The sequence below is a fragment of the Rhodobacter sp. CZR27 genome (assembly GCF_002407205.1).
In the GTDB taxonomy this organism is placed as follows: Bacteria; Pseudomonadota; Alphaproteobacteria; order Rhodobacterales; family Rhodobacteraceae; genus Cereibacter_A.
The window spans coordinates 3,155,585-3,212,426 of the sequence record NZ_CP023548.1 but is presented as its reverse complement, the minus strand read 5'-3'; the positions used below and the strand labels follow the sequence as shown (position 1 = coordinate 3,212,426).

50 protein-coding genes (2 of these 50 cut by a window edge) are annotated in these 56,842 nt (G+C 68.1%); 34 read left to right on the top strand and 16 right to left on the bottom strand.

What is annotated here, in order from left to right:
* Window positions 1–446 carry the 3' portion of a PP2C family protein-serine/threonine phosphatase gene (locus CK951_RS15570; RefSeq protein ID WP_232520641.1) on the top strand. Its footprint begins 778 nt before the window's first position, so 446 of the gene's 1,224 nt are visible here — the last part of the coding sequence; its start codon lies beyond the left edge, outside the window; the stop codon is at window positions 444–446.
* Between the two features lie 8 nt (window positions 447–454).
* Here CK951_RS15570 and CK951_RS15565 read toward each other — a convergent pair whose 3' ends face one another.
* Complete coding sequence (locus tag CK951_RS15565) at window positions 455–892, bottom strand: NUDIX hydrolase (protein WP_096786987.1); 438 nt, start codon at window positions 890–892, stop codon at window positions 455–457.
* 70 nt (window positions 893–962) lie between these two features.
* Here CK951_RS15565 and CK951_RS15560 point away from each other — a divergent pair, with 70 nt between their 5' ends.
* From CK951_RS15560 to CK951_RS15530, 7 genes are all read left to right on the top strand, one after another.
* A complete protein-coding gene (locus tag CK951_RS15560; protein WP_096786986.1) occupies window positions 963–1,952 on the top strand; it encodes an Hsp33 family molecular chaperone HslO in 990 nt (329 codons plus the stop codon).
* Complete coding sequence (locus tag CK951_RS15555; RefSeq protein WP_096787295.1) at window positions 1,945–2,532, top strand: CoA pyrophosphatase; 588 nt, start codon at window positions 1,945–1,947, stop codon at window positions 2,530–2,532. Before CK951_RS15560 ends, CK951_RS15555 begins: the two co-directional genes overlap by 8 nt.
* Window positions 2,529–3,671, top strand: coding sequence for a CCA tRNA nucleotidyltransferase (locus tag CK951_RS15550; RefSeq protein WP_096786985.1), 1,143 nt, complete (start codon window positions 2,529–2,531; stop codon window positions 3,669–3,671). The genes CK951_RS15555 and CK951_RS15550 overlap by 4 nt, the downstream gene beginning before the upstream one ends.
* Window positions 3,672–3,735: 64 nt before the next feature.
* Window positions 3,736–5,580: an ABC transporter ATP-binding protein gene (locus CK951_RS15545; RefSeq protein ID WP_096786984.1), complete on the top strand. Its 1,845-nt coding sequence runs from the start codon at window positions 3,736–3,738 to the stop codon at window positions 5,578–5,580.
* On the top strand, window positions 5,577–7,421 hold the full coding sequence (locus CK951_RS15540; protein ID WP_096786983.1) for an ABC transporter ATP-binding protein: 1,845 nt from the start codon (window positions 5,577–5,579) through the stop codon (window positions 7,419–7,421). Before CK951_RS15545 ends, CK951_RS15540 begins: the two co-directional genes overlap by 4 nt.
* The gene (locus CK951_RS15535; RefSeq protein ID WP_096786982.1) at window positions 7,418–8,632 is read left to right on the top strand and encodes a class I SAM-dependent RNA methyltransferase; all 1,215 of its coding nucleotides are present in this window, start codon (window positions 7,418–7,420) and stop codon (window positions 8,630–8,632) included. The genes CK951_RS15540 and CK951_RS15535 overlap by 4 nt, the downstream gene beginning before the upstream one ends.
* Window positions 8,633–8,759: 127 nt before the next feature.
* Complete coding sequence (locus CK951_RS15530) at window positions 8,760–9,257, top strand: murein L,D-transpeptidase family protein (protein WP_096786981.1); 498 nt, start codon at window positions 8,760–8,762, stop codon at window positions 9,255–9,257.
* Window positions 9,258–9,312: 55 nt separating this feature from the next.
* Here CK951_RS15530 and CK951_RS15525 read toward each other — a convergent pair whose 3' ends face one another.
* Entirely contained in the window at window positions 9,313–9,879 is a 567-nt protein-coding gene (locus CK951_RS15525; RefSeq protein ID WP_096786980.1) for a CAP domain-containing protein, read from the bottom strand.
* 178 nt (window positions 9,880–10,057) lie between these two features.
* On the opposite strand from CK951_RS15525, the gene CK951_RS15520 reads away from it, so the two are divergent.
* A complete protein-coding gene (locus CK951_RS15520; protein WP_096786979.1) occupies window positions 10,058–10,660 on the top strand; it encodes a L,D-transpeptidase in 603 nt (200 codons plus the stop codon).
* A gap of 149 nt (window positions 10,661–10,809) precedes the next feature.
* The gene (locus tag CK951_RS15515) at window positions 10,810–10,986 is read left to right on the top strand and encodes a hypothetical protein (RefSeq protein WP_096786978.1); all 177 of its coding nucleotides are present in this window, start codon (window positions 10,810–10,812) and stop codon (window positions 10,984–10,986) included.
* Window positions 10,987–11,037: 51 nt separating this feature from the next.
* Here CK951_RS15515 and hemH read toward each other — a convergent pair whose 3' ends face one another.
* Window positions 11,038–12,156 carry a ferrochelatase gene (gene hemH / locus CK951_RS15510; protein WP_096786977.1) on the bottom strand — a complete coding sequence of 373 codons (1,119 nt, stop codon included), beginning with the start codon at window positions 12,154–12,156 and terminating at the stop codon, window positions 11,038–11,040.
* A 51-nt stretch (window positions 12,157–12,207) separates the two neighbouring features.
* A complete protein-coding gene (locus tag CK951_RS15505) occupies window positions 12,208–13,026 on the bottom strand; it encodes a methyltransferase domain-containing protein (protein WP_096786976.1) in 819 nt (272 codons plus the stop codon).
* 33 nt (window positions 13,027–13,059) lie between these two features.
* Between CK951_RS15505 and CK951_RS15500 the strand changes: the two genes are divergently transcribed.
* The 11 genes from CK951_RS15500 to CK951_RS15450 all read left to right on the top strand — a co-directional run bounded on the left by CK951_RS15500 (window position 13,060) and on the right by CK951_RS15450 (window position 23,013).
* Window positions 13,060–13,782, top strand: coding sequence for a ComF family protein (locus CK951_RS15500; protein ID WP_096786975.1), 723 nt, complete (start codon window positions 13,060–13,062; stop codon window positions 13,780–13,782).
* A 34-nt stretch (window positions 13,783–13,816) separates the two neighbouring features.
* Window positions 13,817–14,074 carry a glutaredoxin 3 gene (grxC, locus tag CK951_RS15495; protein WP_096786974.1) on the top strand — a complete coding sequence of 86 codons (258 nt, stop codon included), beginning with the start codon at window positions 13,817–13,819 and terminating at the stop codon, window positions 14,072–14,074.
* A gap of 6 nt (window positions 14,075–14,080) precedes the next feature.
* Complete coding sequence (locus tag CK951_RS15490) at window positions 14,081–14,911, top strand: carbon-nitrogen hydrolase family protein (RefSeq protein ID WP_096786973.1); 831 nt, start codon at window positions 14,081–14,083, stop codon at window positions 14,909–14,911.
* Window positions 14,911–15,354: a MarR family winged helix-turn-helix transcriptional regulator gene (locus CK951_RS15485; RefSeq protein WP_096786972.1), complete on the top strand. Its 444-nt coding sequence runs from the start codon at window positions 14,911–14,913 to the stop codon at window positions 15,352–15,354. Before CK951_RS15490 ends, CK951_RS15485 begins: the two co-directional genes overlap by 1 nt.
* Window positions 15,355–16,182 (top strand): NAD(P)-dependent oxidoreductase, encoded by an 828-nt coding sequence (locus CK951_RS15480; RefSeq protein WP_096786971.1) that lies wholly within the window; start codon window positions 15,355–15,357, stop codon window positions 16,180–16,182.
* A complete protein-coding gene (locus CK951_RS15475) occupies window positions 16,179–16,820 on the top strand; it encodes a sugar transferase (RefSeq protein WP_096786970.1) in 642 nt (213 codons plus the stop codon). Before CK951_RS15480 ends, CK951_RS15475 begins: the two co-directional genes overlap by 4 nt.
* A 146-nt stretch (window positions 16,821–16,966) precedes the next feature.
* Entirely contained in the window at window positions 16,967–18,859 is a 1,893-nt protein-coding gene (locus CK951_RS15470; protein ID WP_096787294.1) for a nucleoside-diphosphate sugar epimerase/dehydratase, read from the top strand.
* 87 nt (window positions 18,860–18,946) lie between these two features.
* Window positions 18,947–21,115 carry a YjbH domain-containing protein gene (locus tag CK951_RS15465; protein ID WP_096786969.1) on the top strand — a complete coding sequence of 723 codons (2,169 nt, stop codon included), beginning with the start codon at window positions 18,947–18,949 and terminating at the stop codon, window positions 21,113–21,115.
* Window positions 21,094–21,777, top strand: a complete 684-nt coding sequence (locus CK951_RS15460; protein WP_096786968.1) for a YjbF family lipoprotein — start codon at window positions 21,094–21,096, stop codon at window positions 21,775–21,777. Before CK951_RS15465 ends, CK951_RS15460 begins: the two co-directional genes overlap by 22 nt.
* Before the next feature lie 84 nt (window positions 21,778–21,861).
* Window positions 21,862–22,104, top strand: coding sequence for a hypothetical protein (locus CK951_RS15455; protein ID WP_096786967.1), 243 nt, complete (start codon window positions 21,862–21,864; stop codon window positions 22,102–22,104).
* 72 nt (window positions 22,105–22,176) lie between these two features.
* Window positions 22,177–23,013: a YihY/virulence factor BrkB family protein gene (locus CK951_RS15450; protein WP_096786966.1), complete on the top strand. Its 837-nt coding sequence runs from the start codon at window positions 22,177–22,179 to the stop codon at window positions 23,011–23,013.
* Here the strand turns inward: CK951_RS15450 and CK951_RS15445 are convergent.
* The 3 genes from CK951_RS15445 to CK951_RS15435 form a co-directional block, all read right to left on the bottom strand.
* Complete coding sequence (locus CK951_RS15445; RefSeq protein ID WP_096786965.1) at window positions 23,007–26,840, bottom strand: translocation/assembly module TamB domain-containing protein; 3,834 nt, start codon at window positions 26,838–26,840, stop codon at window positions 23,007–23,009. The two genes, CK951_RS15450 and CK951_RS15445, sit on opposite strands and share 7 nt — an antisense overlap.
* Window positions 26,840–28,666: an autotransporter assembly complex family protein gene (locus tag CK951_RS15440; protein ID WP_096786964.1), complete on the bottom strand. Its 1,827-nt coding sequence runs from the start codon at window positions 28,664–28,666 to the stop codon at window positions 26,840–26,842. Before CK951_RS15440 ends, CK951_RS15445 begins: the two co-directional genes overlap by 1 nt.
* Window positions 28,667–28,853: 187 nt before the next feature.
* A complete protein-coding gene (locus CK951_RS15435; protein WP_096786963.1) occupies window positions 28,854–30,128 on the bottom strand; it encodes an ROK family protein in 1,275 nt (424 codons plus the stop codon).
* Window positions 30,129–30,321: 193 nt separating this feature from the next.
* Between CK951_RS15435 and xylF the strand changes: the two genes are divergently transcribed.
* From xylF to xylA, 5 genes are all read left to right on the top strand, one after another.
* The gene (gene xylF, locus CK951_RS15430) at window positions 30,322–31,347 is read left to right on the top strand and encodes a D-xylose ABC transporter substrate-binding protein (protein ID WP_096786962.1); all 1,026 of its coding nucleotides are present in this window, start codon (window positions 30,322–30,324) and stop codon (window positions 31,345–31,347) included.
* A 61-nt stretch (window positions 31,348–31,408) separates the two neighbouring features.
* Window positions 31,409–32,707 (top strand): sugar ABC transporter permease, encoded by a 1,299-nt coding sequence (locus CK951_RS15425; protein ID WP_096786961.1) that lies wholly within the window; start codon window positions 31,409–31,411, stop codon window positions 32,705–32,707.
* Window positions 32,704–33,486 (top strand): ATP-binding cassette domain-containing protein, encoded by a 783-nt coding sequence (locus tag CK951_RS15420; protein ID WP_096786960.1) that lies wholly within the window; start codon window positions 32,704–32,706, stop codon window positions 33,484–33,486. The genes CK951_RS15425 and CK951_RS15420 overlap by 4 nt, the downstream gene beginning before the upstream one ends.
* Window positions 33,487–34,923, top strand: coding sequence for a xylulokinase (xylB, locus tag CK951_RS15415; RefSeq protein ID WP_096786959.1), 1,437 nt, complete (start codon window positions 33,487–33,489; stop codon window positions 34,921–34,923).
* Complete coding sequence (xylA, locus tag CK951_RS15410; protein ID WP_096786958.1) at window positions 34,920–36,221, top strand: xylose isomerase; 1,302 nt, start codon at window positions 34,920–34,922, stop codon at window positions 36,219–36,221. Before xylB ends, xylA begins: the two co-directional genes overlap by 4 nt.
* A gap of 109 nt (window positions 36,222–36,330) precedes the next feature.
* Here the strand turns inward: xylA and ubiG are convergent, their stop codons facing one another.
* The gene (gene ubiG / locus CK951_RS15405) at window positions 36,331–37,074 is read right to left on the bottom strand and encodes a bifunctional 2-polyprenyl-6-hydroxyphenol methylase/3-demethylubiquinol 3-O-methyltransferase UbiG (protein WP_096786957.1); all 744 of its coding nucleotides are present in this window, start codon (window positions 37,072–37,074) and stop codon (window positions 36,331–36,333) included.
* Window positions 37,075–37,135: 61 nt separating this feature from the next.
* Between ubiG and pip the strand changes: the two genes are divergently transcribed.
* From pip to radC, 4 genes are all read left to right on the top strand, one after another.
* Window positions 37,136–38,104, top strand: coding sequence for a prolyl aminopeptidase (gene pip, locus CK951_RS15400; RefSeq protein ID WP_096786956.1), 969 nt, complete (start codon window positions 37,136–37,138; stop codon window positions 38,102–38,104).
* 197 nt (window positions 38,105–38,301) lie between these two features.
* Window positions 38,302–40,209, top strand: a complete 1,908-nt coding sequence (dnaK, locus tag CK951_RS15395; protein WP_096786955.1) for a molecular chaperone DnaK — start codon at window positions 38,302–38,304, stop codon at window positions 40,207–40,209.
* A 73-nt stretch (window positions 40,210–40,282) separates the two neighbouring features.
* Window positions 40,283–41,431, top strand: coding sequence for a molecular chaperone DnaJ (dnaJ, locus tag CK951_RS15390; protein ID WP_096786954.1), 1,149 nt, complete (start codon window positions 40,283–40,285; stop codon window positions 41,429–41,431).
* A gap of 142 nt (window positions 41,432–41,573) precedes the next feature.
* Window positions 41,574–42,338, top strand: coding sequence for a DNA repair protein RadC (gene radC, locus CK951_RS15385; RefSeq protein WP_096786953.1), 765 nt, complete (start codon window positions 41,574–41,576; stop codon window positions 42,336–42,338).
* Here the strand turns inward: radC and CK951_RS15380 are convergent.
* The 3 genes from CK951_RS15380 to secA form a co-directional block, all read right to left on the bottom strand.
* Complete coding sequence (locus tag CK951_RS15380) at window positions 42,316–43,815, bottom strand: phosphate ABC transporter substrate-binding/OmpA family protein (RefSeq protein WP_096786952.1); 1,500 nt, start codon at window positions 43,813–43,815, stop codon at window positions 42,316–42,318. The two genes, radC and CK951_RS15380, sit on opposite strands and share 23 nt — an antisense overlap.
* A gap of 17 nt (window positions 43,816–43,832) precedes the next feature.
* On the bottom strand, window positions 43,833–44,759 hold the full coding sequence (locus CK951_RS15375; protein ID WP_096786951.1) for a hypothetical protein: 927 nt from the start codon (window positions 44,757–44,759) through the stop codon (window positions 43,833–43,835).
* A gap of 149 nt (window positions 44,760–44,908) precedes the next feature.
* Window positions 44,909–47,641 carry a preprotein translocase subunit SecA gene (gene secA, locus CK951_RS15370; protein ID WP_096786950.1) on the bottom strand — a complete coding sequence of 911 codons (2,733 nt, stop codon included), beginning with the start codon at window positions 47,639–47,641 and terminating at the stop codon, window positions 44,909–44,911.
* Between the two features lie 200 nt (window positions 47,642–47,841).
* On the opposite strand from secA, the gene CK951_RS15365 reads away from it, so the two are divergent.
* From CK951_RS15365 to CK951_RS15350, 4 genes are all read left to right on the top strand, one after another.
* The gene (locus CK951_RS15365) at window positions 47,842–48,696 is read left to right on the top strand and encodes a peptidylprolyl isomerase (protein ID WP_096786949.1); all 855 of its coding nucleotides are present in this window, start codon (window positions 47,842–47,844) and stop codon (window positions 48,694–48,696) included.
* Window positions 48,697–48,717: 21 nt separating this feature from the next.
* Complete coding sequence (argJ, locus tag CK951_RS15360; RefSeq protein WP_096786948.1) at window positions 48,718–50,055, top strand: bifunctional glutamate N-acetyltransferase/amino-acid acetyltransferase ArgJ; 1,338 nt, start codon at window positions 48,718–48,720, stop codon at window positions 50,053–50,055.
* Window positions 50,052–50,450 (top strand): (deoxy)nucleoside triphosphate pyrophosphohydrolase, encoded by a 399-nt coding sequence (locus CK951_RS15355; RefSeq protein ID WP_096786947.1) that lies wholly within the window; start codon window positions 50,052–50,054, stop codon window positions 50,448–50,450. The genes argJ and CK951_RS15355 overlap by 4 nt, the downstream gene beginning before the upstream one ends.
* 135 nt (window positions 50,451–50,585) lie before the next feature.
* Window positions 50,586–50,726 (top strand): hypothetical protein, encoded by a 141-nt coding sequence (locus CK951_RS15350; RefSeq protein WP_096786946.1) that lies wholly within the window; start codon window positions 50,586–50,588, stop codon window positions 50,724–50,726.
* A gap of 79 nt (window positions 50,727–50,805) precedes the next feature.
* Here CK951_RS15350 and infB read toward each other — a convergent pair whose 3' ends face one another.
* From infB to CK951_RS15325, 5 genes are all read right to left on the bottom strand, one after another.
* Window positions 50,806–53,331, bottom strand: coding sequence for a translation initiation factor IF-2 (infB, locus tag CK951_RS15345; protein ID WP_096786945.1), 2,526 nt, complete (start codon window positions 53,329–53,331; stop codon window positions 50,806–50,808).
* Complete coding sequence (locus tag CK951_RS15340) at window positions 53,328–53,960, bottom strand: RNA-binding protein (RefSeq protein WP_096786944.1); 633 nt, start codon at window positions 53,958–53,960, stop codon at window positions 53,328–53,330. Before CK951_RS15340 ends, infB begins: the two co-directional genes overlap by 4 nt.
* A gap of 14 nt (window positions 53,961–53,974) precedes the next feature.
* On the bottom strand, window positions 53,975–55,579 hold the full coding sequence (gene nusA / locus CK951_RS15335) for a transcription termination factor NusA (RefSeq protein ID WP_096786943.1): 1,605 nt from the start codon (window positions 55,577–55,579) through the stop codon (window positions 53,975–53,977).
* A gap of 21 nt (window positions 55,580–55,600) precedes the next feature.
* On the bottom strand, window positions 55,601–56,215 hold the full coding sequence (gene rimP, locus CK951_RS15330; protein WP_096786942.1) for a ribosome maturation factor RimP: 615 nt from the start codon (window positions 56,213–56,215) through the stop codon (window positions 55,601–55,603).
* Window positions 56,216–56,350: 135 nt separating this feature from the next.
* Window positions 56,351–56,842: the 3' portion of an ABC transporter permease gene (locus CK951_RS15325; protein ID WP_096786941.1), read on the bottom strand. Its footprint extends 330 nt past the window's final position; the window shows 492 of its 822 coding nt (coding positions 331–822); its start codon lies off the right edge, out of view; its stop codon occupies window positions 56,351–56,353.

Genomic DNA, 56,842 nt, shown 5'->3' with positions numbered 1-56,842 from the left:
GCTTCAACGCGATGATGCTGGATGACCTTCAGGTCGACCAGTATTTCACAATGGTCTATGCCGAGGTCGATCTGGACACGGGCGAGCTTGATCTGGTGCAGGCGGGCCATCCCCATCCCATGGTGCTGCGGACCGACGGCCGGGTGGAGCTTCTGGGGCAGGGCGGCCTGCCCGTCGGTCTGCTGCACGACGCGGTCTACGAGCGGGTGGAAACCCGGCTTCTGCCCGGCGACCGGCTGTTCCTGCTCTCGGACGGCGTGACGGAATGCCCTGACGCCGAGGGTAACGAACTCGGCGAGGACGGTCTGGCCCGGCTGTTGCGCGCCAATGCCGGCCTGCGGTCCGAGGAACTGATGGAGGCCCTCGTCTGGAACCTGCACGAGCGCATGGGGGGCGCGGACTTCCGCGATGATGTGTCCGGCGTGATGTTCGACTACAACAGCTAGGCGGGTGCTCAGCGGAGCGCTTGCGCCAGCATCGCCCGGTCGCCGGCATTGCCCAGCCGCAGCAGCGCCTCCTCGACCGGGAGCCAGACGGCATGATGACCCGGTTCGGTGGGCGGACCCAGCGGGCGGACGGGCCGGGCGACATAGATCGTGCAGAGCTTCTCTGCCCACAGGTCGTATTCGGGCATGTAGGTGAACCGCCGGAAGGCGCCGATCTGGCGGAGCGCGCCGATCCTCCAGCCGGTCTCCTCCCGCACCTCGCGGTGCAGCGCCGTCACCGGATGCTCGCCCGGGTCGATCCCGCCGCCGGGAAGCTGGAACTCGGGCACCGGCTGTTCCTGGAAGGTCGTCAGGATCTCGCTGCCCTTCAGCAGCACCGCATAGACCCCCGGCCGCCGCCGGTAGCGCCGGCCCGCCTGCACCGCCTCGCCATACCGCCTGATCATGCCCTTGGTCCCCCGGTTGCCCTGCCTATATAGGGGCGGTATGCCAAGGCTCGTGCCTCAAGGAAACCCCATGACCATTGGTTCACAGATCGCCTGGGACGATACCGTCCTGCCGTTCCAGCTTGACCGCTCGGACATCCGCGGCCGCGTCGCGCGGCTGGACGGGGTGCTCGAGGAGGTGCTGTCGAAACACGACTACCCGCCGCAGATCGAGGCGCTGGTCGCCGAAGCCTCGCTTCTGACGGCGCTGATCGGCCAGACCATCAAGCTGCGCTGGAAGCTGTCGCTGCAGATCCGCGGCAACGGCGCGGTCAAGATGATCGCGACGGATTACTATGGCCCGTCCGAGGACGGCCAGCCCGCGCGCATCCGCGCCTATGCCAATTTCGCGCCCGATCAGTTCGACCCGGAGGGCGCGGCCTTCGACCAGTTGGGCGAGGGCTACTTTGCCATCCTGATCGATCAGGGGCAGGGGATGGTGCCTTATCAGGGCATCACGCCCATCGCCGGAGGCTCGCTCACCTCCTGCGCCGAGACCTATTTCGCGCAGTCCGAGCAGCTTCCGACCCGTTTCGCGCTGTCCTTCGGCCGGTCCACCTCGAACGGAACGACCCACTGGCGGGGCGGCGGCGTGATGCTCCAGCACATGCCGAAGGCCTCTCCGGGCGTCGCGGGCGAGGGCGGCTCGGGCGAGGGCGGGCTGCTCCAGCATCACGACATCCTCGACGGCGAGGAGGGCGAGAACTGGACGCGGGCCAACCTGCTGCTCGACACGGTCGAGGATCTGGAACTGGTCGGGCCCTCGGTGCAGCCGACCGACCTGCTGGTGCGCCTGTTCCACGAAGAGGCGCCGCGGGTGTTCGATGCCCAGCCACTGCGCTTCGGCTGCTCGTGCTCGGCCGACCGGGTGCGGGAATCGCTCTCGATCTACTCGCCCGAGGAGATCGGCGAGATGACGACGGACGAGGGCCTGCTGACGGCGGACTGCCAGTTCTGCGGCGCGCATTACGAGTTCGACCCGGCAACGCTGGGCACCGGAGCGCGGGGCCATGATGCCTGAGGGGCTGCGCCGCGCGCTGGAATGCGGCGGCGCCGCCTCCTCGGACCATGACCTGAACCCCGAGATCGTGCTGCCGCCCGACCGCCGCCTCAGGGCGGCGGCCGTGCTGGTGCCGGTCTGGCTGCGCGAGGGCGGGGCGCGGGTGATCCTGACCAAGCGCGCCTCGCATCTGGCCCATCATCCCGGCCAGATCGCGTTTCCGGGCGGCAAGATCGACGCCGGCGACAAAAGTCCCGAACATGCCGCCCTGCGCGAGGCGCGGGAAGAGATCGGGCTGCCCTCGGCGCAGGTGGAACTGCTCGGCCGCCTGCCGCTGCACGAGACGGTGACCGGCTACACGGTGGTTCCGGTGCTGGCCATGGTTCGGGGCGACTTCGTTCCCCTTCCGGAGGAGGGCGAGGTCGAGGAAGCCTTCACCGTGCCGCTGGCGCATCTGATGGACCTGTCGCGCTATCGCGTGGAGCGTCGCCTCTGGCGGGGCGGCTGGCGCAGGTATTACGTCGTGCCCTACGGCCCCTACTACATATGGGGAGCAACCGCCCGCATCCTGCGCGGGCTGGCGGAGCGGATGCAGGCATGAGGATCGCGGGCGACTGGCTGACCCACGGCGCGACGCAACGGTTCTGCGCCGCGCTCGTCGGGGCTGGCTACCGGGCGCTGTTCGTTGGCGGTTGCGTGCGCAATGCCCTGCTGGGCGTGCCGGTCGCGGACATCGACCTGTCCACCGACGCCCGGCCCGAGACGGTCAACGCGCTGGCCGAGGCGGCCGGCTTCCGTGTCGTGCCCACCGGCGTTGACCACGGCACGGTCACGGTGATCGCCGAGGGCGTCCCGCACGAGGTCACCACCTTCCGCCGGGATGTCGAGACCTTCGGCCGTCACGCCACCATCGCCTTCTCCGAGGACGTGGCCGAGGATGCGGCGCGGCGCGACTTCACCATGAACGCGCTTTATGCCGAGCCCTCGGGCGAGGTGATCGACCCGCTCGGCGGGCTGCCCGACCTGATCGCGCGCCGGGTGCGGTTCGTGGGCGACGCGAGCCAGCGGATCCGCGAGGATTACCTGCGCATCCTGCGCTTCTTCCGGTTCCACGCGATCTATGGCGATCCGAGCGGCGGATTGGACGCCGAGGGTCTCGCGGCCTGTGCCGCGCTGGCCGACGGGATCGAGCAGCTCTCACGCGAGCGGGTGGGGGCCGAGATGCGCAAGCTGCTGTCGGCGGCCGATCCGGCGCCGGCGGTGGCCGCAATGGATCATGCGGGCGTGCTGCGCCACGTCCTGCCCGGTGCCGACCCCCGCGCCCTGCCGGTTCTGGTGCATCTGGAGGATGGCCGCGCGCCCGACTGGCTTTGCCGGCTTGCCAGTCTTGGCGGTGAAGAAGCGGCCGAGCGTCTGCGGCTGTCGCGCGCGGATACGCTGGCGCTTGCGAAGCTGCGGAGCGCTGCTGTGGCGGGGGCTTCGCCCGCGGAACTCGGCTACCGGCTGGGGTGCCGGCTGGGGGCCGGCGCGGTTCTCGTCCGTGCCGCGCTGCTGGAGGCTCCGCCGCCCTCGGGCTGGGAGGAGGCGCTGGCCCGCGGGGCCGCGGCGCGCTTCCCGCTGCGCGCGGCGGACCTGATGCCCGAGCTCGAAGGGCCTGCGCTGGGGGCGCGGCTGCGCGAACTGGAAGAGCGTTGGATCGCCTCGGACTTCCAGCTGACACGGGACGCGCTGCTGGGCTGACATTCCCCGCATTTCCTTTGCAGGCGGGCAGGCTATATCTGGGCGGCACTGACGAGGCCCTCCGATGTTCCGCTTCTTCGAGAATCTGGTCGATCCCTACGCGCCATGGGAGCAGAGCGACACGCCCCCGCGGCGGCTCTGGCCGTTCCTGAAGGGTTTTGTCCGGCCGTTCCGCAAGGTCTTCGCGATCACCGGCCTGATGTCGGTTCTCAATGCCTCGGTCGAGGTGCTGCTGATCTGGTATGTCGGCCGACTGGTGGATGTGCTGGCCGAAGGCTCGCCGCAGGCCGTGTGGGACAGCCACGGGTGGGAGATCCTCGCCGTGGGCGCCGGCATCCTGATCCTGCGCCCGCTGGTGGCGGGGCTGGACGTGGCGCTTCTGCACAACACGATCCTGCCGAACTTCGGCACGCTGATCCGGTGGCGGGCGCACCACCACGTCCTGCGCCAGCCGGTCGGCTGGTTCGAGAGCGACTTCGCCGGCCGGATCGCCAACCGCATCATGCAGACCCCGCCCGCGGCGGGCGATGCGGTATTCCAGACCTTCGATGCGGGGGCCTTCGCGATCACCACGGTGATCGGCGCGGTGGCGGTGCTGGCCGATGCCGATCCGCGCCTGACGCTGCCGCTGCTGGCGTGGCTCGCGCTCTACATCCTGCTCATGCGCTGGACGATCCGCCATGCGGGTCCGGCGTCGAAAGCTTCGTCGGACGCGCGGTCGGCCGTCACCGGGCGGGTAGTCGATGCCTATACCAACATCCATGCGGTGAAGCTGTTCGCCCATCACGACCGCGAACTGAACTATGCGCGCGAGGCGATCGAGACCGCCCGCACCACCTTCCAGAAGGAGATGCGGATCATCACCCGGATGGACGTGGCGCTGACGCTGCTGAACGGCGCGCTCATCACCTCGGTCACCGGCTGGGCGATCCTGCTCTGGTATCAGGGGCAGGCAAGCGTGGGCATCGTCGCCGCCTCCACCGCGCTGGTGCTGCGGCTGAACAACATGACCTACTGGATCATGTGGGCGACGAGTTCGCTGGTGCAGGCGCTGGGCGTGGTGGCCGAGGGGATGGAGACCATCGCCCAGCCCATCGCGCTGACCGACCGGCCCGGTGCCAAGCCGCTTCGCCTGACCGAGGGCCGGATCGAGATCCGCGAGGTCTCGCATCACTACGGCCGCGGATCGGGCGGACTCGACCGGATCTCGCTGGCGATCCGGCCGGGCGAGAAGGTGGGCATCGTCGGCCGCTCGGGCGCGGGGAAGTCCACGCTGGTCAAGCTGATGCTGCGCTTCTACGACCCCGAGGGCGGGCGCATCCTGATCGACGGGCAGGACGTGACCGAGGTCACGCAGGACTCGCTCCGCCGCGTGATCGGCATGGTCCAGCAGGATTCGAGCCTCCTGCACCGCTCGGTGCGCGACAACATCCTCTACGGCCGGCCCGAGGCCAGCGAGGCCGAGATGATCCTGGCCGCGAAACGCGCCGAGGCGCATGACTTCATCCTGACGCTCGAGGACCCCGAGGGCCGCAGGGGCTATGACGCACATGTCGGCGAGCGCGGGGTGAAGCTTTCGGGCGGGCAGCGCCAGCGGGTGGGGCTGGCGCGGGTGATCCTGAAGAACGCGCCGATCCTGATCCTCGACGAGGCGACCTCGGCACTGGACAGCGAGGTCGAGGCGGCGATCCAGCAGACGCTTTACGGCGTGATGGAGGGCAAGACCGTCATCGCCATCGCGCACCGCCTGTCGACCATCGCCGCGATGGACCGGATCGTGGTGCTGGAGGAAGGCCGCGTGGCCGAGACCGGCAGCCATGCCGAGCTTCTGGCGCGTGACGGGCTATATGCGCGGTTCTGGACACGGCAGTCCGGCGGCTTCATCGGCACCGAGGATGCGGCGGAATGAGACTGGTGCGCCTCGGCAGCCTGATCGACGCCTTCCGCCCGGCCGAGGGGCCGCCGCCGCAGCGGCTTGCCGCCTTCATGCGCTGGTGCCTGCGGGGCTCCTGGCCGATGCTCTGGATGGCGGCCGCACTTTCGGCGCTCTCGGGCACGTTCGAGGTCGTCTCGGCCGCGGTCATCGGCTGGGTGATCGATGCCGCCGTCGCCTCGGACCCTGCGGCGTTCTTCACCGATCATATGGGGCTGCTCTCGCTGTTCCTGATCTTCTACCTTGTGCTGCGGCCGCTGTCGTTCGGGCTGTCCTCGGCCGCGAACTCCATCGTCATCGGGCCGAACGTGCTGCCGCTGGTGCTCAGCCGGCTGCACCGCTGGACATTGGGGCAGGCGGTCACCTTCTTCGACAACGACTTCGCCGGCCGCATCGCGCAGAAGCAGATGCAGGCCGCGCGGGCCGTCACCGATGCGGTGACCGAGATCATCAACACTGTGGCCTTCGCGCTGGCCTCGGTCGTGGCGTCCGCGCTCTACCTCCTGTCGGTGGACTGGCGGATCGCCGCCGCGCTGGGCCTGTGGCTGCTGGCCTACATGGCGCTGATCCGCTTCTACCTGCCCAAGGTGCGCGAGAACTCGGCCGCACGCGCCGCGGCCCGGGCCATGGTCTCGGGACAGGTGGTGGACACGATCACCAACATCAAGACGGTCAAGCTTTTCGCCCATGCCGCCTTCGAGGACCGCGTGGCGCTGCGCGCGATGGAGACGTTCCGCGACCGGTCGCTGGAGTTCGGCGTGATCTCGACCTGGTTCCGCTTCGCGCTCATGGCGCTGTCGGGCGTGCTGCCGGTGCTTCTGATCGGCGGCACGCTGGTCCTGTGGCAGCAAGGCGCGGCCACTGCCGGCTCCATTGCGGCGGCGGGCGCCATCGCCACGCGGATCTCGCAGATGTCGGGCTGGGTCAGCTTCACGCTGATGTCGATCTATACCTCGATCGGCGAGGTCGAGGACGGGATGCGCACCCTGTCCGTCCCCCATGAACTGCCGGACCGGAACGGCGCCGTGGATCTGCCGCGCGTCCGGGGCGAGATCCGCTTCGAGGCGGTGAGCTTCGCCTATGGCCGCCAGACCGGCGGCATCCGTGCACTCGACCTGACGGTCCGGCCGGGCGAGAAGCTCGGCATCGTCGGGGCCTCGGGGGCGGGGAAGTCCACGCTGGTCTCGCTTCTGCTGCGCCTCTACGACCCCGAGGAGGGCCGGGTGCTGATCGACGGGCAGGACGTGCGCGGCGTCACGCAGGAAAGCCTGCGCCGCCAGATCGCAATGGTCACGCAGGAGACGGCGATGTTCAACCGCTCGGCCCGCGACAACATCATGTATGGCCGCCCGGATGCCTCGGAGGACGAGATGGTCGCCGCCGCCCGTGCGGCCGAGGCTGACGAGTTCATCGCGGCGATGGCGGATCATTCCGGACGGCACGGCTACGATGCCTTCCTCGGCGAGCGGGGCGTGAAGCTTTCGGGCGGGCAGCGGCAGCGGATCGCGCTGGCCCGCGCCTTCCTGAAGGACGCGCCGATCCTCGTGCTGGACGAGGCCACCTCGGCGCTCGACAGCGAGGTCGAGGCCTCGATCCAGGAGGCGCTGGGCCGGGTGATGGAGGGCAAGACCGTGCTCGCCATCGCTCACCGCCTCTCGACCATCGCGGCGATGGACCGGATCATCGTGCTGGATCGCGGCGAACTGGTCGAGGAAGGCACCCACGAGACGCTTCTGGCGCGGAACGGGCTTTACGCGCGCTACTGGAACCGGCAAAGCGGCGGCTTCATGACCTGCGAGGAAGAGGCCGCCGAGTGATCGTGACCATCGAGAGGCTGGGCCACCTGGGCGATGCGCTGGGCGGCGGGATCTTCGTCAGCGGCGCCCTCCCGGGCGAGGTGGTCGAGGGTGAGGTGGCGGGTGGCCGGATGGTCGCGCCGAAGATCCTCACGCCCTCGCCTGACCGGGTGCGTCCGCCCTGTCCGCACGCACGGACCTGTGGCGGCTGCCTGCTGCAGCATGCTTCGGACAGCTTCATGGCGGACTGGAAGCAGGAGGTCGTCCGTTCGGCGCTGGCCGGCCAGGGGCTCGAGGCGCCGTTCCGGTCGATCGCCGTCTCTCCGCCCGCCTCGCGCCGGCGGGCCACGCTCTCGGGTCGGCGCACCAAGGGCGGGGCGCTGGTGGGCTTCCACGCGCGCCACTCCGATCTGATCGTCGGGGTGCCGGATTGCAGGCTGCTGCATCCGGACCTGATGGCAGCCATACCGGCGCTGGAGGCGCTGGTGGTGACGGGCGGGTCCCGGTCGGCCGAACTGGCGCTGACGGTGACGCGCAGCCTCGGCGGCCCGGATGTCTCGGTCAGCGGCGGCAAGCCGCTCGATGCGGCGCTGAGGGGGGCGCTCGCGCAGGTGGCGGAACGCCATGGGCTTTCGCGGCTCACATGGCAGGGCGAGACGGTGGCGCTTCGCGTGCCGCCCGCGCAGGCCTTCGGGCCGGCGCGCGTCGTGCCGCCACCCGGCGCCTTCCTGCAGGCGACGGCCGAGGGCGAGGCGGCGCTGCTGGCTGCGGTGGTCGATGCCATTGGCGAAGCGCGAATGGTGACCGACCTTTTCGCGGGCGTCGGCACCTTTGCCCTGCCCCTGGCGCAGCGGGCGGAGGTTCATGCGGTCGAGGGCGACGCAGCCATGACCGCGGCGCTCGACCGGGGTTGGCGGCAGGCGGCGGGGTTGAAGCGCGTGACGGTCGAGACGCGCGACCTGTTCCGCCGCCCGCTGGAGCCCGACGAGTTGCGCAAGTGCGATGCGGTGGTGATCGACCCGCCCCGCGCCGGGGCCGAGGCGCAGACGGCGGCGCTGGCGCGCGCCCGGGTGCCCGTCATCGCCTTCGTCTCCTGCAACCCCGTCACCTTTGCCCGCGACTCGGCCATGCTGGTCCGTGCCGGCTACCGACTCGACTGGGTGCAGGTGGTGGACCAGTTCCGCTGGTCTGCCCATGTGGAGCTCGCCGCGCGGTTGAGTCTGCCCGCCTGACCCGCGCCGGATGCGTCCGGCAGGTGACTCTCAACGTCAAATTAACCGCCTTCGCCAAAGAATGCTGGCGAGAACGGCGGATTTTCGGTATTTCCGAAGAAAAAAGACAAAGCGGGCAGTGACCTCCATGCAGTTCCTGAAAATCACCCTGATCGTCCTTGCGCTCGCCCTCGCCGGCTGCGGCGGCGATCCCAAGATCCGTCGCTACGACGGGCCTCCCGTCACCAGCGTCCAGGTCCACAAGGCGGACCGCAAGATGTATCTGCTGAGCGGCTCGCACGTGCTGCGCCAGTATGACATCGGGCTCGGCTTCAGGCCGACCGGGCACAAGCAGTACGAAGGCGACGGCCGCACGCCCGAGGGGGTCTACTTCATCAACCGGCAGAACCCGCGGTCGAACTACCACCTCTCGCTCGGCATCTCCTATCCCAATACCTCGGACCAGAAGATGGCCTTCCTGCAGGGGAAGGAGCCCGGTGGCGACATCTTCATCCATGGTCGTGGCAAGTATCGCGGGCCGAACAAGCGCGACTGGACGGCAGGCTGCATCGCGGTCTCGGACGAGGAGGTCGAGGAAGTCTACTCGATGGTCCGCGTCGGCACGCCGATCTACATCCTGCCCTGACGCAACGGGCGGGGTCGCCCCCGCCCCGACGTATCGCTTCCGGCAAGATGGCGGGTCAGAGACCCGCGACCGCCATGGATGCCACGGGCACCGGCTGGGCCGCCGCCATCGACGAGCCGGTGACGACTGTCCACCAGATCTTTCCCTGCGATTCCTGATACCAGGCGAAGCCGAGGTCGGTGGCCGAGGGATCAAGCACCACGTCGCGGGTGTCGCGCTGCTCCATCCACGCCGCCAGCGTCTCGAGCTCGGTCTGGTAGGTCTCGGAAATCAGCTCGCCCAGAAGCTTGCCTTGGTAGCCCGCACGCTGCACCCGGACCAGCGGCGACGAACCGTCCGAGCCGAAGTGCCAGGGGCGGTTCTGCACGGACATGTCGCGCGCATGGGTGGCGGCGGCCGCCGTCAGTTCCGAGTTGAGCTGGAGCGGGGCCGCCCCCTTCGCCTGCCGCAGGGTGTTGACCGAGTCGAGCAACCGGTAGGTGATCTCGCTCTCCTGCCCCGGTGCGATGCGGTAGACTTGCGGCATCGGCTTGCCGTCCGGACCGAGGGCCACGGAGGTCTTGGAGGCGCAGGCCGACAGAGCCATGACGCCGCAAAGGGCGAGCGCGGAGAGAGTCTTCATGTGATGTCCACCCACAAGGTTCGTTCCGGCCCTCTTAACAGAAAGGCCGCGGACTGTTCAAACGCATCTCGGGCGGCCACTTCCTCGTTGACGCGGGAGTGAATTGCCGCCACTGGCGCGGGGCGATAGATTGCTGCGGTCCGAAATTTCCGGGACCAAGATCAAGGAGACGAGCGGAATGGGTGCGGATCAATCGAAGAAGCTCGATCGGCGGACACTGCTTGGGTGTGCGGCGGTGGGCCTCGGTGCGCTGGCGATGCCGGCGCTGGCGCAGGAGGCGGTGCCTGCTGCCGCGACCTCCCCCGCGGGGCCGGTGCGCAACAACATCTCGAGCTTCCGGATGCTCGATTGGCAGCCGTATTTCTCGAGCCTGCGCAAGGGCGCCATCCTGGTCGACACCACCTCGCGCTGCCTGCATTTCTGGAGCGAGGACCAGTCGTCTTACCTGCTGTTCCCGACCTCGGTTCCGCTGTCGGACGAGTTGACCCGCCGTGGCCGCACCGAGGTGGTGCAGAAGGTGGTCGCGCCGCCGTGGCGTCCGACTCCCTCGATGCGCGAGCGCAACCCGGAATGGCCGGACTTCGTGCCCGGTGGCGCGCCGGACAACCCGCTGGGGACCCACGCGCTCTACCTGTCCTGGACCTACTACCGCATCCACGGCACGCATGACACGCGCAAGATCGGGCGTCGCTCGTCCAACGGTTGCATCGGGCTTTACAACGAGCACATCCAGCAGCTTTTCCCGCTTACCAACGTCGGCACGCAGGTGCTGCTGATTTGACGTAAGCCTGCAACAGTTAAGGGAACTTTGCCCACTCCGATTGCATTGCCCGGGACAAGCTGGTTACTCAGCCTGACGAGGTGCATGCTTGGGGTCATCCGGCTGCCTCAGATTATCCGGCCGGATGCGAATACTGGAGGTCAAGAAACATGAAGAAACTCGCTCTCGCCGCCGCCCTGTCGCTCGCGGCTTCGTCGGCTTTTGCCGGCGGCATGGCGGAGCCGGTCATGGAGCCGGCCGTCGTGGAAGCGGAAACCGCTTCCTCGGGCGGCATCCTGGTTCCGCTGATGCTGCTCGTCGTGGTCGCCGCGGTCGCCGCGAACTGATCGGCGCAGGATCGCAGGATCCCGGGCGGCGGGCTTGCCCGCCGCCTTTTTTCATGCCCGGGTCAGCCAGCCTGCAAGGTTGTCTTCGATCACCGCCGCCAGCGCGCGGATATGTGCCTCGTCGTCGTTCAGGCAGGGGATGTAGGTGAATTCCGCGCCGCCCGCTTCCTCGAAGGCCTCGCGGATCTCGCCGTTGATCTCTTCCAGCGTCTCGATGCAATCGGCTGAGAACGCGGGGGCAATGACCGCGATCCGTTTCTTCCCGGCCTTCGCGAGTTCCGCCACATGCTCCACGGTATAGGGCTTCAGCCACTCCTCGGGGCCGAAGACCGACTGGAAGGTCGTGTCGATCGAGCCCTCGGCCCAGCCCAGCCGGGCGCGCAGCAGGCGCGACGTCTTGGCGCACTGGCAGTGATAAGGATCGCCCGCCATCAGGTAGCGCTTGGGCATGCCGTGATACGAGGCGACCAGCACGTCCGGCCTGTGGTCGAGCGCGGCATAGGCCCGTTCCACCGATTGCGCGAGCGCGTCGATGTAGAGCGGATGCTCGTAGTATTCCGGCACGGTGCGCACGGCCGGCTGGCGCTTTACCTTCATCAGGGCGCGGAAGAACTGGTCGTTCGCCGTGGCCGAGGTCGCGCCGGCGTAATGCGGATAGAGCGGGAAGAACAGGATCTTCTCGCAGCCGGCCTCGACCAGTTCGCGCACCCGGCGCTCGGTCGAGGGGTTGCCGTAGCGCATGCAGAATTCGACGATCACGCGGTTGCCGAAGCGGGCGCGCATTTCCGCGCCGATCCTTGCCGTCTGGTCGCGGGTGATCGTCATCAGCGGGCTTTCGCCCTTCTCGTGGTTCCAGATCAGCTTGTAGTTCGCGCCCGAGCTGAAGGGGCGCTTGCTCAGGATCAGGATCTGCAGCAGGGGCTGCCACTTCCACGCCGGATAGTCGATCACGCGCTTGTCCGACAGGAACTCGTTCAGGTAGCGCCGCATCGACCAGTAGTCGTAATGGTCCGGCGTGCCGAGATTGGCCAGCAGGATGCCGATCTTGGGCTGCGGCAGGTCCGGATGGTCTGCCGGGGCATGCGCCAGCCGACCCTCGCCGGGGTGGATCGGCTCTTCGGCCCCAAGGGCACGTGCCTCCAGCGGCGTTGCTTGCAACATCGGCGTCATTCCGCTTCCAGACTTTCGGTCGTCAGACACATATAGGCATCTGGACCGGGGTCAACCATCGCCCTTAGGGATGGCATCCTTCCGTGCGGCCTCGAGCGCCTCGGCAAGGCTCTGGACGGCCGAGCCGGGACGAAGCGGCTTCTGCTGGCTCTCGTGCGGGCTCCAGCCGGTCAGGCAGATGATCTCGAACGTGGCCGAGATGCGGTCGCCGGCGCGGGACGGATAGCGGGCCTCGGTCTCGGCGAACAGCGCGCGACGGCTCGGACGGCGCAGGCGGGCCTCCAGCGCATTGCCTTCGCCCATCGCGCGCAGGTCGCGCATCAGGTGCAGGGTGTCGCGATAGCGCACCTCGCGCATGAGCGAGTCCGCGACCGGCAGGGCAAAGCCGGCCCGCTGCAGCAGGCCGCCGAGGTCGCGGATCTCGGCCATCGGCAGGACGCGGGGCGACAGGCCGCCCGTCACGGCGGCCTCGGCGCCCGCCAGTGCCACCCGCAGTTCCGAAAGCGTGCGCCCGCCCAGGAGCAGGCCAAGGAAAAGCCCGTCCGGTCTCAGCGCCCGACGGCACTGGACAAGCTGGCCCACCGGATCGTTGGCCCAGTGCAGCGCCATGGCGTGGATCACGAGATCATGCGCTGCCGGCTCCAGCTCCAGCGCGTCGTCGTCCGGCACGATCCGCGCCCCGGGCAGGCGGGGCTGCCAGACCTGCGGAAAAGCCGTCACCACGGCGGGTGCCGTAAACCTTCTGTTAACCTCGCTCAGTCTCTCCTCGACTTCGGCGGCGGCTTCCTCCTGCAGGAACAGCGCCGGGTCGCGCAGGGCGCGGGCACGGTTGCGGGCAAGGGCGGTGCGGTCGGTCAGAAGGGGGGTCATGGGGCCTCCGGTGCCGCAGGTAAGGGGGGTCCCATGGGATTGCAAGCCGTGCTCCGCCTGCTTTATCCGCCGCAATGCCTGCTGTGCGACACGCTGGTGACGACGGACTTCGGCCTTTGCGGCCCGTGCTGGCGCGACACGCCGTTCATCGCGGGCCTTGTCTGCGATCTCTGCGGGACGCCGCTGCCGGGGGAGGATCCCGGTCATCCGGTCCATTGCGATGACTGCCTGCAGCTCGAGCGGCCGTGGGCGCATGGCCGCTCGGCGATGCTTTACCGCGACAACGGGCGCAAGCTCGTGCTGGCGCTGAAGCACGGCGACCGGCTGGATCTGGCCACGCCCGCGGCGGGCTGGATCCTGAAGGCGGTCCGGCCGATCCTGACGCCGGGAATGCTGGTGGTGCCGGTGCCGCTGCACTGGACGCGGCTCGTGCAGCGGCGATGCAACCAGTCGGCGCTGCTGTCGGAGGCCCTCGCCCGGCAGGCGGGCCTTGATCATTGTCCCGATGCGCTGGTCCGGCCCCGCAATACCCATACCCAGGGCGGCCGCACGCGCGAGGGGCGCTTCGACAACATGACCGGGGCCGTCCTGCCCCATCCGACGCGAGGGGCGCATCTGCGCGGGCGCGAGGTTCTTCTGGTCGATGATGTGATGACCTCGGGCGCGACGTTGGCTGCCGCGACCGAAGCCTGCCTTTCGGCGGGCGCGGGGACGGTGTCTGTCGCGGTGCTGGCACGCGTTGCGAAGGATGCCTAAATCCCTATAGTCGCACTGACCGGAAGGGAAAGACATGAAGCCCGTCGAAATCTACACCACGCCGACCTGCGGCTACTGCCAGGCAGCCAAGGCCCTGCTGCGCCGCAAGGGCGTCCCCTTCGCCGAGATCGACGTCAGTGCCGACCCCTCGTTGCGCAACCGGATGACCGCGCGCGCAGGGGGCCGCCGGACCGTTCCCCAGATCTTCATCGGCGAGCACCACGTCGGCGGCTGCGACGACCTTCACGAGCTGGACGATGCCGGCAAGCTCGATCCGCTGCTGGCGGACTGAGGGACGATGCGCGCGGCCCTCGTGCAGCTTTCGGTGACGGACGACCCCGAGGCCAACTTGCCCGCCACGCTCGGCCACATCCGCGCGGCGGCCGAGGCGGGCGCCGGCTTCGTCCTGACACCGGAATGCACGGGCTGCCTGTCCTCGAGCCGCGAGCATCAGCGGCGCATCTTCCGCCACGAGGAGGAGGATGCCACCCTGGCAGCCCTGCGCGATCAGGCGGCGCGATCGGGGGTGTGGCTGCTGGTCGGCTCGCTGGGGCTGCTGACGCATGACGGCGACGGCCGCTTCGCCAACCGCAGCTTCCTGATCGGGCCGGATGGCGCGATCGTGGCGCGCTACGACAAGATCCACATGTTCGACGTGAACGTGTCCGAGACCGAGGTCTATCGCGAATCCGCGGCCTACAGGCCCGGTGCGCGGGCCGTCCTGGCCGACACGCCCTTCGGCCGGATCGGCATGACGGTGTGCTACGACCTGCGGTTCCCGCATCTCTACCGCCGCCTCGCGCAGGCAGGGGCCGAGATCCTGACGGTGCCGGCGGCCTTCAACCACCTGACCGGTGCCGCCCATTGGGAAGTGCTGCTGCGCGCCCGCGCGATCGAGACCGGCTGCATCGTCCTCGCCCCGGCGCAGACCGGCTTTCATGCCGAGGTGCATGGCAAGGGGCGCCGCACCCACGGCCACAGCCTTGCCGTTGCGCCCTGGGGCGAGGTGCTGGCCGATGCCGGAACCGAGACGGGCGTGACGCTGGTCGATCTCGACCTGTCGCAGGTGGCGCGGGCCCGGCACCGTGTGCCCTCGCTGGGCCATGACCGCCCCTTCGAAGGTCCCTGATGGCGGAGCGCAACGAGGAACTCGCGGTGGCGCTGTTCGGCGAGCTGTTCATGGCCGACCAGCTGGCGCGCAACCGGCTGTCGAAGGTGCTGCCGAAGGGGATGGAGCTGTCGCATTTCGGCGTGCTGAACCACCTCGCCCGCGCCGCCGAGGAGCGGACGCCGGCGCAGCTGGCGCGAGCGTTCCATGTCACGCGCGGGGCGATGACCAACACGCTGGCGAAGCTCGAATGGGCTGGTCATGTCCATATCCGGCCCGACTGGGATGACGCCCGGCGCAAGTTCGTCTCGATCAGCCCCTCCGGGCGGAAGGCCCGGGATGCCGCCGTCGAGGCCATCGCACCGCTGATCGCCGAGGTGGTCGAGGCGCTGGGCGCCGAGCGGGTCCGTTCCGTCCTGCCCGTGCTGCGCGAGATGCGCACCCGGTTCGAGCAGGAGGACTGAATGGCCACCCGGCTTCTGGTCCTGGGCTCGACCGGGCGGATCGGCCGCTTCCTGCGCCGCGCCTGGGAGACCCCGCCGGAGGATCTGGTTCCCCTCTGGCACGGTCGCAACGTGGGGGTGCCGTGGGACATGCTGGTGGAGCCCTTCCCCGGCGGCCGGGCCGACGTGGTGCTGAACCTGGCCGGGGTGACGGACCGCACAGGCCGGCTTTCCGACAACGTGCCGCTCGGGCTGGCCGGCTGCCATGCCGCCGAAGCCGCCGGTGCGCGCCATGTCTTCCTGCTGTCGTCCGGCGCGGTCTATGGCTCGGCCCGAACTTGCGACCTGCTGGAAACGGACGGGCCTGCGCCCGACCATCCCTACGGTCAGGCGAAGCTCGCGATGGAGCGCGCGGCGCTGGGCTGGGCCGAAACCGCGCGGCCGGGCCTGACGCTGCTGCGGCTTGGAAATGTCGCGGGGGCGGATGCGCTGCTGGGCACGGTGCGCCCGCCGGACCAGCCGGTGATCCTCGATCCCGTGCCCGGCGGCGGCGGCCCGGTCCGCACCTACATCGGCCCCCTCACGCTCGCCCGCGTTCTGGAGCGGCTGGTGTGGCTGGCGGCGCAGGGCACGGAGCTTCCGCGGGTGCTGAATCTGGGCGCGCCGCCCGCCGTGGACATGGCCGACCTGCTCGACGCCGCGGGTCTTGCCTGGCGCTGGGGTCCGCGGCGCGAGGGGGTAATCCCGCGCGTGGCGCTCGGGCTGGAGCGCCTGCAGGCGCTGTGCCCGTTGCCGGCCGATGCGGCACGGCCCGCAACGCTGGTGGCCGAATGGAGAACCCTGTCATGAGTCCCGCGAAGCGTGTTCTGGATGTGACCCTTGCCCTGCTGCTGATGCTTCTGCTGGCCGTTCCCTTTGCCGTGCTGCTTGTGGTGCTCCTCGCGGTCGAGGGTCGCCCGCTGTTCTACGTCGCCGAGCGGATGAAGGCGCCGGGCCAGCCCTTCGACCTGTGGAAGCTTCGCACCATGCGACCCGCAGCGCAGAACGCTGGGGTGTCGGGGGGCGACAAGCAGGACCGGGTAACGCGCACCGGCCGCCTTCTGCGCCGCAGCCGGCTCGACGAGGTGCCGCAACTCTGGAACGTGCTGAAGGGCGACATGAGCTTCGTGGGTCCGCGGCCGCCGCTTCGGCTTTATGTCGAACGGTTCCCCGCGCTTTATGCCCGGGTCCTTGAAAGCCGCCCCGGCATCACCGGCCTCGCGAGTCTCCATTTCCATCGCCATGAGGAGCGCCTGCTGTCGCGCTGCCGCTCGCCCGAGGAAACCGACGCGGTCTACAGTCGGCGCTGCATACCTCGAAAGGCGAGGCTCGACCTCATCTACCAGCGCCGACGCAGCCTTTGCATGGACCTGATGCTGATGCAGCAGACCATTCGGCGGGTGCTACTGTTGCGAAATAAGCAATCTTCCGCATCTGCGAAGCCCTGACACGCGGCCCGCGCTTGTGGTGATTCGTCGCGTCGTCTAGGTTTGACGCATTCGATTTCAGGCTTTTTCTCGGGCAGAGAAGTGTCGGGCAGGTGTTCGACGGACGGGCGAAATCCAATGAGACCGCGAAGAGGCAGGGCGTCCACGTGAGAAAATTCCTTTTCCAGCTCGTCGATCGTCTGACGAGGGGCCAGAAGCGCGGACTCCTTCTTCTGTCGGATGTCTGTGTGGCGCCTCTGGCACTGTTCGTCACGGGCCTGTTCATCCGCAGCGCGGGCGCAGGCTCGGGGCTCGAATGGATGCTGCCACCGGCGGCCGCTCTGCTTGCCTGTGCCGTGTCGCTGATCCTCGGGATGCCGCGGATCAAGCTGAACGCCTATGAATCGGTGGCCATCCTGAAGACGGCCGCCTTCGCCTCGATCCTGACGATGGGTCTGGCGCTTGTCGCCACGGTCGCCGGCATCGACGTCCCGGCGGCGGGGGCCATCCTGTTCGGCCTGCTGTTCTTCATCCTGTCGGTGGCGGCGCGGATGGCGATGCTGCACGCGCTGCTCTGGGTTCTCCAGATCGACCAGAAGGGCTGCCGCGTGCTGATCTATGGCGCGGGGAACACCGGAATGCAGCTTGCGGCGGCGCTGCGGTCGCGCGGAACGATCCGGCCCATCGCCTTCGTGGACGACAATCCCGCCCTGCAGGGCATGGTGATCGCGGGCCTGCGCGTCCATCCCTCGGACCGGATCGAGCGGCTGGTGCGCGAGCGGGACGTGACCCGCGTGCTGCTGGCCATGCCTTCGGAGTCGCCGGCCCGTCTGGCGCGGATCGACCAGCGGCTGCAGGTCATCGGCGTGGACGTCCATACCGTGCCCTCCTTCGCCCAGCTCGTGGGCGAGGAGAAGCTGGTGGACAACCTTTCTCCCTTCACGTTCGGCCGCTTCCTTGGCCGCCAGCAGATCGAGGATGCGCTGCCGCAGGGTGCCGACACCTATGTCGGACGCTCGGTGCTGGTGTCGGGTGCCGGCGGCTCGGTCGGGTCCGAACTGTGCCGCCAGCTCCTGCTGATCCGTCCGAAGCGGATCGTGATGTTCGAGATCAGCGAGATCGCGCTTTACAACATCGACCGCGAGTTGCGCGCCATGGCCGAAGGAACCGGCGTCGAGATCGTCCCGGTGCTGGGGTCGGTCACGGACGCGCGCATGTCCCGGATGGTGATGACGGAATACGATGTCGAGATCGTGTTCCATGCCGCGGCCTACAAGCATGTCCCGCTGGTCGAGTCGAACCCGATCGCGGGGCTGGCCAACAACGTGCTCGGCACCCGCACGCTGGCCGACGCCGCACACGAGGCGGGCGTCGCGCGCTTCATACTCGTCTCGACGGACAAGGCGGTGCGGCCGACGAACGTCATGGGCGCCTCGAAGCGGCTTGCGGAACTGGTGATCCAGGATCTGGCGAAGCGGTCGCGCGGCACGATCTTCTCCATGGTGCGGTTCGGCAACGTGCTGGGGTCCTCGGGCTCGGTCATCCCGCTCTTCAAGGAGCAGATCGCCGCGGGCGGTCCGGTGACCTTGACCCACGAGGACGTCACCCGCTTCTTCATGACCATCTCCGAGGCCGCGCGCCTCGTCCTGCTTGCCGGTTCATTCGCCCATCAGGGCGAAAGCCGGGGGGGCGACGTGTTCGTGCTGGACATGGGCAAGCCGGTGAAGATCCGCGACCTTGCGGTGCAGATGATCGAGGCCGCGGGCAAGTCGGTGCGCGATGCGCACAACCCTTCGGGCGACATCGAGATCGTGGTGACGGGCCTGCGCCCCGGCGAGAAGCTGCATGAGGAGCTTCTGATCGGCGAGGGCCTGCTGACCACGCCGCATTCCAAGATCCTGCGCGCGCAGGAGGACAGCCTGTCCGAACTCGAGATGGCGACGGCGCTGCGGGCGCTGCGCAGCGCGATGGCGACCGGCGACGCGCAGGCGGCGCGCCGCGTCATCCTCTCGTGGGTCGAGGGCTACCATCCGCCGGAAACCGTGGCCGCGAAGCGATAGCCGGCAAAGCTCTGCCGGTGCGGCGTTCGAAGGGCATTGTTCATGGTGGTGCGCCTGCCTAGAGTGCGGGCAACGAACGAGGTGACCATGGCGATGCCTTCCCCCGCGTCCCGGCGCGGCCTACTTGCCGGTGTGTCCTGCGCCGCCTTGGTGGCGACGGCCCCCGCGCTGTCCGAGACGCGGCCGACGCTGAACTTCTATGGAACCACCGGCCTGATGGACATGCCCTCGGGCGAGGCGCAGCCGGATGCCCTGTTCAACACCAGCCTGTCCAGTTTTGCCGGGATCAACCGCACGACCCTGACCTTCCAGGTCTTGCCCCGGGTGTCGGCCAGCTTCCGCTATACCGGGGTCGGCAGCTGGAACGAGACCATTCCCGAAACCGACCGGGTCGGGGTGGATTCCTTCGACACCTACTACGACCGCAGCTTCGACCTGCGGTTCCAGGCCTTCGAGGAAGGCCGCTACATGCCGTCGGTGACCGTTGGCCTGCAGGACTTCATCGGGACAGGTATCCTGAGCGCCGAATACATCGCGGCGACCAAGCACCTCATGCCGAACCTGAAGGTGACCGCGGGCCTCGGCTGGGGCCGGCTGGGCAGCTATGGCAGCTTCGGCGGCTTCGGGGATCGGCCCGAGTTCGAACCCAGCGAGGACGAGGGCGGCAACATCAACGCGGACCAGTGGTTCCGCGGCGACATGGCCGGTTTTGCGGGCATCGAGTGGCAGCCCAACGACCGGCTGAGCCTCAAGGTGGAATATTCCTCCGACGACTATGTCGAGGAGGCCGGGAACCGGAACATCTTCGAGCGGAAGAGCCCGTTCAACTTCGGCGCGGAATACGAGGTTTCGCCCGGCGTCCGGGTTGGCGCCTACTACATGTATGGCAGCGAGCTGGGCCTGGGCCTTCACTTCGTCATGAACCCGGACGACCGCGCGACCACCGGGCTCGTGGACAGCGCGCCGACGCCGGTGCGCCCGCGGCCCTCGCCCGCGGCCGATCCGGACGCCTGGTCGAAGGAATGGGTGACGCAGGCGGATGCCAACGGGCTGCTGCGCAACAACATGCAGAAGCAGCTCGACCAGGACGGCATCCTGATCGAGGCCTTCGGCAGCACCGCCACGACGGCCCAGATCCGCATCCGCAACATCCGCTACGATGCCGAGGCACAGGCCGTCGGGCGCACCGCCCGCGTGATGGCCTATGCGCTGCCGGCCTCGGTCGAGACCTTCGAGATCGTGCCCGTCGTGAACGGCACGCCGCTGTCGAAGGTCACGCTGCGCCGGTCGGATCTGGAGCGGCTGGAATTCGCGCCGGGTGCCGCCGAGGCGATCCGGGACCGCACGCTGATCGGCGAGGCAGGCGCTCCGATCGAGGGTCTGGCGTTCGATCCGAAGCGCTATCCGCGGTTCGGCTGGTCCTTCGGGCCCTTCGTCCGGACCAGCCTCTTCGATCCCGAACAGCCGGTGCGGGCGGATGTCGGCCTGCGCCTGCGCAGCCAGTACGAGGTTGCACCCGGCTTCATCCTGTCGGGTTCGGTCAGCCAGAAGCTGCTCGGCAACATCGAGGATGGCGAGGAATCCACCTCGGTGCTGCCGCATGTGCGTTCGGACTTCTCGCTCTACAGCGAGACCGACAGCGCGACCCTCGATAACCTGACCGCCGCCTGGTATGCGCGGCCGGGAACCGATCTCTACAGCCGGGTGACGGTCGGCTACCTCGAGCGGATGTATGGCGGCGCCTCGGCCGAGATGCTCTGGAAGCCGGTGAACAGCCGCCTCGCGCTGGGGGCCGAGATCAACTATGCCAAGAAGCGCGAATACGAACAGGGGTTCGGCTTCCTGTCGGGCGAGGACGCCTATGACGTTGTGACCGGCCATGCCTCGGTCTACTACGACTTCGGCAACCAGTTCCTCGGCCAGGTCGACGTGGGCCGCTACCTTGCCGGCGACTACGGCGCGACCTTATCGATCGACCGGGAGTTCGAGAACGGCTGGAAGGTCGGCGCCTTCGCCACCCTGACCGATGTCTCGTCAGAGGAGTTCGGCGAGGGATCCTTCGACAAGGGGATCCGGCTCCAGATCCCGCTGACGGTGCTTCTGGGCCAGCCGACACGCGAGACGGCAGCCTACACGATACGTCCGGTGACGCGCGACGGCGGCGCGATGCTGCGCGTGGACGGCCGGCTCTACGAGAGCGTGCGCCACTACCACACGCAGGAACTCGACGACCAATGGGGGAGATTCTGGAAGTGATGCGGCACGGGATCGGGGCCAGCCTTCTCGCCATCTGCGTGCTGCTTGCCGGCTGCGGCTCGGAAGAGGACACCAACGGGCGTGCGACCTTCATCAAGCAGGCGATCGGATCGATCGGCGGCAAGGACGACGCGAAGAAGCAGGACGGATCGACCCTGACGCGGGCGAAGCTGGCGCGGGTGACCTCGCCGCTGTCGGTCGTGACGGTCGAGGCGACAGGCGCCTGGGCGCTCATGGTGCCGTTCCAGAGGAACGGAACGGTCGAGACCTGGTCCTCGACCGACGACCGCACGATCGCGATGCGCGACGGCATCCTGCTGGCGACTCGCGGGCTGGGGGCGGACCTCATGTCGGTGGAAGCTCCGTCGGCGGCGCAGATCGCATCCGCCAGCGGCACCCATCGCCGCGTCCACTACCAGATCGACGGGCAGGACCAGACGGTCCGGACGGAATTCCGTTGCACTCTCGCAACGGATGGGATGAAAACGATCACTATCGTTCAGCGCAACTATGCCACCCGGCACGTCTTGGAGCATTGTGAAGGCTCTACGGGGCAGTTCACTAACGAATATTGGGTCGAGAATGCGGGATTCGTCCGGCAAAGTCGCCAGACTTTCGATCAGAAGCTCGGCAAGCTGAAAATAAGCCGGGTGATTGATTGACCTGGACCCAATCTTCGGACTTTTCTGGTGGTTGCCCCTATGGTATCAGGTAAACCAAGCGGCCATTATACTTGGAGAACGCACATGAAGAAACTTACTGCCCTCGTCGCGTCCACCGCGCTCGTCTCGTCCGCCATGGCGGCGTTCGCGGGCGGCCCGGTTGTCGTGGTTGACGAGCCAGAGCCGACCGCTGTCGTGGCGGCGGAAGAAACCGGCAGCCTCGGCACCGGCATCCTCCTCCCGGTTCTGGGCGGCGCCGCGCTGATCGCCCTGATCGCTTCTGACGACGACGACGACGACTCGTCGGACACCACCGACGCGGAATAATCGGGATCAGACCCGACTTTCTCGAAGGCCCGCGCAACCCGCGGGCCTTCGTCATTCTGTCGGAGGTGATGCGTGGCGGCCGAGGGATTCTGGCACTCGCGGTGGCGGCTGCTGGTGCGGCTTTACGACCGGATCGACTCGGCTGACCTCAACCTGGCCGCGGCGGGCATCGCCTTCTATGGCTTTCTGGCGATCTTCCCCGCCTTGGCCGCCCTGATCGCGATCTGGGGCTGGGCCTCGGATCCCGGCGTGATCCGCAGCCAGATCGAGCTGGCGCAGGATTTCCTGCCCGAGCAGGCCTATGTCCTGTTCCATGACCAGGTCGAGGCATTGCTGGCCGCAAATTCCCGCCACCTCGGCTGGACGAGCCTGCTGTCCACCCTCATCGCGATCTGGTCGGCCCGCGCCGGCGTCGCCGCGCTGATCCGCGGCCTGAACGCCACGCACCGCCTGCCGAACCGAACCGGCCCCTGGCACATCGTCCGCGCGATGGTGCTGACCATGACGCTGGTGGGGGTGGGTCTCGTCGCGATGCTGCTCTCGGTCGTGGCCCCGCTCGTCCTCACCTTCCTGCCGCTCGGCAGCTTCAACCAGCAGGTGCTGGAGCTTGCCAACGTCGGCGTGGGTATCCTGCTGGTGGTGTTCGGCGTGGCGCTGGCCTATCGCCTGGGCCCGAACCGGCCCAAGGGCAGCCCGCGACCCATCGTGACCTGGGGTCTTGCCGTGGCCGTGGCGCTCTGGGCGCTCGCCTCGCGCGGGCTGGTCTTCTACCTAGCGAACTTCGCCAATTACAACGAGGTCTATGGGTCCATCGGCGCGGTGGTGGCGCTTCTGGTCTGGCTCTACCTCAGCGCCTTCGCGGTGCTGCTCGGCGCGGCGGTTGATGCCGTCCGCGCCGCGCCTCAGTAGTCGCCTTCGAAGAAGACGCCGATGCTGGTGTCGCCGGTGTTGTCCGCGCTGCCCCGCAGGGTGATGCTTGGCGTCACGTCGAGGTTCAGGTTGATCTCGCTCTCGCCCTGCTGGTCGACCTCGACCTCGGTATAGACGTTCTCCGAGATATACTTGCCCGCCTTCAGCGACGCGCTTCCGTCCTCGCTCGTGGACACGTCCAGATCATCGAGGCCGAAGCCCTGGCGCAGCCGACCGATCACGCCCTCGCCGCCGCGGCCCGCCAAGGTTGCAACCGCACTGGCGAGTTGTGCCGCCTGCAGCGGGCTGATCGTGTCGAGGCCCCGGCCGAACAGCAGGCGCGAGATGACCTCTTCCTCCGGCAGTTCCGGAACCGAGGTGAAGCTGACGTCCGGCTCGTCGGCGCGACCCTCGATCACCACCGCGGTCGTGATGCCGTCGCTCTCAGTCGAGGCGACGACCCGCAGGAAGGGCACGAAATCGCCCTCCAGCAAAAGCTGTGCCTCGCTCAGCACCAGCCGCTTGCCAAGGATGTCGAGCCGCCCGCGGATCAGGTTGAAGGCACCGCTGGGCACGACGTTCGCAGTGGTTCCCGAGAGCTGCAACTCGCCCCCCAGCTCCGCGTCGAGGCCGCGCCCGCGCACGAAGATGCGGTTCGGCGCGCTGATCAGCAGATCGAGCGGATAGGGCTGGGCGGTGGACGCGCCATTGCCGTCCTTGCCGTCCTCCAGCATCCCGGCCCGAACACGTGTCCTGTGCACCGCCGGTGGCTCGTTGCGGTGCTGAAGGTTCGTCAGCCCGCTCGCTCCGCCGAAGCCCGTCGAAGGAATGCGCAGCTCGGTTTCCTCGAGACCGATCCGTCCGGCGATGCGCGCGCCTCCGCTCAGCGGACCGCTGATGGTGACGAGGCCGCTCGCCGTGGTCTCGAACAGGTTCGGGTCGCGCAGGACCGCGCGGCCGATGTCGATCGATAGATCGGCGGGGAAGGGGGAGGTCAGACCGATCCCGCCGCTGACCGAGAGGCGTCCGCCGCCGGTCGGCCGGCCGTAGATCGCGACATTGGCCCGGCCGCCGGCCAGATCCACCGTGCCGCGCAGCGCCTCGATGGCAAGACCGAGGCTCGGGTCGGCAAGCCGGCCGTCCGACAGGGTGATCCGGCCCGAGACCGAGGACAGCGCCGGCTGCCCGTTCACCCGCAGATCGAACCGGACCGGCCCGGATACGCTGCGCGGCGCAATGAAGGCATCCGCCAGCGCGGCCTGCGCCGTTCCGGTCACGCCGAGGTTCAGCGTCGAGAAATTCGCGGCCGCGCTCCCCTGCGCCCTGAGGTCGATCTGCCCCGGCCCCTGCGCGCGCAGGTCGATCCGGTAGCCCTCGCCGCCCGAGGCGACGGTGCCGCGCAGGGTGAGCGGCCCGGGAAACTGCGGCGCGATCAGGCCGAGGTTTGCCATCCGCGCATCGAGCGTCACGGTGCGCCCCGCGGCGCCGGCCGAGCCCTGCGCGCTGACGGCAAGCTGCGGGTTGCGCATCTCGGCGCGGTCGATCTGGACCATGCCGTTCTCCAGACGGACCTGCGCGGACAGGATGCTCTCGCCGCGCAGCAGGCTGTTGGCCTGATCCTGCCCGACGCGAAGGTCGCGAGCGCGTGCATCGGCGGTGATGATGGCCCTTTCGGCATTGCCACGGAAGCCGGCCTGCGCCTCCAGCGAACCGCCGAAGCCGCTGCCGAGCGGCGCGAGATCGGTGAACGAAAGGTCGGCCGTCACGTCGCTGTCCTCGGCGGCGAGCCTGCCGGTTGCCGACAGCCGCAGGGTCCGGGCGTTCACCGTCGCCCGCTCCAGCAGCAGCGCCCGGTTCTCGAGCCGCCCCGCGAGGTCGATGGTCGAGGCCCCGCGAAGCATGCCGTCCACCTGCGGCTGGCCCACCTGCAGGTCGTTGCCCTGTGCGTTGACCTCCACCCGGCCCGCATCCGGCGTGCCGGTGAAGCGGGCATCGGCTTCCATCCGGCCGCGGTAGCGCGGACCGAGCACCGACAGGTCGGAAAAGTCGAGCCGGGCCGAGATGTCGCTTCCCGCGGTTGCGACCGTGCCCGAGGCGGTGGCCGTCAGGGTGCGTGCCTCGATCCGCAGGTCGCGCAGGCGGGTGCCCTGCGTGTCCCGCAGCAACGAGATCGCGACGCGGGACTCGCCCTTCAGCAGGTTGTCGACCTCGGGTAGCCCCATGGCGAGATCCGTGCCCGTCACCGTAGCCTGCGCGTCGATCGCGCCCGAGATAAGGCTGGTGGACCCCGAAACGGTGGCGGTGCCGCGTCCGTTCAGCGGACGGCCCGCCAGACCCGAGAAGCGCGAGAGGTCGTCGAACCGGACCGACGCATCCCCCGCAACCGTCAGTCCGCTGCTCAAGCCGTCAAGCGTCAGGTTCGCGGTCAGACCATAGTTGCTGCCGTCGAGCGTGAATTCCGGCAGGGTCAGCCCGTCGCCGCCCTCGACCCACGAGAACCGCGTGCGGCCCGAGATCTCGGATCCGAGGGCCGTGGCGAGATCGGGGTCGGCCGGCGTCAGGTCCTGCGCGGCAAAGTCCAGCGTGCCCTCGACCGTTGCGGTGGCTTCCGTGCCGGTGCGGGCGATCCGTCCCGCTCCGTCCAGCGAGAACAGCCGCGCGTCGAGGTCCGGCCGGTCAAGATCCGCGACACGCAGCCGGGCCGTCCAGGCCTCGCCCTGCGCGGCGTCGTAGCTGATGTCCAGATCGGCGCTGCCGATCCGCGTCTCGGGCCCGTTCAGCGGCAGCAGCACGGGCTGGCCATCGGCCGAGGCGATCCGGCCCTGAAGCGCGATCCGCTCGGGCAGGCCATCCGCTGCCAGAACCAGATTGCCCTGAAGCTGCAGCGCCTGTGTCGAAAGCAGCAGGCGGCTCAGGTCCAGCCGGCCATCCGCCGCCCGGGCCCCTGCCACGTCGAGCCGCACGTCGGGCCCGAAGAACGAGGCATATTGCGGCAGGAACATCGGCACCACGTCGCCGCCAAGCTGCGCCGCGAATTGCCGGCCCGACGCCGTATCGCCCTGAACCGTCACGCGGCCGGCCAGACGCTCCTGCCCCTCGGTCAGCAGTCGGATGTCGGCGGCATAGTCCGTGATCGGCCCGGTCCCCTTCACGGTCAGTTCCAGCGGCGGAGTTCCCGGCAGCCCCATCAGGGTCGATGCGATGCCGTTCTCGGCCTCGGTAAGGTCGAGGTCGAGCGCCAGTTCGCGCGTGATGTTGGAGTAGCTCGCCGAAAGGCGCAGTTCGCCCTGCTGCCCGTCGGTGCGCCGCAGCTGGAGCTGCGTCTGCCCCGCGCCGCCGGACAGCGAGCCGGAGGCTTCCACCGTGGCCTCGACCGGGCTGCCGAGAACGGGCTGGCCCAGCACCAGCCGGTCCGCCGCGATCCGGCCGATCTCGACCGACACGGGCAGCTCGGGCAGGGAAAAGTCCCAGGCCTCGGGCGAAGGCGGCTCGGGCCCGCCGGCGGCTGCGGGAAGCCGTTCCAGCAGGATTTCGGCTGCCGCAAGCTCCGATACCGACAGCCGCCCCGACAGCAGCGCCGAGCGGCTCCAGTCCAGGACCACCTTGTTCAGCGTCAGCCAGATCCCCTGATCGTCGGCGATGGTGAGCCGCTCGATGGTGGCCCGCGACGATAGCGCGCCGCGGAAGCCGTCGATCCGCACCTCGCGCCCGGCCGAGGACAGGTTGTCCTCGATCAGGCCGACAAGGAAGCCGCGGTCCTCCGCCTCGGACTGGGCGAAGGCCGCGACGGGCAGGAGGAGCCAGAGGAGGAAGAGGATGATCCGCATCAGAAGGCCTGCCCGATACCCACGTAGATCTGCACCCCGTCCCCGGTGTCGCCGCCGACCGGGCCGGCCACGTCCACCCGGATCGGTCCGAAGCCGGTGTCGTAGCGCACGCCAAGGCCCGCGCCCGCGTGCCACTCGTCACGGTCCGAGTCGATGTCCTCGGCGGTGACATAGCCCGCATCCGCGAAGGCCACGACGCCGATCCGCTCGGTGATCGGTGCGCGCAGTTCGGCCGAAAGCGCGGCGAAGCGCGTGCCGCCGATCTTGTAGTCGGGGTTCTCGGGATCGGGGCGCACGCCGAGCGATTGGTAAGGCTGGCCCCGCACCGTGCCGCCGCCGCCCGAATAGAACAGGTAGTCGCGCGGCGTCTCGAGCAGGTCCGAGCCGAACACCGCCCCGGCCTGCGCCCGCCCGGCCAGCACGAAGGGACGCTCCTCGGCGCCGAAGCCGAAGAAGGCGCGGCTGTCCAGCGTCAGCTGCCCGCCCGATCCCGTGTCGTCGAAGCCGAGGAAGGGCGTCGCGCCGGCCGATACGAAATAGCCCTTCGTCGCGTCCAGATCGTCGTCGCGGGTGTTCCAGATCAGCGAGGTCGGCAGCGAGACGTATTCGTAGATGTAGGCGCCGTTCTCGTCCTCGACATCGGAATAGGCATAGCCGATGCCGACGCTGCCGGTCAGCCGGTCGCTGAAGACCCGGCTGAGGCTCGTGGTGAGCGAGGTCGTGTCGGCGAGGTAGTCCTCTTCGTCCAGCCGCTCGATCTCGATGCCGAAGCTGAGCGTCGTGTCCGCGACCGGCGTTGCGGGCCGGTCGAGCGTGACGCCCAGCCGGTAGTCCACCCCGCTGTTGGCCGCGCCGAGGTTGTCGACCTCGCCGCCCACCGTCAGCCGCTCGCCGCCGCCGAGGAAGTTGCGGTGGATCCACTCGCCGCTGACCGTCGCGCCTTCCGAACTCGAAATCTCGACGCCGAAGCTGTAGTGGCGGGGAAGCTCGTCCACCAGGGTCGCGGTGATGCCCAGCAGGTCCGGAGGCGTCACCGCCTCGTCCTCGGTAAGGCTGACCGAACGGAACACCCCCGTCCGGCGCAGGCGTTCGGCGCTGTCCTCGAGTTCCTCGGGATCGTATTGCTGGCCGGTCGGCAGGCTGGCGATCTTGCGGATGCGCCGCTCGCTCATCCGGGTCTGGCCCTGGATGCGCAGGTCGCCGAAGCGCAGCCGGGGGCCGGGCGCCATGCGGATGTCGGCATCGAGCGTGCGCCGCTCGTGATCGGCGACCACGGTTTCCGAGCCGATGTCGACCTTGGCGTGGCCAACGCCGCGCCAGCCCTCTGCCGCGGCGCGCACCGAGTCCTGCACAAGGCCGCTGCGCGCGCGCTCGCCGGTGCGGAAACCGTCAGGCAGGTCCGTCTCGGGCGCGAGCGGCGCGACCCGGGCCACGCCGAAGCGGAAGGGGGGGCCTACCTGCACGAGAACCTCGATCTTGCGGATCGTCTCGGGGGCGTCGAGCGGCGGGATGGCGGCCGCCTCGCGGCCGTCGACCAGCACGCTAACCACCGGGGAGTAGTAGCCGAGGCCGTAGAGCGCGGTGACGAGCCGGCCGTATTCCGCCCGGGCGGCGCCGAACAGGTCCTGCGCCTCCTCGTCCTCTTCGGCGCGGGTGGCGATCAGCGCCGAGGCGCCCTTGATCGCCCGTTCGACTTCGTCATTGCCGCCGCTGACGCGGAATTCCAGCCGATCCAGCGCCTGGGCGGTAGGCACGGCCGAGGTGACGGCAAGTCCGAGAACCCCGGCAAGTATGCCAAGCGACCGGAAGTTTGACACGGAACGCATCCTCCCCCGAAAGGCGTCTGTCGAAAAAACTATCGCAGGTTGCCCTGCACGCAGCAATCGGCTGAACCCGCCAGCCACGGTCGATTCGGGGCCAGTATGACAGAACGGCGCCTTTCCGCCGGAAGTTCCCGACTTTCACCGGCTTCGCGACCGAACCTCATGTGGCCGTTGCGCCACGCCGGGCGGGCTACTCCGCCGCCTCGCGCATCGGGCAAAGCAGCCGGTCGCTCACCGCCGAAAGGGCGAGCGCGGCCGCGCCATGTGCCCAGAGCATCTCGCCCCAGGCGTGGATCTCGATCTCGGGCAGCGGCCGGCCCGTGTCGAGCACGAGGGCGCTCATTTCGGCCAGGGTATCCTCGGCATAGAGGTAGTCGAAGCGCAGCCGTGCGCCCGCAAGGATGATCAGCGGCGGGTCGAACAGGTTGACGACATTCCCGAGACCGACCGCCAGATAGCGCCCCGCGCGACGGAAGATCGACCGCGCGGCATGGTTGCCGGCCTTTGCATGGTCATAGAGGCTTTCCAGCAGCACCATCATCGACTGGCCGTCGCGGTGGGTCCAGTTCAGGGCGGTCGTCGCCTCGCGCGCCAGTGCGTAGTCGGCGACATAGGCCTCGAGGCAGCCGCGCTGTCCGCAGCGGCAGAGCGCGCCATCAAGCTGCACCTTCGTGTGTCCCAGTTCCATGCCGATCCCGCGGGCGCCGCGAAAGATCCGGTGGTTCGCCACCATGCCCATTCCCAGGCCGTGCTCGATCGTGACCACGGCGAAGTCCGACAGGCGGCGACCCGCGCCGAACCAGAGTTCCGCCATCGCGCAGAGGTTGGCATCGTTGTCGATCTGCACCGGTGTGCCGAGTCGCTCGCTTGCCAGCGCGCCGAGCGGCACGCCGCGCTCCGCCAGGATCGAGGACCAGAGCACCCGGCCCCGCGCGCTGTCCACGTAGCCCGGCAGGCCGATCCCGACTGCCGAGAGGTCGCCGCGCGCCATGCCGATCTTTGCGGTCACGCGGCAGACCAGCGCCTCGACCACATCCAGCACCTCGGACGCCGAGAGCGCGACCGGCCGGCGCTCCTCGTGATGCTCGGCCAGCAGCCGGCCGGCGAAATCCATCACCACCGCCGACAGGTCGCGGTCCGAGATCTTCAGGCCCACCACATGATGCGCCGCGGCCCGCACCCCGAGGGCGACCGCCGGGCGGCCGCGCCCGCCCTCCGCCTCGCGCGGGGCGGCCACTTCCTCGACCAGACCGGCCTCGATCAGTTCCGAGGTGATGGTGGTGATCGTGGCGGGGCTGACGCCCAGTTCGCGCGCCACCTGCGCCCGCGCGGTCAGTCCCGCGGCCCGCACCCGGTCGAACACCTGCTGGCGGAGCGGGCGGGAGACCTCGGCCAGCGGCGGAACGAGCGGCCCGCAGCCCAGCGACGGATCGGGCGCGGGTCGCTTCCGGATCTGCCGCTTCATTTGTTCTCGCTCCTAACTAATAATCCGGCTTGCCGTGCGTTGTCTGCCCACTATCGGCGGCGAGGCCGCGCAAACCTGCCTCGCTCAGCGGCAAGGGCAGAGTGATCCGCGAACTTTACTTTGACAACTGAAAATATTCGCGAGAGGCTGTCGGCGCTGCGGCGATTCCGCAGCAACCAATGGGAGGATAACAATGCGGAATGCCCTTATGGCCGCCGTGCTTGCCACGGCCGGCTTTTCCTCTGCCGCGCTGGCGCAGGATCTGACGGTTGGCGTCAGCTGGTCGAACTTCCAGGAGGAACGGTGGAAGACCGACGAAGCCGCCATCAAGCAGGCGCTCGAGGCGGCTGGTGCCACCTATGTCTCGGCCGATGCTCAGTCGTCCTCGGCCAAGCAGCTGTCGGATGTCGAGGCGCTGATCTCGCAGGGCGTCAATGCGCTCATCATCCTGGCACAGGATGCCGACGCCATCGGGCCCGCCGTTCAGGCCGCGGCCGACGAAGGCATTCCGGTCGTGGCCTATGACCGGCTGATCGAAGATAACCGTGCCTTCTACCTGACCTTCGACAACGTGGAGGTGGGCCGCATGCAGGCCCGCGCCGTCTTCGAACAGGCGCCGAAGGGCAACTACGTCATGATCAAGGGCAACGCGGCCGATCCGAACGCCGACTTCCTGCGCGGCGGCCAGCAGGAGGTGCTGCAGGCCGCGATCGACGCGGGCGACATCAAGATCGTGGGCGAGGCCTATACCGACAGCTGGCTGCCCGCCAACGCCCAGCGGAACATGGAGCAGATCCTGACCGCGAACGACAACCAGGTCGATGCCGTCGTGGCCTCCAACGACGGCACCGCGGGCGGGGCGATCGCCGCGCTGACCGCGCAGGGGATGCAGGGCATCCCGGTCTCGGGCCAGGACGGCGACCATGCCGCGCTGAACCGGATCGCGGCCGGCACGCAGACGGTTTCAGTCTGGAAGGACTCGCGCGAGCTGGGCAAGGCCGCGGCCGAGATCGCCGTGGCGATGGCCAAGGGGACCGCGATGGAAGGGGTCGAGGGCGCCGAGAAATGGACCTCGCCCAAGGGCACCGAGATGAACGCCGTGTTCCTCGAGCCGGTGCCGATCACCAAGGACAACCTTTCCGTCGTCGTCGACGCGGGCTGGATCTCGAAGGAGACGCTCTGCCAGGGCGTGACCAACGGCCCCGCCCCCTGCAACTGATCCGAGCGGGCGCCCCTGACCTTGGGGCGCCCCGTTCCCCGGCTTCATGAGGACGGCTCCCATGACCGATTCGGCCGAGGCGCCCGGCGCCATGCGGAAGAAAAGCCTGTTCGAGACGCTGGAGATCGACACGCGCCTGCTCGGCATGATCGGCGCGTTCGTCATCCTGTGTCTTGTGTTCCACTTCATCACCGACGGGCGGTTCCTCACGCCCCGCAACATCTTCACACTGGCGATCCAGACCGTTTCGGTTGCGATCATGGCGACGGGGATGGTCTTCGTGATCGTCACGCGCCACATCGACCTGTCGGTGGGCTCGCTCCTGGCGCTGTGTTCGGCCGTGATGGGCATGATGCAGGTCGTGGTGATGCCGCAGATGCTGGGCCTCGGCCTCGGTCATCCGGCAATCGCGCCGCTGGCGGTGATCTCCGGCCTTGCGGTGGGCGTCGGCATAGGGGCCTTCAACGGCTGGCTGATCGGCTATCTGACGATCCCGTCCTTCATCGTCACGCTGGGTGGGTTGCTGATCTGGCGCAACGTCGCGTGGTATCTGACCAGCGGCCAGACCATCGGGCCGCTCGACCCGACCTTCCAGCTGTTCGGCGGCACCAACGGCACCATCGGGCCGATGGCGTCCTGGATCGTCGGGGGGCTTGCCACCGTCGCCGCCCTCTGGGGGTTGTGGAGCGCGCGGCGCGCAAAGCAGTCGCACGGCTTCATGGTCAAGCCCGTCTGGGCGGAGCTGGTGATGGGCGGCATCGTCACGGTTGCCATCCTCGGCTTCGTTGCCATCCTGAACGCCTATCAGGTGCCCGCGGCCCGCCTGCGCCGGATCTTCGAGGCGCGGGGCGAGACGATGCCCGAGGGCTATACCGCGGGCTACGGCCTGCCGGTCTCGGTGCTGCTGCTGATCGCCATTGCCATCGCCATGACGGTGATCGCCAAGCGCACCCGCTTCGGGCGCTACATCTTCGCCACCGGAGGCAACCCGGACGCGGCAGAGCTTTCGGGGATCAACACGCGGCTTCTGACGGTGAAGATCTTCGCCCTGCTGGGCGGGCTCTGCGCGCTGTCGGCGGTCGTGGCCTCGGCCCGCCTGACGAACCACGCCAACGACATCGGCACGCTCGACGAGCTTCGGGTGATCGCGGCGGCGGTGATCGGCGGCACCGCGCTCTCGGGCGGGATCGGCACGATCTATGGTGCGATCCTCGGCGCGATCATCATGCAGTCGCTGCAATCGGGCATGGCCATGGTGGGGGTGGATGCGCCGTTCCAGAATATCGTGGTGGGCTCGGTCCTTGTCCTCGCCGTGCTGATCGACATCATCTACCGCAAGCGGACCGGAGGCTTCAAATGACGCTGAACCCGCACCGCGCCGCAGGCGCGACGCCGCTGGTCGAGATGAGGGACATCTCGATCAGCTTCGGCGGCATCCGGGCCGTGGACCATGTGACGGTCGACCTTTACCCGGGCGAGGTGGTGGGGCTGCTTGGCCACAACGGCGCAGGCAAGTCCACGCTGATCAAGTGCCTGTCCGGCGCCTACCGGATGGATGCGGGCGAGATCCGCATCAACGGCGAGACAGCCGAGATCCAGAACCCGCGCGACGCGCGTGCCTACAACATCGAGACGATCTACCAGACGCTGGCGCTGGCCGACAATCTGGACGCGGCCTCGAACCTCTTTCTCGGGCGCGAGCTGGTAACGCCGCTGGGCTTTGTCGACGATGCGCGGATGGAGGCCGAGACGCGGCGGATCATGGCGCGCCTCAATCCCAACTTCCGCAAGTTCAAGGTGCCGGTGGCGGCGCTGTCGGGCGGGCAGCGCCAGTCCGTCGCCATCGCGCGCGCCGTCTATTTCAACGCGAAGATCCTGATCATGGATGAGCCGACGGCGGCGTTGGGCCCTCAGGAGACGCGGATGGTGGGCGAGCTGATCCAGGAGCTGAAGCGGCAGGGCCTCGGCATCTTTCTGATCTCGCACGACATCCACGATGTGATGGACCTGTGCGACCGGATCTCGGTGATGAAGAACGGGGTGCTTGTAGGCAGCGAGCAAGTAGGCGATGTGACCGAGGATGAAATACTCGGGATGATCATCCTGGGCAAGAAACCGGAACGTGCGGGGGTTCACTGAATGTATATCGGTCTCGATCTGGGGACGTCGGGCCTGAAGGGCGTGCTGATCGACGAGGGGCAGGCCGTTCGGGCCGAGGCGACGGCGCCCCTCACGGTCAGCCGCCCTCACGAGGGCTGGTCCGAGCAGTCGCCGGCCGACTGGATCGCCGCCGCCGAGGCGGTGATGGACCAGCTGGCGGCGCATGACCTGTCGGGCGTCCGCGGCATCGGCCTTTCGGGGCAGATGCACGGGGCCACGCTGCTCGACGCCTCGGACGAGGTGCTCCGTCCCTGCATCCTGTGGAACGACACCCGCAGCCATGCCGAGGCGGCGGAACTGGACGCCGATCCGCGCTTCCGGGCGATCACCGGCAACATCGTCTTCCCGGGCTTCACCGCGCCCAAGTTGCGCTGGGTGGAGCGGCACGAGCCTCCGCTGCGCGAGCGGGTCGCGAAGGTGCTGTTGCCCAAGGACTACCTCCGCCTCTGGCTGACCGGAGAGCATGTGGCCGAGATGTCGGATGCGGCCGGGACGAGCTGGCTCGACACCGGCGCGCGCGACTGGTCCGAGGAGCTTCTGGCGGCGACCGGTCTCTCGCGGGCCGAGATGCCACGGCTGGTCGAAGGCTCGGCGGTCTCGGGCACGCTGCGGGATGCGCTCGCCTCGCGCTGGGGTCTGCCCTCGGGCGTGGTGGTCGCGGGCGGCGGCGGCGACAACGCGGCCTCGGCGGTGGGTGTCGGCGTGGTGCGCGCGGGCGAGGCCTTCGTCAGCCTCGGCACCTCGGGCGTGCTGTTTGCGGCGAACGACGGCTACCAGCCCGCGCCCGAGACGGCGGTGCACACCTTCTGCCACGCGCTGCCCGGCGCATGGCACCAGATGGGCGTGATCCTCGCCGCGACGGACGCGCTGAACTGGTATGCGAAGCTGGTGGGGCAGGGCGCCTCGACGCTGACCGGCGAACTGGGGGGGCTGGCCGCGCCCGGCAAGACGCTGTTCCTGCCCTACCTCGGGGGCGAGCGCACGCCGCTGAACGATGCCGCGGTCCGCGGCGCCTTTGTCGGGCTGGAGCACGCGACCGACCGCGCCGCGGGAACGCGCGCGGTGCTCGAGGGCGTGACCTTCGCCATCCGCGACTGCCGCGATGCGCTAGCCGCCACCGGCACCCGGCTGGAAAGCCTGATCGCCGTCGGCGGCGGCTCGCGCTCGGACTACTGGCTGCAGGCCATCGCGACGGCACTGGGCGTCGCCGTGCAGCTTCCGGCGGCCGGCGACTTCGGCGGCGCCTTCGGGGCCGCGCGCCTCGCGCTGATGGCCGCGACAGGCGCCGGGGCCGAGATCGCGACCCTGCCACCGATCGCGCGGGTCATCGAACCCCAGCGTGACCTTGCCCAGGCCTTCGACGAGGCCCATGCCCGCTACCGCGCCGCCCAATCCGCCATCAGGAGCCTTGCATGACCGACTTCTTCGCCGGAATCCCGCAGATCCGTTACGAGGGCGAAGCCTCGGACAACGAGTTCGCCTTCCGCCACTACAACCCGGACGAGGTCATCCTCGGCAAGCGGATGGAGGATCACCTGCGCTTCTCCGTCGCCTGGTGGCACAGCTTCGCCTGGCCGGGGACGGACCCGTTCGGCGGGCAGACCTTCCAGCGGCCGTGGTTCGCCGACACCATCGAGGCCGCGAAGCTTAAGGCCGACGTGGCCTTCGAGATGTTCCAGATCCTCGACGTGCCGTTCTTCGCCTTCCACGACGCCGACATTCGGCCCGAGGGGGCAAACTTCGCGGAAAGCACGCGGAACCTCGAGGAGATCGTCGAGCACATCGCGATGCGGATGGAGGGCGCCAAGGCGAAACCGCTCTGGGGCACCGCCAACCTCTTCTCGCACCGCCGCTTCATGTCAGGGGCCGCAACCAACCCTGACCCGGAGGTCTTTGCCTATGCCGCGGCCACGGTGAAGACCTGCATCGACGCGACACACCGGCTGGGGGGTGCGAATTACGTCCTCTGGGGTGGGCGCGAGGGCTACGAGACGCTGCTCAACACCGACCTCAAGCGCGAGGCGGAGAATGCCGGCCGCTTCCTGTCCATGGTCGTGGACTACAAGCACAAGATCGGCTTCCAGGGCACCATCCTGATCGAGCCGAAGCCGCAGGAGCCGTCGAAGCACCAGTACGACTACGACGTCGCGACGGTCTACGGCTTCCTGAAGCGCTTCGGGCTGGAGAACGAGGTGAAGCTGAACATCGAGCAGGGCCATGCCATCCTCGCCGGCCACAGCTTCGAGCATGAGCTGGCGCTGGCGGCGAGCCTCGGGCTGCTCGGGTCGATCGACATGAACCGGAACGATTACCAGTCGGGCTGGGACACCGACCAGTTCCCGCACAACCATCCGGAAATGGCGCTGGCCTATTACGAGGTCCTGAAGATGGGCGGCTTCACCACGGGAGGCACCAATTTCGACTCCAAGCTGCGGCGGCAGAGCCTCGACCCCGAGGACCTGATCCTCGCACATGTCGGCGGCATGGACACCTGCGCCCGCGCGCTGAAAGCCGCGGTGCGACTGCTGGAGGATGGCGGGCTGGAGAAGGCACGCGCCGAACGCTACGCCGGCTGGGAGACGGCGGAGGCGCAGGCGATGCTCGGCTCAACGCTCGATCAGATCCACGACGAGGTGCTGGCGAAGGACATCAACCCCGAGCCGCGATCTGGTCGGCAGGAGCGGCTGGAGAACCTGTGGAACCGCTTCGTCTGATGACGTGGCGGGACGGCCCGCCTGCCGTGGCGCGTCCCGTTCCGAGGTTGTCGAATGGCTGAGCGATCCCATGCGGCGGCGGGTTGCGCCGCCGTGGGGAAGCGAATGGTCAGGACCGCCGCACGCTGGCCGTGACGTAGTTCACTGACAGATCGCGTGCCGAAAGGCTCCAGCTCCACGAGATGGGATTGAAGACCATGCCCTTGCGGTCCACCGGATCGAGGCCCGCCTTGCGGATCAGGTCGTAAAGCTCGTCGGGAGTGATGAACTTCGTCCAGTCATGCGTGCCCTTCGGCAGCCAGCGCATGATCCACTCGGCGCCGACGATGGCCATGGCGAAGCTCTTGGGGTTGCGGTTCAGCGTCGAGCAGATCATCAGGCCGCCGGGCTTCAGCAGGTTCCGGCAGGCGGTCAGGTAGGCCTGCGGGTCGGCGACATGCTCGACCACCTCCATGTTCAGCACCACGTCGAAGGTCTCGCCCGCCGCGGCCAGCGCCTCGGCCGTCGTGTTGCGGTAGTCGATGGTCAGCCCCGACTGTTCCGCGTGAAGCTTCGCCACCGGGATGTTGCGCGGCGCCGCATCCGCGCCCACCACCTCGGCCCCCAGCCGCGCCATGGGCTCGGACAAGAGGCCGCCGCCGCAGCCGATGTCGAGCAGCCTCAGGCCCTTGAACGGCAGGGGGTCCGACAGGCCCCGCTCGAACTCGGCCGCGATCTGGCTGGTGATGTAGTCCAGCCGGCAGGGGTTCATTTCGTGCAGCGGCTTGAACTTGCCGTGGGGGTTCCACCATTCGGCAGCCATGGCCTCGAACTTGGCGACCTCGGCGGGGTCGATGGTGCTGGTCGAATCCATGGCAAACTCCTTGCGGTTTCCTCGGTGGCGGATCAGGCTGGAGCGGTTATATAGGACGATGATGGATCAAAGGTCAGGCCAAAAGCGCGCAGTCGAATTCCTCTACCCGTCGATCGATCCGTTCGATCAGCGGGTGATCGACATGGGCGATGGCCACCGGATCTACGTCGAGCAATGCGGCAACCCCGAGGGCCAGCCGGTGCTGGTGCTGCATGGCGGGCCGGGCGGCGGATGCAGCCCCTCGATGCGGCGCTACTTCGACCCCGAACGGTATCGCGTGGTGCTGTTCGACCAGCGCGGCTGCGGCCGCTCGCGGCCCCACGCCTCGATCGAGGCCAACACGACCTGGCACCTCGTCTCGGACATCGAGGCGATCCGCCAGAAGCTGGGCGTGGAGCGCTGGGTGTGCTTCGGCGGCAGCTGGGGCGCCACTCTGGCGCTGATCTATGCCATCAGCCACCCCGAGCGCGTCACGAATCTCGTGCTGCGCGGGGTGTTCCTGATGATGCGGGCTGAACTTGACTGGTTCTACGGCGGCGGGGCCGCGGCCTTCTTCCCCGACATCTGGGCGCGGTTCGTGGCGCCCGTTCCGCCGGCCGAGCGCGGCGACCTGATCGCGGCCTATCACCGGCGGCTGTTCTCCGGCAACCTGATGGAGGAGAGCCGGTTCGGCCGCGCCTGGGCGAACTGGGAAAACGCGCTCGCCTCGGTCTCGCAGGACGGGCCGGTGGGCGAGAGCCCGTCGGAATATGCCCGAGCCTTCGCCCGGCTGGAGAATCACTATTTCTCGCATGCGGGATTTCTCGAGCACGACGGCTGGATCCTCGACCACCGCCACCGGATCGAGCACATCCCGGCGGTGATCGTGCAGGGCCGCTATGACATGATCTGCCCGCCGCTGTCGGCCTGGAGGCTGGCCGATGGCTGGGGAAAGGCCGACCTGCGGCTCGTTCCGCTCGCCGGTCACGCGCTGTCGGAACCGGGCATCAGCGCCGAATTGGTCCGTGTCATGGACACCCTTCCGGGCTGAGCCGAAGGCGCGGCGGATCCGTGCGGATTTGACATGATTTTCACGACCGCGTGACGCTTGCAGGCCCAAAAACGCCCTCCTATATACGCCCGGTAGCCGGATGGGGGTGACCCCCGAAGGCCGGAATTCGGGATCGGGGATCGGACGCCGACAGTCGGGCCTGACCCCCACAACATCGCCGCAAGAGAGGTGCATACATGGCCAAAGTCATCGGGATCGACCTCGGGACGACCAACTCCTGCGTAGCCATCATGGACGGCTCGCAACCCCGCGTGATCGAGAACTCGGAAGGGGCGCGCACGACGCCCTCGATCGTCGGTTTCACCGACAGCGAACGCCTCGTGGGCCAACCGGCCAAGCGTCAGGCGGTCACCAACCCCTCGAACACCGTCTTCGCCGTCAAGCGCCTGATCGGCCGTCGCGTGGGCGACGCCGAGGTGGAAAAGGACAAGAAGCTCGTCCCCTATGCCATCGTGAACGGCGGCAACGGCGACGCCTGGGTCGAAGTCCGTGGCGAGAAGTATTCGCCCAGCCAGATTTCCGCCTTCATCCTGCAGAAGATGAAGGAAACCGCCGAGGCCTACCTTGGCGAGACGGTCACGCAGGCCGTCATCACCGTGCCCGCCTATTTCAACGACGCCCAGCGTCAGGCGACCAAGGACGCCGGCAAGATCGCGGGCCTCGAAGTGCTGCGCATCATCAACGAGCCGACGGCTGCGGCGCTGGCCTATGGCCTCGACAAGAAGGAAACCCGCACCATCGCGGTCTATGACCTCGGCGGCGGCACCTTCGACATCACCATCCTCGAGATCGACGACGGCCTGTTCGAAGTGAAATCGACCAACGGGGACACGTTCCTCGGCGGCGAAGACTTCGACATGCGCATCGTCAACTACCTCGCCGACGAGTTCAAGAAAGAGCACGGCGTCGACCTGACGCTCGACAAGATGGCGCTGCAGCGGCTGAAGGAAGCCGCCGAGAAGGCCAAGATCGAGCTGTCGTCCAGCCAGCAGACCGAGATCAACCAGCCCTTCATCAGCATGGACCGCAACACCGGGCAGCCGCTGCACCTGGTGATGAAGCTGACCCGCGCCAAGCTGGAAAGCCTTGTCGCGGACCTGATCAAGAAGTCGATGAAGCCCTGCGAGGCCGCGCTGAAGGATGCAGGCGTCTCGAAGTCGGACATCGACGAGGTGGTTCTGGTCGGCGGCATGACCCGGATGCCGAAGGTCGTCGAAGAGGTGACCAAGTTCTTCGGGAAAGAGCCGCACAAGGGCGTGAACCCGGATGAAGTCGTGGCGCTGGGCGCTGCGATTCAGGCCGGCGTGCTGCAGGGCGACGTCAAGGACGTGGTTCTCCTCGACGTGACCCCGCTTTCGCTCGGGATCGAGACGCTGGGCGGCGTGTTCACCCGCCTCATCGACCGCAACACCACGATCCCCACGAAGAAGTCCCAGGTCTTCTCAACCGCCGAGGACAACCAGAACGCGGTGACGATCCGCGTCTTCCAGGGCGAGCGCGAGATGGCGGCCGACAACAAGATGCTCGGCCAGTTCAACCTCGAGGACATTCCGCCGGCCCCGCGCGGGATGCCGCAGATCGAGGTGACCTTCGACATCGACGCCAACGGCATCGTGTCGGTCAGCGCCAAGGACAAGGGCACCGGCAAGTCGCAGAACATCACCATCCAGGCATCGGGCGGTCTGTCGGACGACGACATCGAGAAGATGGTGAAGGACGCCGAGGCCAACGCCGAAGCCGACAAGAAGCGCCGCGAGCTGGTCGAGACCAAGAACCAGGCCGAAAGCCTGCTGCACTCGACTCGCAAGTCGATCGAGGAGCACGGCGACAAGGTGGATCCCTCGACCGTCGAGGCGATCGAACTGGCGATGGGCGCGCTGGAGGAAAGCCTCAAGACCGAGGATGCCGGCAAGATCAAGGGCGGCATCCAGAACCTGACCGAAGCCGCGATGCGCCTGGGCGAAGCCATCTACAAGGCCAGCCAGGCGGAAGCCGGCCCGGCCGAGGAAGAGGGGCCGCGTTCGGTGGATGACGATATCGTCGACGCCGACTTCGAGGATCTCGGCGAAAACAAGCGGAAGTGAGGCCGCAGCGTAACGCGACGGGGGGCGGTCTCGAAAGGGCCGCCCCACTCGCGTTGCCCCAGGGGAAGTGTCTATGGCAAAGCGCGACTATTACGAGGTTCTGGGCGTCTCCCGCACGGCCTCCGCTGACGAGCTGAAGAAGGCTTACCGCACGAAGGCGAAGGAACTTCACCCCGACCGGAATGCCGACAATCCTCAGGCCGAGGCCCAGTTCAAGGAAGTGAACGAGGCTTACGACGTCCTGCGGGACGCCGACAAGAAGGCGGCCTATGACCGTTACGGCCACGCGGCCTTCGAGGGCGGCATGGGCGGCGGAGGTGGTCCGCGCGGCGGCTACGGCCAGCAGGGCGACTTCGCCTCGGCCTTCTCGGACGTGTTCGAGGATCTGTTCGGCGACTTCATGGGCGGTCGCGGCGGCGCGGCCCGCAGCCGGGCGCAGCGCGGGTCGGACCTGCGCTACAACCTGCGCGTGACGCTGGAGGACGCCTATCGCGGCGTCCAGAAGACGATCAACGTGCCGGCCTCGATCGCCTGTGATGCCTGCAAGGGCACCGGCGCCGAAGGCGGGGCGGAGCCCGTCACATGCCCGACCTGCTCCGGCATGGGCAAGGTCCGCGCGCAACAGGGTTTCTTCACCGTCGAGCGCACCTGCCCCACCTGCAACGGCGCCGGGCAGATCGTGAAGAACCCGTGCAAGTCCTGCCACGGTGCCGGCCGGGTCGAGAAGGAGCGCTCGCTTTCGGTCAACATCCCGGCCGGGGTCGAGACCGGCACCCGCATCCGCCTTGCGGGCGAGGGCGAGGCAGGGATGCGCGGCGGCCCCTCGGGCGACCTCTACATCTTCATCGAGGTGCGCGAGCACGCGATCTTCCAGCGCGACGGCGTGCATCTGTTCTGCCGGGTGCCGGTCTCGATCACCGCGGCGGCGCTTGGGGGCGAGGTCGAGGTGCCGACCATCGACGGTGGCTCCAGCCGCGTGAAGATCCCGGCCGGAAGCCAGACCGGCAAGCAGATGCGGCTGCGCTCCAAGGGCATGCCGGCGCTGCGCGGCGGCGGCGTGGGCGACATGCTGATCGAGCTGGCGGTCGAGACACCGGTGAACCTGACCGCCCGCCAGAAGGAGCTTCTGCGCGAGTTCGAGAAGCTGTCCGAGGACAACAACCCCGAGGGCAAGAGCTTCTTCTCGAAGGTGAAGGGCTTCTGGGACGGGATGAAGGGCTGACGATCTTCCGCTTCGCACCGGCCGCGCCTTCAGGGCGCGGCCTTTTCCGTTCTTGCGAGGCCGGCGCAGCCGCTTCGTCCGGATCGCGCCGCCGCACACCCCGTTAACCGATCCTCAACCTCGTTTCGCGCAGGCTTGGGCCATGTGCCCGACTCGCGCCTTTCACGAAGCTCCGCTGCCGCTCTTCGCCGGGGACGAGGACGAGGCCGTGGCCGCGCCGCTGCCGGCGCGGCTGCCTTCCTACATCGCCGACCACCGGAAGCGTCTGCGCGCGCGGTTCACCGAGGGCGGCGCGACTGCCATGCCGGATTACGAATTGCTGGAACTGCTGCTGTTCCGGTCGATCCCCCGGCAGGATGTGAAGCCGCTGGCGCGTCGCCTGATCGACCGCTTCGGCGACCTGAACCGGGTCATCGCCGCGGCCCCCTCGCGCCTGCTGGAAGTCGAGGGCGTGGGCGAGGCGGTGGTGCAGGATCTCAAGATCGTCGAGGCGGTGGCGCAGCGCATGGCGCGGGCGCGGGTGATGCACCGGCCGGTGCTGTCGTCCTGGGCGGCGCTGCTCGACTACTGCCACACCGCGATGGCGCATCGCGAGACCGAGCAGTTCCGCATCCTGTTCCTTGACCGCAAGAACGTGCTGATCGCGGACGAGGAACAGGCGCGCGGCACGGTCGATCACGTCCCCGTCTACCCGCGAGAGGTGGTCAAGCGCGCGCTGGAACTGAACGCCTCGGCGCTGATCCTCGTGCATAATCATCCGTCCGGCGATCCCACGCCTTCGGAGGCCGACATTTCGATAACGGCGCAGGTCCAGGACGCGGCGACAACGCTCGGCATCACGCTGCACGACCACCTGATCATCGGGAAGGAGCGGGAGTTGAGCTTCAGGGCCCAGGGCTATCTGTGAGCGGGCGCAGCCAGAGTTCGACCCGCCGGTTCATCCGGCGGCCGGCCACGGTCGTGTCGCAGGCAAGTGGCAGCGCCTCGCCGAAGCCTTCGACCAGCGGGGCAGGCAGCTCGGGCAGCGCCTCGCGCAGCGCCTTCGCCACCGCTTCGGCCCGGCTGCGGGACAGGTCGAGATTGGTCGCGGCCGAGCCGCGCCCGTCCGAAAAGCCGACGAGCATGAGCTGCTGGTCGCGGTAGCGGCCGATCTCCATCAGCTTGACCAGTTCGGACAGGTCGTCGCGGCTCTGCGGTTCCAGTTCCTCGGCGCCGTCCTCGAAGCGGAAGGTCAGCGACAACCGCTGCGCGCCGGTCATCAGGTCGGTCAGGCGCTTCAACTCGTCCAGCGACACCTCCTCGCCGGCACCGCGGATCGCGTTCATCAGGCGCTGGCCGTCGGCGGCAAGCGGCACCTGGCTCGGGCGGCGATCGACAAAGCCGGCCTCGGCCACGGCGCGCTGCGCTGGCGCGGTCGACAGGAACTCCAGGAACTCGCGCGCGAACAGGGGCAGGCGGCGGCGCGGGGTCACGAGGAAGACCGGCAGAGCCAGCGGGTAGTCCTCGGATTTCACCGCCAGCGGGGTGGGCAGCAGCGGGAAACCGCAGCTGTCGGTGAGCGGCAGCACCCGCGCGGTGCCCTGGGCGGTCTGGCCCGTGATGGCCAGAGCATAGGGGTCGCGCGCCACCCCGGCGGCCAGGCTGGCAAGGTCCGGATGGGTGACCGCCGCCGCGATCGGACGGCCCAGCCGGGCCTCGAGCGCCTGTTCCAGGCTGATGTCCGTGGACAGCGCATGCAGCACCAGCGGCATGTCGGGGCCGCCCAGCTCCTTCCAGTTGGCGACTTCGCCGGACAGCGCCCGCGCAAGATCCCGGGTCGAGATCCGCGGCAACGGATTGTCGGTGGCCACGATGGGAACCAGTGCATCCAGCGCCAGCACGCGCGTCGTCATCCCCGGTGCGGCATGGGCCGAGACGACGAGTTCGGCCGCGCCCGAGGCAAGAGCGTCCGCCGCCGCGACCGGTGTGGCCGGCGTGAAGCTGACCTGCGCCACGGGCTCGCCCCGGGCATCGATCACCTCGGTCGCGAAGCCGTCCTTTCGCGTTTCGTGCTTCAGGCTGTAGCCGCGGACCTCGGCATAGGCGCGCAGCACCCGGGGCAGCAGGCCATTTCCCGCCTCGGTGGCGCCGAGGATGCGGATCCGGGCCAATGGGGCGGTCAGTTCGGGGCATCCGGGGCCCGAGCAGGCCACTCCGGCCGAGTCGACGGTCAGCGGGCCGTATTTCGTGCCGATGCGGTAGAATTCGCCGTCGAAGCCGAGCAGGGTCCCATCGAGCGTGATGGCGCCGCTGCGCGAGGTGAGCGTGATGTCCTGCGCCGCGGCCGAGCCGGCAACCGCCAGGATCGCGGCGAAGATCGCCGCGTGCCACCGTCTCGACGCCATTGCTGCCCGCCCGCCCCCTACCGTGCAGAGGCCATATTCAGGTCTGGAGACAGATTCTTCAACACGATATAGTCGCCCACCGCGTCGCAGCCCGGCATCTCGAGCGTGAGTTCGCGGGTCTCGACCCTGCCGGCCGCGCTGTCGAGAACCTCTCCGATCAGGGTGCGGCCGCAGGTCTGCGGGGTGACGGCCGCCTCGATCTCGACCGAGGCGGGGGTGCCGTCGCCGGGATGGGTGTAGATCTCGGCCTGCATCGGCAGCGAGACGCCGGCTTCGCCCAGCAGCGAAAGGAAGCCGCCCCGCGCCGAAGCCCGCTTCGGATCGACGGCCGAGACATGGCCGGGCTCGCCGTGGCGCGCCCCGGCCTCGAAGGCATGCATCTGGAAGGCGTCGTCGCCCAGCCATTGCACGCCGATGCGCCGCAGCCCGGCGAGATCGGCCACCGGCTGCGCCGCCTCGATGACGCCACCGTCGGCGAAGAGAACCGAGATCCGCCCATCGGCACTCAGCGCGGGAAGGCGCATCTGCAGATGGCCGGAAGCCGAGGTGCGGCCGGTGACGGCAAGCCCGGCGTGGCGCAGCACCACACGCTCGTCAGGCCGGCAGGAAGCGGCAAGGTCCAGAGCAAGGATGGCTGCCGGCTCGGCCCGGAGCGTCAGCGCCATGCGGCAGGAGGAACCCTGTACCTCTGCCCGCATCGGGTGCGGCGCGGTCTGTTCCTCCGGCAGGATGACAAGCGCAGGATCGACCGGAAGGCTGCGATGGAGAGGCGTGGCCAGCGAGAGCGTCAGCCTGTCGTCGGGGCCGGCCGAGACCGGCTGGACATGCGTGGGCCGGATCTCGTCAGAGGGAGGGCGTGACGCGCTCGTCTCCATGTACTGGCCGGCGGCCAATGCCAGAGTCACCGAAACCGCCGCCGTCGCCAGTTTCCGCACCCGTTCCATCCCGCGCTCCGCATTCTTGCCGGTCAGCAGGATCTATGAGCGAAAACTGGCCGATTGGTGGCGTAACGAAGGGAGGTTCGCCCCATTCTTTTGGACAGGGCCCGCCCAATGAAGGGCGGACCCACTCTTTTGCCTCATTGTCGCCGCAATCAGCCGAGTCGGCCGTGGCAGTGCTTGAACTTCTCGCCCGAACCGCAGGGGCAGGGATCGTTCCGCGCGATGTTGCCCCAGGCCTGCGGGTCCGATTCGTCCGCGCCTGCGGCGACCAGTTGCGGTGCCGCGGCCGCCCGCGGTGCCGCCGCCGGTTGCGCGGCCGCGACGGGCTGGGCTGCGGGCGCGGGCTCCGCCGCCGCCTGCTGGTCGAGGAACTGGCGCATCATCGCCTGATGCTCCTCGTCGGTCAGCGGGCGCACCTGCGCAAGCTTCTGCGTCACATCCTGACGCAGCGAGTTCAGCATCGACTCGAACAGGGCGAAGGACTCGGTCTTGTATTCCGACAGCGGATCGCGCTGCGCATAGCCGCGGAAGCCCACGACGGACCGCAGGTGTTCGAGCGTCAGCAGATGCTCGCGCCACTTGGCATCGATGGTCTGCAGCAGCAGCTGCTTCTCGATCGAGCGCATGCTTTCCGGGCCAAAGGCCTTCGTCTTCTCCTCGATCTGGCGGTCCGAGGCTTCGCACAGCCGCTCGCGCACCACGTCCTGATCGACGCCTTCCTCCTGCGCCCATTTCTCGATCGGGGCATCGAGGCCGAGCTTGTCGAGCACGGAGCGGTGCATCCCCTCGACATCCCACTGGTCGGAATAGCTGCGCGGCGGCATGTGGAGGTCGATCAGGTCGTCGATCACCTGATAGCGCATGTCCTGCACGATGTCGGACAGGTCCTCGGATTCCATGATTTCGAGGCGCTGGCTGAAGATCGCCTTGCGCTGGTCGTTCATCACGTCGTCGAATTTCAGCAGCTGCTTGCGGATGTCGAAGTTGCGGCCCTCGACCTTGGCCTGCGCCTTCTCGAGCGACTTGTTCACCCACGGATGGACGATGGCCTCGCCTTCCTTCATCCCGAGCGTGGACAGCACCTTGTCGAGCCGGTCCGAGCCGAAGATCCGCATCAGGTCGTCTTCGAGGCTGAGGAAGAAGGCCGACCGGCCCGGGTCGCCCTGACGGCCCGAGCGGCCACGAAGCTGGTTGTCGATCCGGCGCGATTCATGGCGCTCGGTGCCGAGCACGAACAGACCGCCGGCCTCGATGACCTTCTGCTTTTCCTCGGCGTGCTCGGCCTCGATCCGGGCGCGGATCTCGTCGGGATGCGCGGTCGGATCGGCGGCCAGCGCCTGCATCACCTTCATCTCGACGTTGCCGCCCAACTGGATGTCGGTGCCGCGGCCGGCCATGTTGGTCGCGATGGTCACGGCGCCCAGCTTGCCGGCGTCGGCGACGATCTGCGCCTCCTGCTCGTGCTGGCGCGCGTTCAGGACGTTATGCGGCACGTCGGCGGCCTTCAGCAGCTCGGACAGGGCCTCGGACTTGTCGATCGAGGTGGTGCCGACGAGGATCGGCTGCCCGCGCCCATGCGCTTCCTTGATCGAGGCGATGATGCCGTCATGCTTCTCGCGGGCGGTGCGGTAGACGGCGTCATGCTCGTCGATCCGGGCCACGGGGCGGTTGGTCGGCACTTCCACGACACCCAGGCCGTAGATCTGCATGAATTCCTCGGCCTCGGTCGCCGCAGTGCCGGTCATGCCGGCGAGCTTTTCGTAGAGGCGGAAATAGTTCTGGAAGGTGACCGAGGCGAGGGTCACGTTCTCGGGCTGGATCGAGACGTTCTCCTTGGCCTCGATGGCCTGATGCAGGCCATCCGAGAGCCGCCGGCCGCGCATCATCCGGCCGGTGAACTCGTCGATCAGCATGATCTCGTCGTTGCGCACGATATACTGCTGGTCGCGGTGGAACAGCTTGTGTGCGCGCAGACCCTGCGTGATGTGGTGCACGATGGTCGTGCTTTCCGGATCGTAGAGCGACTGGCCCTCGGGCAGCAGGCCCAGCTCATGCAGGCGGCGCTCGACGAATTCGTTGCCTTCCTCGGTGAAGGTGACGTTGCGCGCCTTCTCGTCCAGCTTGAAGTGCTCTTCCGTCACCTCGGGGATCAGCCGGTCGATCTTCTGGTAAAGGTCGCTGCGGTCCTGGCTCGGACCCGAGATGATCAGCGGCGTGCGCGCCTCGTCGATCAGGATCGAGTCCACCTCGTCGACGATGGCGAAGAAATGGCCGCGCTGCTTCATCTCCTCCTTCGAGGACTTCATGTTGTCGCGCAGATAGTCGAAGCCGAGTTCGTTGTTCGTCGAATAGGTGATGTCGGCCTTGTAGGCGGCCTTCTTTTCCTCTTCGGGCTGGTAGGGATAGACCACGCCGGTCGTCAGGCCGAGGTGGGCATAGACCTTGCCCATCCACTCGGCGTCGCGCTTGGCGAGGTAGTCGTTCACGGTCACCACATGCACGCCCTTGCCGGCAAGCGCGTTCAGGTAGGCCGGGAAGGTCGCGACGAGGGTCTTGCCCTCGCCCGTCTTCATCTCGGCGATGTTGCCCTGGTGCAGGAAGATCCCGCCCTTCAGCTGCACGTCGAAGGCGCGCAGGCCAAGCGCGCGGCGCGCGGCCTCGCGGCAGTTGGCGAAGGCTTCGGGCAGAAGATCGTCGAGGCTCTCGCCGCCTTCCTGGACCCGGCGCTGGAACTCGGCCGTCTTCTGCCTGATGCCCTCGTCCGAGAGCACCTGGAACTCCGCTTCAAGCTCGTTGATGCGGGCCACGAGGGGCCGGACGGATTTCACCTTGCGGTCGTTGGGCGTTCCGAAGATCTTGCGCGCGAGCGTTCCGAGACCCAGCATGTTTTCTCCGCCTGGTCGTTCCTGACAAGCCAAGTGCTCTTGACATGATCGTGTGAGCCTGCGGCCTTGCTCCGGCTCCCTGCCATCCCCTAGAAGGGCGGGAAGCCTTTTCCCCGGCTCACGCGACCCAAGCGATGTAAGGGGATGGCAGTGTCAAGTCAACGTCGCGCAAGGGCGCGCCCGTTCAGGAGAAGGTGAGAATGGCGAACATGGCGAAGTTCTGGCAGGGCGTGTCGGTCGCGGCCCTCTGCGCACTGGCGCTGGCCACCCCCGCGCCGGCGGACGAGGTGACCGCCGACACGGTCGTCGCCACTGTCAACGGGCAGGACATCACCATGGGCCACATGATCGCGCTGCGCGGCGGCCTGCCCGAACAATATCAGACCCTGCCGGATGACGCGCTGTTCAAGGGCATTCTCGAGCAGCTGATCCAGCAGGCGGCGCTGGCGCAGTCGGTCGAGGGGTCGATCACCAAGCGCGACACGCTGTCCCTGCAGAACGAACAGCGCGGCTTCCTGTCGGCCGTGGCGCTGAAGAAGGTGGTCCAAGGCGCCGTGACGGACGAGAAGCTGCAGGCGGCCTATGACGCGCGCTTCGCCGATGCCGCACCGCAGACCGAATACAATGCCTCGCATATCCTGGTGAAGACCGAGGACGAGGCCGCGAAGCTCAAGACCGAGATCGACGGCGGGGCGGACTTCGCCGAACTGGCCAAGCAGCATTCGTCGGACGGCGCCGCGGCCAATGGCGGCTCGCTCGGGTGGTTCGGGCTCGGCATGATGGTGAAGCCCTTCGAGGATGCCGTGGTCTCGATGAAGCCCGGCACCGTCGCGGGCCCGATCCAGACCCAGTTCGGCTGGCACCTCATCAAGCTGAACGAGACCCGGATCGCGCAGGCGCCGTCGCTCGACGAGATGCGGGACGAGCTTGCCGCCCAGATCGAGCAGGAGGCCATCGCGAGCCATATCGACGCGGTGACGTCGAAGGCCGAGATCACCCGGCCCGGCGAGGGGATTGACCCGGCGACGCTTCGGAAGGAAGAACTGCTCGACTGATCCGCAACCGGGGGCACGGGCATGGCGAAGACCGACTGGAAGGCCGAGGCGAAGGCACTGCAGAAGAAGGTGTCGAAGCTGAGGGCGAAGGTGAAGGAGGGCAAGAGCGCCCCGGAGCCGAAGCCCGCCAAGATGGTCTCGCCGCTGGCCCCCGAAGGTTTCCCCGCCCTGCCGGTGATCGGCGGGGTGGATTTTGCCGCCGTCGAGGCCGGCGTGCGCTACGCCAACCGCAAGGACGTGATGCTGATCCGGCTTGCGCCGGGCACGGCGGTGGCGGGCGCCTTCACCCGGTCCTCGACCCGAGCGGCCTGCGTGCTCGACTGCCAGTCGAAGATCGGCAAGCCGTCCGAGGCGGGGGCCGCGATCATCGTGAACTCGGGCAACTCGAACGCCTTCACCGGCGCGGTGGGCGTCGAGGCGGTCGAGGCTGTGACCGGCGGCGTGGCCGGGGCGCTGGGCCTGCCGGTCGAGCGGGTGTTTTCCTCCTCGACCGGGGTGATCGGCGAGCCGCTGCCCTACGAACGCATCACCGTGAAGATCCCCGAGCTTGTGGCGCAGCTGGACGAAGGCGGCATCGAGATGGCCGCCCGTGCCATGATGACCACCGACACCTTCCCCAAGGGTGCCTGCGCCACGGTGCAGGGCGAGGGCGGCGAGATCCGCATCGCCGGCATCGCGAAGGGTTCGGGGATGATCGCGCCCGACATGGCGACCATGCTGGTCTACATCTTCACGGATGCGAAGATCGGCCAGCCGCTGTTGCAGAAGATGCTGTCGCGTCAGGTGGATGCCACCTTCAACGCGATCACGGTGGACAGCGACACCTCGACCTCGGACGCGCTGATCCTTGCCGCCACCGGCGCCAGCCCGGCGGCCGAGCTGAACGGCCGCTCCAAGGCCGGCCGTGACTTCGAGACGGCGCTGGGGCGGGTGATGCTCGACCTTGCGCAGCAGGTGGTGCGCGACGGCGAGGGCGCGACGAAATTCGTCGAGGTGAAGGTCACCGGCGCCGCCACGCCCGAGGACGCGCATCGCGTGGCCATGGCGATCGCGAATTCGCCGCTGGTGAAGACCGCGGTGGCGGGCGAGGATCCGAACTGGGGCCGCATCGTGATGGCGGTCGGCAAGTCCGGCGCTCAGGCCGATCGCGACCGGCTCTCGATCCGCTTCGGCGACATCCTCGTGGCCGAGAAGGGCTGGCGCAGCCCCGACTACCGCGAGGAGGACGGCGCGGCCTACATGAAGCGGGCCGAGTTGCAGATCGCGGTGGATCTCGGACTGGGGCAGGCATCCCGCACGGTCTGGACCTGCGACCTCACCCACCGCTACATCGACATCAACGCCGACTACCGCTCGTGAAGCTGCTGCTGGTTTCGGCCGTCGCCCTCATCGATGGCGACGGCCGGGTGCTTCTGGCCCAGCGGCCCGAGGGCAAGTCGCTTGCCGGCCTCTGGGAGTTTCCGGGCGGCAAGGTGGAACAGGGCGAAACGCCCGAAGCGGCGCTGATCCGCGAGCTGAGGGAGGAGCTGGGCATCGAGACGAAGGCAAGCTGCCTCGCGCCACTGACCTTCGCCAGCCACAGCTACGACGGCTTCCACCTTCTCATGCCGCTCTTCGCCTGCCGCCGCTGGGAGGGAATCGTCCAGCCGCAGGAGGGCCAGAGGCTGGCCTGGGTGAGACCGCAGGCGCTGCGCGACTACCCCATGCCGCCGGCCGACCTGCCACTGATCCCGATCCTGCGCGACTGGCTTTGACACGAAGTTGTGACATATGGGTATCATTCGTTCATATGTCGCACCTCAATAAGGCTCTACGACGAAAATCGTGAGTGTTTATTTATCGGTTTGTGACTAGCCTGAGGGTGGGAAACTCGCTTTGGGGGAAAGCACATGCTCAGGACTATCACGATCGGCAGTTGCGTCTCGGTTCAGGGCCTTGTCGTCGGCCATCTTGCGGACGGCAAGGTTGTCGTGCGCGTGGACGAAAAGAACTTTGTCGGATATCCGATCCCGTCGAAACGCGTCGCCTGATCCCGCCTGACGGGACAAGGTCATCGCCATGGAAAAGGCCGGGCTTGCGCCCGGCCTTTCTGTTTTCTGACCGCGAGGATCAGGCCAGCTTGCGCTGGACCTCCTCGCGCTCGAAGATCTCGATGACGTCGCCGGGGCGGATGTCCTCGTAGCGTTCGAAGGCCATTCCGCATTCCTGGCCGGACTGCACTTCCTTGACCTCGTCCTTGAAGCGCTTCAGCGTCTTCAGCGTGCCCTCGTGGATCACCACGTTGTCGCGCAGCAGGCGCACGCCTGCCGAACGGCGCGCCACGCCCTCGGTGACGAGGCAGCCCGCCACCATCCCGACGCCGGTGATCTTGAAGACCTCCTTGATCGCGGCATAGCCGATGAAATGCTCGCGCACTTCGGCCTTGAGCAGGCCCGAGGCCGCCTTCTTCACATCGTCCATCAGGTCGTAGATCACGCTGTAGTAGCGGATCTCGACGCCCTTCTGGTTCGCGGCCTGACGCGCCGAGGCATTGGCCCGGACGTTGAAGCCGATGACGGCGGCCTGCGAAGCCTCGGCCAGCGTGATGTCGGTCTCGGTGATCGCGCCCACGCCATAGTGGAGCACGCGCACGCGGACTTCCTCGTTGCCGACCTTCTCCAGCGCCTGAACGATCGCCTCGGCCGAGCCCTGCACGTCGGCCTTCACCACCACCGGCAGTTCCGCGACGTCCAGATCGGCCTTCGCCTTCGCCATCAGCTGCTCGAGCGTCGTTGCGGCGCCGGCCGCGGCGCGCTTGTCGCGGGCCGCCTTCTCGCGGTAGTCGGCGATCTCGCGGGCCTGCGCTTCGGTCTCGACCACGTTCAGCACGTCACCGGCTTCCGGCGTGCCGTTCAGGCCCAGAACCTCGACCGGAACCGACGGCCCGGCCTCGTCCACGCGTTCGCCCTTGTCGTTGACCAGCGCGCGCACCTTGCCCCACTGCTGGCCGACGACGAAGATGTCGCCGCGCTTCAGCGTGCCGTGCTGCACCAGCACCGTCGCGACCGGGCCGCGGCCGACGTCGAGCTTGGCCTCGATCACCGCGCCCTGCGCCTGCCGCTTCGGGTTGGCGCGCAGGTCGAGAAGTTCGGCCTGAAGCGCGATGTTCTCGAGCAGCTCGTCCAGCCCCTGACCGGTCTTGGCCGAAACCTCGACATCGAGCACGTCGCCCGACATCTTCTCGACGATCACCTCGTGCTGCAGCAGGTCGGTGCGCACCTTGTTCGGGTCCGCATCGTGCTTGTCGATCTTGTTGATCGCCACGATCATCGGGACCTTCGCGGCCTTCGCGTGCTTGATCGCCTCGATCGTCTGCGGCATCACCGCGTCATCGGCAGCCACCACCAGCACGACGATATCCGTCACCTGCGCGCCACGGGCCCGCATAGAGGTGAAGGCCGCGTGGCCGGGCGTGTCGAGGAAGGTCAGCACAGCGCCGCGTTCGGTGGTCACCTGATAGGCGCCGATGTGCTGCGTGATGCCGCCGGCTTCGCCCGAGACCACGCTGGTCTTGCGGATCGCGTCCAGAAGCGAGGTCTTGCCGTGGTCGACGTGGCCCATGATCGTGATGATCGGCGGGCGCGGCTGAAGATCCTCGGCCTTATCCTCGACCGTGTCGATAACGTGTTCCACGTCGGCGTCCGACACCCGGACAGCACGGTGGCCGAATTCCTCGATCACCAGCTCGGCCGTGTCGGCGTCGATGGACTGGTTCATCGTGACCATCATGCCCATCTTCATGAGCGCCTTGACCACATCGGCCGCCCGCTCCGCCATGCGGTTGGCAAGCTCCTGCACCACGATGGTTTCCGGCAGCTGCACGTCGCGCACCTGCTTCTCGGGCTTGGAGCCGAAGCCCATCGCCTTCTGGCGCGCCTTCTCCTGCTTGCGCTTCATGGCGGCGAGCGAGCGCGTGCGACCGCCTTCGCCCGAAAGCGCCTCGTTCAGGGTCAGCTTGCCGGAGCGGCGCGAATCGTCCTTCTTGGTCGCGCGGTCGCGTTCGACCTCACGCTCGCGCTCCTTGCGCGAGGGCGGCAGGCCCGGCTTGGCCGAGGCCGGCGCGGAGGCGCGGGACTCGGTGGCGGCGGGCTGCGGCGCGGTCGCGGCGGGCGCCGGACGTGCCGGGGCGCGTTTGGCCTCCTCGGCGCGGCGGGCGGCCTCTTCGGCCTCCTTGCGGGCGCGTTCCTCGTCCTCGGCCTTCTGGCGCAGAGCCTCGACGCGTTCGCGCTCCTCGCGCTCCTTCGCCTCGAGTTCCTCGCGGCGGCGCTGGCGTTCTTCCTCGCGCTGACGCTCTTCTTCCTCGCGGCGCTTGGCGTCCTCGACCTCACGCAGCTTCGCGGCGCGCAGCGCGGCGAGGCGGCGCTCCATCTCGGCATCGGAGATGCCGGCGGGCCGCTTGGCCGGGTCGCCCAGATGGGACGGCGAGCTGGTCGTCGCGGAAGCCCCCGCGGCACCCGGCTTCGGCACGACCACGCGCTTGCGCTTCGTTTCGACCAGGACGCTCTTCGTGCGGCCGTGGCTGAAGCTCTGCTTCACCTGGCCCGAACGCGAGCCGCCACCCAGGCCGAGGGGTTTCTTGCCGTCTGTATCGCTCATGCGTCTTTCGTATCCCTTCCGGCGGCCCTGCCGCCGATCTGCCCGCGAAGCCCGGCCAGTCTGGCCGCTTCCTCTACAACGCGCGTCGTGAGTCCACCAGCCGCGAGCGCGCCGTGTATCGCATGTTCACGGCCGAAAGCCAAACCCAATTCCCGGGCTGTCAGGCAACCTATGAACGACCCTTTTCCACCGGGCGGATGCAGCTTCGATTTGCCGCGCTCCGACCCGTCACTGGCCTGGACGAGAACTTCCGCCTCGTCCTTCGTCAGCCAGTCCTTCACCTTCTCGTATCCCGTCACCGCCTCGCCCGCCTTGCGTGCAAGAGAGATCAGGTCGATCACCCGCCGGGCGAGTTGCGCCTCGACAAGGTCGGCGAGACCGTCGGGCACCTTCACCGGCTGGCGCGCGGCGCGGGCAAACAGGCCCTTGGCCGCAGCCTTCTCGATCGCCTTGCGGTCGGCCGAGACATACATGCCCCGACCCGGCAGGCGCCCGAGCACGTCGGGCACCACCTGACCGTCAGGACCCAGCCCGAAGCGGATCAGGCCGGCCTTCGGCTGGCTCTCGCCCGTGGCAAGACAGCGCCGTTCCGGCTCGTCCCGCATGTCGTCCCGGCCCCCGCGAGTCATCGGATCCGCGAGGCTCAGGCCTCGCCCTCCGTTTCCTCTTCCTCGTCGGCCTTCTCAAGCTCGGTCGGATCGACCCAGCCGAGCATGACGCGCGCGGTCATCACCAGATGCTGCGCTTCCTCGAGGCTCACGTCGAACTTCTCGAGGACGCCTTCGTCCTTCACCCGCTGGCCGTTCACCGTGGTCCAGCCGCCGGCCAGTTCCCAGTCGGCGCAGGTGGCGAAATCTTCCAGCGTCTTGATGCCGTCCTTGGCCAGCGCCTCGAGCATCTGCGGGGTCAGCCCCTCGAAATTCGCCAGCGAATCCTCGAGGCCGAGGGCACGGGCAGATTCGAGCGCCTTTCGGTTGGCTTCTTCCAGATGGTCGCGGGCACGGGCCTGAAGCTCGGCAGCCGTGTCTTCGTCGAACCCGTCGATGGAGAGCAGTTCCTCGGTATCGACGTAGGCCACTTCCTCGAGGTTGGTGAACCCTTCGGCCACCAGAAGTTGGGCCATCATCTCGTCGATATCAAGGGTCTCCATGAAGAGATTCGTCCGCTCGGCGAACTCGGCCTGCCGGCGGGCCGATTCGTCGGCTTCCGTCATGATGTCGATGTCGAGGCCGGTCAGCTGGCTGGCGAGCCGCACGTTCTGGCCGCGGCGGCCGATGGCGAGCGAGAGCTGCTCGTCCGGCACCACCACCTCGATCTTGCCGGCTTCCTCGTCGATCACGACCTTGGACACTTCGGCCGGCTGCAGCGCGTTCACGAGGAACGTGGCCTGATCCTGATTCCACGGAATGATGTCGATCTTCTCGCCCTGAAGCTCGTTCACCACGGCCTGAACGCGGCTGCCGCGCATGCCGACGCAGGCGCCAACCGGGTCGATCGAGTTGTCATAGGAAATGACGGCAATCTTGGCACGCGAACCGGGGTCGCGGGCCACGGCCTTGATCTCGATGATGCCGTCGTAGATCTCGGGCACTTCCATCTTGAAGAGCTCGGCCATGAACTGCGGGTCGGTGCGCGACAGGAACACCTGCGGGCCGCGGGCCTCGCGGCGGACGTCCTTGATATAGGCGCGGATGCGGTCGTTCGGGCGATAGCTTTCGCGGCCGATCTTCTCGTTGCGGCGCAGGATGCCCTCGCCGCGGCCGATGTCCACGATGATGTTGCCGTATTCCTCACGCTTGACCACGCCGTTGATGATCGAGCCCTTGCGGTCCTTGAACTCGTCGTACTGGCGGTCGCGCTCGGCCTCGCGCACCTTCTGCAGGATCACCTGCTTGGCCGACTGGGCCGCGATCCGGCCGAGGTCCACCGGCGGCACCTCGTCGATGATCTCGTCGCCGATCTGGGGATCGGCCTTGTAGGCCTTCGCCTGCTTCACCGTCAGCTGGGCGTGGTGATTCTCGACCGCCTCGTCCTCGACCACGGTGCGGATGCGCGCGAAGGTGGCGCGGCCCGTCTTGCGGTCGATCTTCACCCGGATGTCGAGATCCGAGCCGTAGCGCGACTTCGCGGCGCGGGCGAGGCTTTCCTCCATCGCCTGGATCACCAGGTCCGGATCGATCATCTTCTCCCGCGCGACCGCCTCGGCGGTTTGCAGCAGTTCAAGCTGGTTGGCAGAGGTGATTGCCATGGTCGTGCTCCGGATGTGCGGTCAGTGGCGGGTTTCGGGCGTCTCGGCCTCGTCGGCCTCCTCGCCCTCGGATTCCTGGATCTCGTCGAACTGGCTTTCGTCGAAATTGCCGCTCGCCTTCTTCTGGCGCAGCATCTCGGCGATCAGATCGTCGGTGAGGATCAGTTTCGCATCCGCGAGCCAGTCGAACTTCAGCCCGATGGTGACGAAGCCGTCCTTGCCATCCTCGATGGTGATCAGCACCTCGTCGCCCTCGGTGCCGGCCAGCTCGCCCTTGAAGCGGCGGCGGCCGTCGATCAGCTCCGAGGTCTCGATCCGGGCCTCGTAGCCCGTCCAGGTATCGAAGTCCTTCAGCCGGGTCAGCGGCCGGTCGATGCCGGGGCTCGAGACCTCGAGCGTATAGTTGTCCTCGATCGGGTCTTCCACGTCGAGCACGGCCGAGACCGCGGTCGAGATGTCGGCGCATTCGTCCACCACGATCCCGCCTTCGGGCCGGTCGGCCATGATCTGCAATGTGCGGGTCTTGCCGCTCATCAGCCGGAGGCGGACAAGCTCGAATCCCATGCCCTCGATCACGGGGCCGACGATGTCGGCTAATCTCCGGTCGATGGCGGTCTTGGCGACGAGGTCGGACATGGGTGATCCCCAAACGAAAAAACGGGCCAAGCGGCCCGTTGCGATCATCGGTGGAGCCGTCGGGGTTGGAGGCCGAGGCGCCGCTATGGCTTGGCGTATAGGCCGATTGCCCCGGCGACGCAAGCGCTGATTGGCCTAGCGGCCGGCTCCCCAGCTCATCGAGGCGTGCATGCGGGTATAGAACTCGCCCATCAGGCCGATCATCAGGCAGGCCAGCATCACCACCACCGGATAGCCGATGGAGCTGTGATGCGGGAAGTAGTTCAGGAAGATGAAGCCGCGCCCCTGGTCGATGGTGTGGAACAGCGGGTTCCAGTCGAAGAACTGCAGCACGAAGCCGGGCACGGCATTGGCCACGAACATCTTGCCCGAGGCGATCATGTTCGCCCGCATGTAGATCGACGAGACGAGGCCAACCGCCGTGGGCTGCCAGGGCCGCGCGGCGCGGAACACCATGCCGATCGCCACGCCGGTGATCCACGACAGAAGCAGCATCCCCATGGCGCCGACCGGCTGGTCGATGGTGATCGGCTCGATCACCACGTGGTAGAAATAGAGCACCACGGTCACCGACAGCACCTGGATGTAGAGCGCGCCGAGGGCCGCCGCCGAGATCGAGACCACGGT

Excerpts from the sequence above, each read along its gene's own strand:
- CK951_RS15565 (WP_096786987.1), bottom strand. The coding sequence starts at position 892 with ATGATCAGGCGGTATGGCGAGGCGGTGCAGGCGGGCCGGCGCTACCGG.
- CK951_RS15560 (WP_096786986.1), top strand. The coding sequence starts at position 963 with ATGACCATTGGTTCACAGATCGCCTGGGACGATACCGTCCTGCCGTTC.
- CK951_RS15555 (WP_096787295.1), top strand. The coding sequence starts at position 1,945 with ATGCCTGAGGGGCTGCGCCGCGCGCTGGAATGCGGCGGCGCCGCCTCC.
- CK951_RS15550 (WP_096786985.1), top strand. The coding sequence starts at position 2,529 with ATGAGGATCGCGGGCGACTGGCTGACCCACGGCGCGACGCAACGGTTC.
- CK951_RS15545 (WP_096786984.1), top strand. The coding sequence starts at position 3,736 with ATGTTCCGCTTCTTCGAGAATCTGGTCGATCCCTACGCGCCATGGGAG.
- CK951_RS15540 (WP_096786983.1), top strand. The coding sequence starts at position 5,577 with ATGAGACTGGTGCGCCTCGGCAGCCTGATCGACGCCTTCCGCCCGGCC.
- CK951_RS15530 (WP_096786981.1), top strand. The coding sequence starts at position 8,760 with ATGCAGTTCCTGAAAATCACCCTGATCGTCCTTGCGCTCGCCCTCGCC.
- CK951_RS15525 (WP_096786980.1), bottom strand. The coding sequence starts at position 9,879 with ATGAAGACTCTCTCCGCGCTCGCCCTTTGCGGCGTCATGGCTCTGTCG.
- CK951_RS15520 (WP_096786979.1), top strand. The coding sequence starts at position 10,058 with ATGGGTGCGGATCAATCGAAGAAGCTCGATCGGCGGACACTGCTTGGG.
- CK951_RS15515 (WP_096786978.1), top strand. The coding sequence starts at position 10,810 with ATGAAGAAACTCGCTCTCGCCGCCGCCCTGTCGCTCGCGGCTTCGTCG.
- hemH (WP_096786977.1), bottom strand. The coding sequence starts at position 12,156 with ATGACGCCGATGTTGCAAGCAACGCCGCTGGAGGCACGTGCCCTTGGG.
- CK951_RS15505 (WP_096786976.1), bottom strand. The coding sequence starts at position 13,026 with ATGACCCCCCTTCTGACCGACCGCACCGCCCTTGCCCGCAACCGTGCC.
- CK951_RS15500 (WP_096786975.1), top strand. The coding sequence starts at position 13,060 with ATGGGATTGCAAGCCGTGCTCCGCCTGCTTTATCCGCCGCAATGCCTG.
- grxC (WP_096786974.1), top strand. The coding sequence starts at position 13,817 with ATGAAGCCCGTCGAAATCTACACCACGCCGACCTGCGGCTACTGCCAG.
- CK951_RS15490 (WP_096786973.1), top strand. The coding sequence starts at position 14,081 with ATGCGCGCGGCCCTCGTGCAGCTTTCGGTGACGGACGACCCCGAGGCC.
- CK951_RS15485 (WP_096786972.1), top strand. The coding sequence starts at position 14,911 with ATGGCGGAGCGCAACGAGGAACTCGCGGTGGCGCTGTTCGGCGAGCTG.
- CK951_RS15480 (WP_096786971.1), top strand. The coding sequence starts at position 15,355 with ATGGCCACCCGGCTTCTGGTCCTGGGCTCGACCGGGCGGATCGGCCGC.
- CK951_RS15475 (WP_096786970.1), top strand. The coding sequence starts at position 16,179 with ATGAGTCCCGCGAAGCGTGTTCTGGATGTGACCCTTGCCCTGCTGCTG.
- CK951_RS15465 (WP_096786969.1), top strand. The coding sequence starts at position 18,947 with ATGGCGATGCCTTCCCCCGCGTCCCGGCGCGGCCTACTTGCCGGTGTG.
- CK951_RS15460 (WP_096786968.1), top strand. The coding sequence starts at position 21,094 with ATGGGGGAGATTCTGGAAGTGATGCGGCACGGGATCGGGGCCAGCCTT.
- CK951_RS15455 (WP_096786967.1), top strand. The coding sequence starts at position 21,862 with ATGAAGAAACTTACTGCCCTCGTCGCGTCCACCGCGCTCGTCTCGTCC.
- CK951_RS15445 (WP_096786965.1), bottom strand. The coding sequence starts at position 26,840 with ATGCGGATCATCCTCTTCCTCCTCTGGCTCCTCCTGCCCGTCGCGGCC.
- CK951_RS15440 (WP_096786964.1), bottom strand. The coding sequence starts at position 28,666 with ATGCGTTCCGTGTCAAACTTCCGGTCGCTTGGCATACTTGCCGGGGTT.
- CK951_RS15435 (WP_096786963.1), bottom strand. The coding sequence starts at position 30,128 with ATGAAGCGGCAGATCCGGAAGCGACCCGCGCCCGATCCGTCGCTGGGC.
- xylF (WP_096786962.1), top strand. The coding sequence starts at position 30,322 with ATGCGGAATGCCCTTATGGCCGCCGTGCTTGCCACGGCCGGCTTTTCC.
- CK951_RS15425 (WP_096786961.1), top strand. The coding sequence starts at position 31,409 with ATGACCGATTCGGCCGAGGCGCCCGGCGCCATGCGGAAGAAAAGCCTG.
- CK951_RS15420 (WP_096786960.1), top strand. The coding sequence starts at position 32,704 with ATGACGCTGAACCCGCACCGCGCCGCAGGCGCGACGCCGCTGGTCGAG.
- xylB (WP_096786959.1), top strand. The coding sequence starts at position 33,487 with ATGTATATCGGTCTCGATCTGGGGACGTCGGGCCTGAAGGGCGTGCTG.
- xylA (WP_096786958.1), top strand. The coding sequence starts at position 34,920 with ATGACCGACTTCTTCGCCGGAATCCCGCAGATCCGTTACGAGGGCGAA.
- ubiG (WP_096786957.1), bottom strand. The coding sequence starts at position 37,074 with ATGGATTCGACCAGCACCATCGACCCCGCCGAGGTCGCCAAGTTCGAG.
- pip (WP_096786956.1), top strand. The coding sequence starts at position 37,136 with ATGGATCAAAGGTCAGGCCAAAAGCGCGCAGTCGAATTCCTCTACCCG.
- dnaK (WP_096786955.1), top strand. The coding sequence starts at position 38,302 with ATGGCCAAAGTCATCGGGATCGACCTCGGGACGACCAACTCCTGCGTA.
- dnaJ (WP_096786954.1), top strand. The coding sequence starts at position 40,283 with ATGGCAAAGCGCGACTATTACGAGGTTCTGGGCGTCTCCCGCACGGCC.
- radC (WP_096786953.1), top strand. The coding sequence starts at position 41,574 with ATGTGCCCGACTCGCGCCTTTCACGAAGCTCCGCTGCCGCTCTTCGCC.
- CK951_RS15380 (WP_096786952.1), bottom strand. The coding sequence starts at position 43,815 with ATGGCGTCGAGACGGTGGCACGCGGCGATCTTCGCCGCGATCCTGGCG.
- CK951_RS15375 (WP_096786951.1), bottom strand. The coding sequence starts at position 44,759 with ATGGAACGGGTGCGGAAACTGGCGACGGCGGCGGTTTCGGTGACTCTG.
- secA (WP_096786950.1), bottom strand. The coding sequence starts at position 47,641 with ATGCTGGGTCTCGGAACGCTCGCGCGCAAGATCTTCGGAACGCCCAAC.
- CK951_RS15365 (WP_096786949.1), top strand. The coding sequence starts at position 47,842 with ATGGCGAACATGGCGAAGTTCTGGCAGGGCGTGTCGGTCGCGGCCCTC.
- argJ (WP_096786948.1), top strand. The coding sequence starts at position 48,718 with ATGGCGAAGACCGACTGGAAGGCCGAGGCGAAGGCACTGCAGAAGAAG.
- CK951_RS15350 (WP_096786946.1), top strand. The coding sequence starts at position 50,586 with ATGCTCAGGACTATCACGATCGGCAGTTGCGTCTCGGTTCAGGGCCTT.
- infB (WP_096786945.1), bottom strand. The coding sequence starts at position 53,331 with ATGAGCGATACAGACGGCAAGAAACCCCTCGGCCTGGGTGGCGGCTCG.
- CK951_RS15340 (WP_096786944.1), bottom strand. The coding sequence starts at position 53,960 with ATGACTCGCGGGGGCCGGGACGACATGCGGGACGAGCCGGAACGGCGC.
- nusA (WP_096786943.1), bottom strand. The coding sequence starts at position 55,579 with ATGGCAATCACCTCTGCCAACCAGCTTGAACTGCTGCAAACCGCCGAG.
- rimP (WP_096786942.1), bottom strand. The coding sequence starts at position 56,215 with ATGTCCGACCTCGTCGCCAAGACCGCCATCGACCGGAGATTAGCCGAC.